A 51,265-nucleotide genomic window follows, 5' to 3' on the forward strand; every position below is an offset into this window, starting at 1 on the left:
TGCTGAGTTCAGGTTATCGCGGTTGCCTTTAACCAGGTCCCTCGCCTCATCCAGTGTAATGTCCGTAAGGCTGTACTCACCTGCTGTTGTCAGGATGCTTGTGTTTAACAGTGCTAATTTCTTCATAATGTTCTCCTTTTTTTAATTCTATACTGGAAATGTTTTTTGGTTCTTATCTTCCCATTCCATTTCCATTTCATATAATTTTTCTAACCACTCTATTGGGTCGATGCTTTTCGGCTTTCTTACTCCAAAAAACTTTTCCAGCTTTGCGATTCTTTCACCAATCATATTCTGCTCCTACTCTAACTGCTGATTTTACACGGTTGCTATCCCGATCAGGAATAATACTGCCAGTGCCACTCCTACGTAGCACCAGTCCCGTATCGTCATCAGGCGGTCACGCTGTCTGTGTTTCATCATTCCATCCCTCCCAATATCGCAGATCAAATATCTGTTTTAATTGTTCCTCTGTATAAGTCGACGCGTATTCTGTTCCTGCGCAGGCAGTGACGCATATGATCAGATGACATGTAACTTCAAAATCGTCTGCCCCCTCCCGGCGCCACTCTTTGACTTGTCCCTGGATGTACCTGTAACGTTCCTTAAACTTCTTTTTGACCATAGGTTGGCTTGTCCTCCAATATACCGCCTAAGCGGTTTTATCATCAGTCACATTTTCAAGTTCCTTGTCTCTTTTCCGCTGGTAATATATGCCTACCAGCGCCTCGGTTAGCCGCTGTTCACAGCCTTCGGTGTATTCGACTGTGCAGGTATACTCCTTTTCATTTTTTGCCATATACACACCACCTCCTGTTAATGTATATGAGATACTGTTTGTCTATGTTGCTGATTGCGCCTGTACTAATTTTTTATTGTGGCCCAAGTAATTATCTGGTATAATTTCTCTATTAACTTAGGAGACTTTTGTTTTATGAAAAATAAAAATAAAAATTACTTATTAGAAGAAGAAATGCGCATATTTTTAAAGAATCTCGATAGTAATGAGGCTATTGACTACACAAATCCCACTGTTCGTAAATGTGTTTATGAATGCAATAAACGGAATTATGTTTCTGGGTACTTTCACTGTTCTCGCACAGCTGATAACAGCATTGTTTTTGATTACAACAATCCTTGTGTTGAAAAGGATGGGTATGAATTTCTATATAAAAATAAAAACTGGATTGCTATCTGGACTTTGGTTGCTAGTGTGCTAACAGCAATTGGAGTGATATTGCAACTAATATTAACAATTGCAAAATAAGTATTGCTTTATAAATATGTTTATCCTTCACTTTGTCATGCCACCTCCTCCTTCTCTTCATCTGTCTGCACCACAGAGCCTTTAAACATTAGAGTCATCTTCGGATGGCTTTTTTAATTCGTAAAAAGGTCGAAACACTTCTGGCAATATCGGAATCATAACCGCATCTACCGTCATATCCGTTGCAATTAAATCAATGTGTAAAATCGGTGCTGTTCCGGCTTTACGCTCGAAACTTACTTTTCTTACACCATCCAATTTTTCCCCATCGACAAATACTTCTGTCCGACAGTTATTTGTTTTGATTTCAATATGTGGAGCTTTCATTTTCCTCACCTCTCTCCTATTCATCTGGCATCCGCGGTTTTAGGAATTTGTCTGTTTTTACACCGAGAGCTCCGCAAATATTCGCGCAAGCTCTCTTTTATGTGATATACTTCATTTAGAAAGGAGGCATGCCACAATGACCAATGAACAAATTGCTAACGCATACGCCATCACTAAAGTGCTTGGGTCAGATTTATCTTTTGATGAATTCCAAAAAATATATTCCGAGTATTATACTGAATCCATCAATGAATTAAATTCTAGGCTTGAATATGCAAAATGCGAAGCTGTGGAACGACCATTCTAACTAACCGGGTTGGTCTATACTTAGATCAACCCACATTCTTTGTTGCGGACAATGCACCTGATAATGAATTTAATACATCCATAGCCAACATTATTCTCTCTTCAGTAACTTTTTCATTATTGCTATTAGGTTCATCTCTCTTTAATGCGATATAATCTTCAAAAACTGAAATCGCCAAAGTGTCTACTGCTTTTTCCAAGGTGTAAACTTCATTCCTATCAATCAAAACTGTTTTGTCTCCCTTTTTTAAAAACTGCATTTCATCTCCTCCTATTTATCAGGCTTGTCTGCGAAGTCCATAGGGTTTACGTCCAGGAATCTGCATACTAACAATAGTTCTCTCCCTCGAATATCTCTATCTCGTTCATCATTAAGCAAACTCATGGATTAGCGAAGCTATTTCTAGTTTTCTGCTAAAACTGCTTCAAATTCCGATTGAACAACTTTTGCCCTAATCACAAGTGTCAGTTCCGCTTCTCCATGAGCGGAGCTGGCTATTTTGTAATCAGTAACGTTTTTTAGCTCATGGCCGTCTACTGAAACAAAGATTATTCCGTTTTCTTCATGGACGCATATGTTGTTCATTTTTACTCACCTCCTCTGTCTGGTTCATCTAAAAAGCCCATAGAACTTACTCTCCCATTACCGTATTACAGCAAAGTATTTTGAATATATTGAAATTTATTTAGATATTCGATATAATTTAATTAGCCCGTTCCGAAAGGGGGTGGACATTTTGGAAAAGCTCATAGCTTTCTTAATGTCGAATCCAAGCACCATGATGAATAATAAAAGGTCTAACCGCCAATTATTATGATAAGCGTTTGCTTTGGGCTGTGGGTGTCTACCACATAAGAATCGCAATTGTCACAACGTGACGCACTACCTATGTCACAGAAGTCCGGTTACACATAGTCGCGAATATGTGTGAGTGCCTCTGAGCGCCGGATGTTGTTTCAATCTCATGGTATACAATGGACTGCTAATAGTCATCTGCTTGTAGTGCGGTAGATGGCTATTATGTATTTAATCAAATATCTAAATAAAATTTCAAACGTCTTTCTCATCTGGCATCCTTGGTTTTAGAAACTTTCTCATAGGAACTCCAATAGATTTGCATACACTTGCATACTCTCCTGCTTCAAGTTTTCGCTTTCCCTGTAACGCCAAACTAAATTTGCATTCATCTAAGCCAGATTTTATCGCGATTGGTTTTTGCTTTAACCCGACCTCATCAAGATAATTTTTCATTGCTTCTACATCTACCTCAAACAACCCGAATCACTCCTTTCTTTTTCAATTTTCTTGATATATTCACTATAATTCAATTTTCTTGTGGTGTCAACATATTTTTTCGATATTTTTGATATTTTTATTTACTTTATCGAAATTATCATATATAATGAAATCATCTCAAAAAAGGTGGTGAATATATGAACGAATATCTTGTCAAAAAACTTAAACAAGGTCGGATCGACAAAGGTCTAAAGCAAAGTGATGTAGCTACCCAAATAGGTGTGAAAGGGAACACTCTTAGCAATTACGAAAATGGAGTTTCTGAACCTGATATTGATACCTTTTGTTCATTGTGCGATATATACGGGATGGACCCAGCCGAAATTTTAGGCGAAGCATACGGTCTGAACGTCCAAGGAACTGACTTTGATATAAAGCCCTCTGAAATGAAGCTCATAGAAAAATACCGCGACTTAGACCCCTTTGGACAGGAAACGGTATCCTATATACTTGACAGGGAAGTCGACCGAGTACAGCAGATAAGCAACGCATACAAAGAGGGACGGTCCGCAGCGCATTTCCCTACCTACTATATGGCCTACTACCACAGCCTTGCATCTGCTGGAAACGGCGAATACATTTTCGAGGACCTTCCAACTGACACTATAGAAGTTCCTTTAAATGAATTATCTCATAGAGCCGATTTTGTCATCGGCGTAAATGGAGATAGTATGGAGCCAACTTATTATGATGGAGAAAAAGTTTACGTGGAAAAGATGCAGGTTTTAGAGATCGGTGATATCGGAATCTTTATGATTAACAACGAATGCTTTATAAAAGAGGTTGGCGAAGATGGGCTTATATCACATAATCCTAAATATGATATTATTTCAGGCAGTGAAAATATCGAATGTATCGGTAAAGTGCTTGGCAAGGTTGAACTTTCTGATCCAGCTAAAATACAAACCTTATCATCAGAAGGCGTAAGAGCACGTAATATCGGAAAGACTCTTCTTGGTAATAAAAATCATAAGCAAAAGCAAAAATAACTGGAAAATATTGGATGTAAATATCCACCAATTGTAGTGGTACTATATTCTTAGAACTACTACTGCGGAGGATAAAAATATGTTTTCATTCAATTCAGAAAAGGAGATAAGTAAGCAGCTCATTAAACTATCAGCGTATGATGCATTATTGAATTTCAAAGTTTCAGAACTACCCGTTGATATATTTCAGATTTTTAAGACTAGAGAAGATGTTTTGATATATGACTCAAAACTTTTCCAGACTTACGATAACTGGGATAAGCAAACATATACCTGGGTATTTGGACAATATGGGACCCTTATATATGATAAAGAGATTAACAAGTATTACGCTTTTTATAATGATTTCAATTCTGAGCCAGTTATACGATGGGAGTTAACATGTCTACTAGCCCTACTTGAGTTAAATCTTGCTTCCGTTGACTATGCAATTCAAATTTATTGTAATGATGGAGATTACACGGAAACATTTTCCTATTATTTCACTGCACCTGATGCGATCCTGAACGAAATAGGTATCAACTCTGCAGAAGAGATTATGAAAAGTTGCAATATTCCCTTTGATAAAGCGCGCAAAAAAAGCCGCTATTTGAAAAAGTCTTGGATTGATAAAAAAACTTACCTGGATAAAATCCTTAAAAGTAATTTTTATGATTTTATCCATTTACATAAAGAATGATTTGTGGTGTTTAGGTGCAGATAGAGGGAGGGATCAAATGGCATTAATTAAATGCCCAGAATGTGGTAAAGAAATAAGTGATAAAGCACATTTTTGTCCTGATTGTGGATATCCGTTATTGGATCACATTGCTCAGGAAAAGTATTCAGAAGAAAAGGTAGAACGTTCTGAAGAATATACAGAAACTGGCTATACTGGTCGTAAGGGTCTAAAATGTCCTATTTGTGAATCAACAAATATATATGTTGAAAATGATATACCAACATATAAAAAAGTATCCGAAATGGCAATGTTTGGCACTGTAAGTCCTATGACCAAAAAACAATATCGTGAAAATATGGCATATAAGTGTAATAATTGCGGTGCACATTGGGCTGAGAATTCAGCGACAGGTCAAAATACTCCAATTAATTCAGCATCTTCAACTAAGAGTAAAAGAATTATCGTCTTACCTATTTTGGCTGGTATAATATCCATTTGTTATGCGCTTTTAATCATTATTACCATTTTATCAGTTGATGGCGGAATCTCCGGGAATATATGGCAATTTCTATATGCATTATGTTGTTTAACGGGTGGTCTACTAGCATTTATAAGCATTGGAGTACATTCAGTAGCAAAAGTTACCAGAATATTGTTTGTTTTAGCACTTTTGTTTTCTGCCTTGCTAGCAGTAAATGGAGCATCAGTAACCATATGTATTATAACCATTGCTTTTATCGGTATAGTCGAACTAGATATTGCAAAAAGTAAATAAAAACCGCCCCTGCGCCAACAGGAACGGCTTTATTAGATACTATATAGGTCAGAGACCGATATAATTATCCCGCAGATAGATTATATCACAAACTCTCTGCACCTGTATAGGGTGTATTTTTTATACCCTTTTATAATATGATTAGACAGGAGGAATGTGATATGAAAATAGGGATCTATCCAAGAAAATCAGTGTACCGGGATAACAGCGACTCAGTTGCTGTGCAGATAAAAATGTGTAAAGATTATGCTGGGATCATCTTCCGCGGTGAAGAATTAGAGTTTTTCATATATGATCAGGATGAGGGCTTTTCTGGAAAGAATACGAATCGCCCATCTTTCCAGCAGTTGATGCAGGACGTGAAGGCGAATAAGTTGGATGTCGTAATGGTATATAAACTTGACCGAATCAGCCGTAATGTAAAAGAGTTCTCCGCTATGTACGATACCATGCAGGATCATGACGTTTCTTTCGTCTCTGTGAAAGAGTCTTTTGACACTTCCACGCCGATCGGGCGCACAGTAATGTATATTCTGGCTGCCTTCGCTCAGCTTGAGCGTGAGAACACGTCAGAGCGCGTAGGCGATAATATGAAGCAGTTAGGAGCCTCTGGGAAATGGACTGGCGGGCACCTTCCTTCCGGAATGACCTCCATTCGAAAGAAGGTGGATGGTAAAGAACACTCTTACCTTATAGTCAATCAGGAAACCATAGGCCGTGTAAAGCTGCTCTACCAACTGATCCTGGAAGGGTACCCTATCACCCGGGTAGAGAGATACTGCCGAGATCATAGTATTACCAGTGAGACAGGAAAGTTTTTAAATACCTCACAGATATACGGGATTTTGACGAACCCGGTATACTGCCAAGCTGATTTGCAGGCATTTTATTACTTACATGGCAAGGGATGCACTCTCCCTGATAAGAGACTTTTTGACGGGACAAAGGGGCTTATCGGCTACGGACGCACGCAGGGAACGGAAAACAAGAAGAAATTAGATATGGATAGATGGATCATAGCCCTGGGCATCCATGATTATGTTATTCCTGCAAATGATTGGATAGCTGTACAAGAACGCCTCGGACAAAATAAGCAAGTCCGTACACTAAAACATGAGGTCGGGATCCTGAGGGGAATCTTAAAATGTAGATGTGGAAGGACTATGCAGAACCGTGTGTATATAAAAAATCAGAGAATGTTTGCTTACTATTTTTGTCCTGCCAGGGACAGAGAAGGAATAAATTATTGTGACGCTGATTTTGTGAAAATTGATACCATCGACAATCTTTTTATAGATAAGCTGAAAGCAATTCGAATTGATGAGGAATTTGTGCATCCGCAGCATAATCAGCACAGTGTTACCGATATCAATGCCCTTAAAAAGGATATCCGCTCTACCGAATCCGCACTTGAGAACCTGACCCGCCAGCTCCAAGAAAATGTGACCTCAACGGCTGCAAAGTATATTGTCCAGCAAATAGAGAATCTTGATAAAAAACTTAATACTCTCAAAAACCAGTTACAACTTGAGGAATTACGGGACAATAAAGAGCGATCAGAAACAGAAGAACGAGAAGAAATATATAAAAATATCTGTTACTTACTTGACAATTTCGACGACATGGAATATAAAGAAAAAAACGAGCTTATTCGTCGCACTGTAAAGAGATGCGTGTTAAATGACAAGAACCTAGAAATCTCTTTCTAGGTTCTGCATATCTTTCTTCTTGGTGTACCCACCTGCCCCATCATATCGTGCCCCAGATGGTTTCTCCGGTAACCATAGCTTCTGGACACCCCGAAGTCATCGTAATCCGAATAGGGAAATGTCTTTGCAATCGGACAGTATGCTTTCAGCCCGTAATACTTTTTCCAGACCTTTTTATCTGCCCCTTCCCCGTCCGGCCGTTCAATCTCATATTCGCCTACCATTCCATCCAGGACAGCGCCGTATGCTTCCCGGTAATACCCGTAATACTGCATGTCTGCAGTCAGTTCTTCCATGGTCACCTCGCCCGACAACAGCTTTTCGGCAGCTTCTGTCATATCACGCTCCGAATAACGTGTAAAATCCCCGCCGTATTTCGCGCCCAAATACGCCAAAAGCTCCACCCAGTTCAGATGGACGTCCTCCTCATAGGTTTCCACATCATATGTATAGGCCCTGTTCAATGCTTCATAAGTCACATTGAATTCCACCCACTTAATAAAGTCTTTTTTCTCCTCTCTCTGTACCTCATTCTCCCAATAACCGGTTTCTGTTCCGCTTTGTGCATTGACAGAAACACTGTCCGAAATACCTCCTCTGCTTATCTTCCGCCCATTCTCTCCGTCTGCATCCCCGGCCTGCCAGATAGAAAGAACCAGAAACAGCAGCAGAACTTCTACAGTAATCCCAAACGGGGAAATCAATCGTTTACGCATAAATTTGGACGCCTTCCAGGATAAACTCTTAATAGTTTATGCGCCATGAACGCTACAAATACTTCTGAATATACTGAATACAAACAACAATTATGATGTCAGGAGCAGATTATGCATCTAATCTCATCACTTCTATTCGCAATTTCTGCAAATATAGACAGCTTCATTGTCGGTATGTCCTATGGAATCAAAAAATCCAATATCGACCTCTTAAAGAGCACTGTCATCAGCCTCGTGACACTGACAGGCACCGTGATTGCCATACTGATGGGCACACAAATCTCACAGTTTCTGCCGGCCTCTTCCACACAGGCCATAGGATGTGCTCTTCTGATCGGCCTCGGCCTTTACTATATCATAAAATCTTTTTTCAGCTACATCCGGGAAAAAATCAAAAAGGCTGAAGTAAAGTCGAACGAATGCGGTTCCGGAACCCAAAACAATGTACCTGCAAAGGCCTCCCTGCTTACCATGAAAGAGGGGCTCTTCCTTGGCCTTGCCTTATCCATCAATAACTTCGGCATGGGCATCGGAGCCAGCATAACGGGACTGAAACTGCTTCCCACCGCAGTCATGTCCCTGGTCGTGTCCGTCATCTTTCTGTATGCAGGCAACCTGATCGGAAAAACAAAAGTCCCACACATATCCGACCAGTCCGCCGACTTTATCTCCGGCCTGATTCTGGCTGCTCTGGGAATATACGAACTCCTGGCCTGAATCACTGAGGCATGCCAAAAGCCCGGAGTAATAGAAAAAAGGAAACCCACAGCACACAGTATCCTACATGCTTTGGGTTTCCTTTTACACTCTGTCATTGACTGTCTCAGACCCCGGCTCACGCAGAATCCCACATTCCACAGGCCCTCTCTAAAACGCCCCCGTACCAACACTCTCCCTCCCCTGCTTCATCCTTCTGTCCACCTGAGCGTAGAAGTCTTCATTCTCCCGATACTCTATCATATAGAAGCTCGTCAATATATACATACTGATTTCTTTTCTCCTCGTCTCGTTCTCCGGCTTCTGAAGCATATACTGCGTATCCTTCAGAAAATAATGCCAGTCCGCAATGAATTTCTGGTTTTTCTCAAGTTCAGGAGTATCAATCCATTTTTTAACCTTTATTTTTGCGCGGTTTTCCTTCAGACACTCATGGATCTGCAAAAAATACCGGAAGCTTCTGTCTTCATAATATCTTCCCAACGGAAAAATCCTGCATATCCCCGGTCTTGCATCGTGGATACTGCACCTTCCCCGGCTGTTCAGAAAAACACAGCTTTCTCCCTCTCCGTCCATCTTTAAGTTCGGCAAAATCAGTCCGTCTGCTACATTCAGCTCTATTTTATCTCTCAGCAGCTCCTCAAACTTCACACCCAGAGCAGTCGTCATGCGGTATACATCCAGAGGATCCAGGACGATGGTCTTCCCCATCCCCCGGCAGCACGATGCAGGGCAACCCTCACAGCCCCCGCAGTCGGCACGCACCATATCATTCGGCCCGTAAAGCCTCCCGTCCGAGATTTCTTCAAGTCTGACATATCTTTCCATATCCGCATCTCCTTATCCTATACAAATATCCTGCTCATCAAACAGAGCTGCCACTGCACTCTCATACGCTGCCAGCTTTTCTGACTTTTTAATCTTCTTCGCGTACTTCTCGCAATTGGAAAATACAGAGGCCATATAAAACCAAAGTTCTTTCATCTTAAATAAAATTGTCTTCTCCCCATACAGAATTTCTTGATAATCCCGGTATATCTGGTCATGGAAAGCAAGCAGCGTCTCCTTATCCATCGGGCCGCTTCCGCGAATGGAATTTACCAGCCCCGGATTGGAAAGAATGCCGCGTCCCAGCATAACACATCCTGTTTCCGGAAATGCTTCTGTAAACCTCTTAAAATCCTGCACGGTAAAAATATCTCCATTATAACACACAGGGCACTCACATCTGTCCAGCGTCTCGCCGAAAACCTGCCAGTTGGGTGTGTTCTTATACATATCCGACTGCAGCCTTGGATGGATGATCAGTTCCTTCACCGGATAGTGATTATAAATATCCAGAATTTCCTTAAAATCACCGGAACTGTCCTTACCAATTCTTGTCTTGATCGATATTTCCATATCCGTGTATGCAAATATCTCTCCTAAAAACTGATCCAGTCTGTCCGGAAATGCCAGGAAACCGGAGCCCCGTCCCTTTGATACAACCGTCTTCGAAGGACACCCCAGGTTCAGATTCACCTCTTTGTAACCGTACTTTTTCAGCTTCCCGGCTGTTCTGATAAAATCTTCCGCCGAGTTCGTCAGGATCTGGGGAACCGCTTCCATTCCCTCATTGTGTTCCGGAAGGATATCATTCTTCTCCTTGGAACTTAGATGCCCGAATTGATTGGGACTGATAAAAGGGATAAAATATTTATCCATCTCTCCGAAATATTTATGATAGGCATTACGGTACACATACCCGGTAATCCCTTCCAAAGGCGCCAAATAAAATTTCATGTTCCTAATTTTCCTTTTCTCTTTTTAGTATAGCATCCTGTTTTCTCGTGGTAAATAAGACTTTCAGCTCTATTTTCCCCTCCGAAATAATCAGTCCCAGAAGTGTAAGCACGGCACCGGCTGCCGCCAGCTTGGTCAGCTGCTCATGCAGGATCAGCACAGATGTGACAATCGTTACCACCGGTACCACATAGATATATACACTCGTCCGCACGGCTCCCAGTACCTGGACGGCAAAATTCCATGTCACAAAGCAGACTGCCGATGCCCCCGCTCCCAGAAACAGAATATTCAGCAGGTTAACAGGCTCCAGAAACCTTGCGATTCCCAGGTGAAAGTCAAATGCAAAGGCGGCCGGGATCATAAAGAGAATCCCATACCCGAAGATGTGCCTGGTTGTCTGAATCATCGGATACCCATAGCTGCTGATTTTCTTCGTCAGCACGGAGTAGCAGGCCCACACAAAGGCAGCCGCCAGGGCCAGAAGATCCCCTGCCGGATTCAGCGCAAAATCCTGACCGCCGAAGCTGATCATACAGATTCCGCCAATCGCAACTCCAAATCCCAAAAAGAACGACAGCCGCAGCCTGCCTTCCTCCTTCATAAAAATATGGGTCAAAAAGGCCGTAAAAAAGGGAGCCGCCGAGATGATGACTCCTACATTCGATGCAAGTGTATAAGTCAATGCTATATTTTCAAGCAGAAAGTACAGGCAGATGCCACATAAACCTGCTCCGGCAAACAGCCATTCCTGTTTCTTTTCTTTCAGCCTGACCCAGCCTGGTTTAGCAGCCAGCAGAAGGAGATAGCCGATTACAAACCGTATCACCAGGATTTCCACAGGCTGAAAGTCCCTGAGCAGAACCTTTGTAGAAATAAACGTTGTCCCCCACACAACAATTGTGAATAACGCCGCTAAATGTCCGGCTCCATTTTTCTTTTGCATCATACATCCCCTCCTTCCTGCATTCCGCACCCTTGCCGCCATTGCATTTTCTTTTCCATAATGTCCTACCTCACTGTCTGTTTTTTGGATATCCTACTGTTAGTTATACTATACTTTCCGAACTTTTGCTTGTATTATATCTTCAATCCAGGAATTTCCAGAGACAGTGACAGCCATTTTTTATCTTCTGCTTCTGTCAGGCAGGCAGACAGCCTTCCGCCCATCGCCTCCGCCAGGTGCTTTGCTATGGGAAGGCCCAGCCCCGTACTCCCCTGCTTTCTCGCGCTGTCCCCTGTATAAAATCTTTCAAACAGGGAATCTGCGTCCTGTTGATTCTCCATATCCGTATCATTTATCATCAGCACATATACCTTGCCTGACTCTATAGTCAGACTTACAGAAAAAACGCTTAAAGCGTAACGTCCCGCATTTTGCAGCAGATTCTGAAAGATCCGCTCCAGCGCTTCCTCATTTCCCCTTACAAAAACCGGAGTATCTGGAATGTCCACACTGACATTCAGATTCTTTAACTTCAGTTCCTGATAGGAATCCAGGACCGTCTCCCGCAATATCCTGCCCAGATCCGTTTTCTTCAATTTCAGCTGGTAGTCCTCCGCCGCCAGCCTGGACAAATCGTAAAACTGAGCGGTCAGCTTTTTCAGTGCCAGGGCTTTCTTCTTAACCACTTCCAGGGACTCTCTGTCCTCAACGTCCAGAGAGTCCCTGTCAATCAGCTCCAGAAACCCGATGATAGCCGTCAGCGGCGTACGAAGGTCATGGCTGATATTTTCAATTTGATTCAATAATTCCCGCTCTTTTTTTCCATAGCGGATTTTTACTTTCCGGATTTCTGTCAGGTTCCGGTTAATTTCCGTCAGCAGCTGCTCCAGTTCTCTCTGGGGCACTGCCAGCTTTACCACCCTGTTCTCTTCCAGATCTGCGGTAATCTCACGCAGTTCCCCGGCAGCCTGCCGGACCGCGCGTTTCAGAAGCAAAAAGCGCATGCAGAAATACACCGCTGCAAGACACGCCCCTGCTAAAAAGATATAGACCATTACTGCATGCACCTCCCCGATCTAACTAATCTCCCTTTTGCGAAATGCCAAGATTCCTGCCGCATAGAATATCAATATCCCGATGGCGCCTGCTATCAGGCATTTGGCCGCTCCTTCCGGCGTATCCCACAGGCAGCGATAACCGGACATGTTAACGGAAACCTCATATTTCAGGTAATTCCAGGGCATCCATTCCGAAATTCTTTCAATGGATTCTATTTTCAGCCCCAGGAAAAAACAGACCACAGGCAGCCACCACATGATTCCCAGCCACCAGAGAACAACCGCTGTTTCTTTCTTAAAACAGCAGCACAGAGCCGATGCCAGAATAACCGAAGCAAATGCAGCCGGCAGATTCACGGCGGTGCCTGTCAGCAGCTGTCTGACCGGCATACTGCCTTCTGTATTCAAAAGCAGATATGCACTGCCGATATAAACGGCGAGTACCACAAGCATACTCAAAAAAGCTGCCGCTGCACACGCAATACATTTTCCGGTAAAAAATGCATTGCGGGAAATACCGTATGAAATTGCATTTTTCAGGGTACCGTTCTTATATTCGTCCGAAAACAAAAAGAGAACGATGATCAGGCCGGCCATAAGCAGCATCGGCATACTCCCCGTCATCATGTTCAGAGAAAATGTCACCGTTGCATATGGAAAATCCGGAGTCAGCCTGTCAAAGGCAAACAGAACCAGATTCATCAGCACAGTCAGGCCGGCCAGCGCGGCCGTTGCCGAGTAGATCTCTCTTCCGTGCAGAATCCTGTAAAATTCACTCTTCAAATAATTTAACATGACAGTCTCCCCCTCTCCTTTAATTCCATATAATATTCTTCCAGCGACTTTTGCTTCTGCTCCAGCCTCATAATACTGACCCCATGTCCGGATGCCAGACCGCTGTATGCTTCCACCGGAAGCTGCGGGTTCTGTATCCGTATCTGTAAGTCCGGCATTACTTTGTACTGCACGCCGTCCATCTCTTTCTCCAATAGTGCTGCGTAGCGTTCCGGATCACTTACTTTGATCTCCAGATAACCGGCGCAGTGTTCGTGCAGCTGCTCCGCCGTCAGTTCCCGCAGCAGCCAGCCCTGGCTTAGAAAGCCGTAAACGGTTGCAATTTGTTCCAGCTCCGAGAGTATATGACTGGATATGATGATTGTAATATTCTTTTCCTGATTCAGCCTTAACAGAAGATTTCTCATCTCTATGATACCGCTGGGATCCAGTCCGTTGATCGGCTCATCCAGGATCAATAGCTCCGGCTCTCCGAGCAGCGCGATGGCAAGCCCCAGTCTCTGTTTCATCCCCATGGACAGCGCGGCGCACTTTTTCTTTCTCTTGTCCCTGAGCCCCACTGCCTTCAGGGCATCCTCAGTCCGGTTCTTTCCCGGTATCCCCTTCTGAATCCGGTAATACTCCAGATTCTTTTCTACCGTAAGCTTTGGATAAAATCCCGGCGATTCTACGATCGCTCCGGTACGTTTCCTGTTCTGTTCCAGTTCCTTTTCGGAATAAGCCCCGAACAGTTTTAGTTCGCCGCCTGATGGATAGATCTGTCCGGTCAGCAGTTTTAAAAATGTAGTCTTGCCCGCCCCGTTGTCGCCGATCAGACCGTAAATATCTCCGCGTTTGACTGTAATATCAACGTCTCTGAGAGCCGTAACATCTTTGTATTTTTTCGTAACGCTTCTGGCTTCTATGACATGCTCTTTCATTCTTCTTAGTTCCTTTCTTATGTGATTGCCTCTTGACGTAAGTTATTGTAGCCCGGTGGTCTTTAATAAGTCCTCAAGAAAGTTTAAAGAAATCGTAAAGTTTATGCCATTTTAAAACCAATTCCCCAGACCGTCCGAATGTACTCATCCTCCGGATCGGCTGCTGCAATCTTTCTGCGCAGATTGCTGATATGGACGTTTACCGTGTTGTCCTCCCCATAATAACCGCCCTTCCATACCTGCTCATAAAGGTGCTCCCTCGAGTACACTTTTTCAGGGTCCTTAATCAAAAGATACAGAATATCATACTCATGCATGGTCAGGGGCAGCTCCTGTCCCCCGATCTCCGCTTTACGGGAGTCCGGATGGAGACGCAGTTTCTTATATCTGTATACCTCCGTATCCTTCTCCGTCTTCCCGGCTTCTATCTTATAACGCCTGAGGGCAGCGTATACTCTTGCCAGAACCTCCTCCGGTTCGAAGGGCTTGGTCAGATAATCGTCCGCGCCGCCTTTGAGGGCCGCTACTTTTGTCTCCAGGCCTGCCCGGGCAGAGAGCACCAGAATCGGCAGGTCCAGTTTTAGCTCCTCTCTTACGGATGTAATAAGCTCCTCTCCGCTCATCCCCGGCAGCATCAGATCGAGCAATATTAAATCAGGGGTCTCAAGTCCAAGCAGCAGTTTCGCTTCTGTTCCTGAAAATGCCTGGATCGTGTCATAACCGTCCTGCACCAGAATCCGTTGCAGTAAGCGGTTGATATCGGTGTCATCTTCCACAATTAAAATCTTGTGCCTGTCCATCTCTTCTCTCCTCCATACCGTCTTATTGTACACGAAAAAACTCTGGAAATAAAGAGGGGGATTTGGAATGGGAATCTGGGCTCATGGATGGGAGGGACGCCAGGCGGAGTGTAAGCCGCAGGCCTTCCTGCCTGTAAGGGTGGTTTAATATCCTGACCGCTTGGCGGAGAAGTTCTAATAGAGCCGGATGCCTCCGGCTCTATAAGAACTTCTAGTCGCCCGCTTTAAGGCGTTTTAAACCGCCCTTACAGGCAGGAAGGCCTGCGGCTTACACTCCGCCTGGCTGGTTCATCCGATCGGCAGGGAGGATTCTATTCGGGGTGGGATCCCTGGGCGGGTGCGGCGGATGGGGATTGGCTGGGCTGAACATCATAGAGGCTGGAGTTGTTACTTACGCATTTAAGTAGCGTGTGATTGAAAATTGACTGGCGTAAGGTATTATCCTGATTTGCTGTATCTGTTATTTTTTGCCCTGGTAGGTTCGGTATTTTTGGTAGGCCAGGATCAGGCAGGATACGGCGACGGCCAGGGCGGTTAGGAGATGCCGGTGGATCTGGGCGGCGGTGAATCCAAAGCTCCAGTTCATGGGGAGGTACATGGGCATGGATGCCATGAAGTGGTTTACTGCACGAGTAAGGCTGTATCCCAGTATCCACATGGGGGCAAAGACTTTGAGCCAGACCACGGGGATCAGGTAGAGGGATAGTGAAACGACTACGGTCAGGAAGGAATTTCTGCACAGGGCGGAGGCTGCCAGGACACATCCGGTCAGCAGGAGCCCTCCTGCCAGGCCCAGGGCCGATATGGACAGAAGGAATCCCCCGATGCTGCCGGGGCCGTAACCGAAAAAGCTGGCTCCCGCCAGGACGGCTGAAGCATCCAGGCCCTGTGTGCCGTATACGAGCAGATAGATGAACCAGATATATGCCGTTACCATGAGGTATACGATGGCGGTAAAGGAAAGCGCTGCTGCGATCTTCAGATAGATGCAGCTCTTTTTTCCCCGCTGTGTGGACAGAAGGATGTCCGCTGTCCGCAGTGTGTATTCCTCCGCAAATACTGGTGAAAGCCCGATGATTAGGATTACGTATAGTAACAGGATGCCCATCATACCGTAAATCTCCTGGAAATCCTGCCAGCCATAGAAGTAGTCAAATTGAAGATTATCCTTTAGGAGCGGCGCTGCGTTTTGTTCCCACTTTTCGCCCTCATAAAACCGGATTTGGGACGGATCATTTCCGCTGGTCTGGTTATAATTTGTCATCTGCTCTGTTACAAATTTGCTGCAGAAATTTCCTGCATAGCTTTCTGTTTTATCATCATAATAATAGAATCCGTATTTATCATAGATTTCCTGCACCTTCTCCCGTGTCAGCATTCCTGCATACTCTGCGGTCAGCTTCCGGTCCTTTTCTATGGCCTCTTTTCCATGATAACTTTGTCCGTCAATCGTTACAGAATAGTCTTTCTGTTCAGCGTAAAGACGGAAGGTTATAAAGGAGAGGAGCAAAAGCACACCGCACCAGATTACTTTCCGGGATGCAATTTTATAGATCTCTTTTTTCCAGATTTCCCACATGATCCGACGCCTCCTCAAAATAATACATATACACATCCTCCAGCCCGGGCTGTACCGGCACTGCTCCCTCGCAGGGACAAGTTTCTGAGACAAGCCGGAGATAGATCCTGTCCCCTTCATTTCTTAGGTTGCTGACCGAAAAAGCCGCATTCATCCGCAGTGCCTCTGCTTCATCCGCCCGATATTCCCATACCCGGCCTTTCACGCTCTCCGTCACTGCCCCCGGTGATCCCTGTTCTACAATACATCCTGCCTTCATAAGAAGAATTTCATCCGCTATGAACTCTACGTCCGAAACAATGTGGGTGGACAAAATTACAATCCGGCTTTTGGACAACGCGCTGATGATGTTGCGGAACCGGATTCTTTCTTTGGGGTCCAGGCCGGATGTAGGCTCATCTAAAATCAGAATTTCCGGCTCATTTAAAAGAGCCTGGGCGATTCCCAGCCTTCGGATCATTCCTCCTGAAAACGTTCGGATTTTCTGCTTTTGCTCATTTTTCAGCCCGACCAGTTCCAATACTTCCTGTACCTTCCCTCCGGCGATCTCTTTTGGAACCGCTTTACACGCTGCCAGATATTCCAGATACCGCTTTGCTGTAAAATCCGGATAATAGCCAAAATCCTGGGGCAGGTACCCCAGCATGCAGCGGTACTCACCGTCCAGAACCCGGATCGGTACACCATTGCAGAGTATATCACCCGAAGTGGGCCTGAGGACGCCACAGAGCATCCGAAGCAGCGTGGTCTTACCTGCACCATTTGCCCCCAGGAATCCGTATACTCCCGACTTTAGCCGGAGTGATACTTTATCCACTGCAATTTTATTTTTAAACTGTTTTGTCACTCTGTCTAATATTAATTCAGGCATAACCCTTCCCCTCTTTCTATCTTTTCCAACATATAGCGTATTTCCGCCGCCAGCAGCAGACAGCCCGCAGCCGCCAGTACTCCCCATACCGGTAAATATACCGCCTTATAGGCATCCTCCATGAACACCGGGATAAGCGCAAGCAGCCCGCCGATCAATCCCGCCGAAACCTGCCAAAAACCCGGCCATATGCTCCGGAGTGCGGTCAGCATATACAGATACAGTAAATCTGACCACAGAAAAGGAACCAGCATATACAAAAGACAGGCTCCGGCTCCGGCTTCATTCTGTCCGCCTGCGATACCCACAATCATTCCTAATACAAGCAGATCTGCCGCCCCTCCAAACAGCATCTGGATACAGACCATCTGTTTCAGGTTCAGATACAGCGTCTGTTCCAGTTCAGCCATATTCCGTGAGAAAAGCCGGCCCAGACCGCTCAATCCAATATTGCCCGCAAATACCAGAAATACAGCGCAGACAGAGATGGCTCCCTCTCCGTCTGCTTCTGCTCTGCTGAGATATAGAACCAGCGCCATGGCGGCCACAAGTATCCCGCCCTGCACAGCCCAGTACTTCCACGACTGAAACTTAAGCTGGCTCCGGATATTTGCCGCCAGAGACGGATACTTGCGGATTTGCTTTTTTTCCGCAGCCCGGCCAATCCTCCCCAGACTTTCCATCTTTCTTTTTTCATCCAGCGGAAATCTCCAGGATTCCCTTTCCGGTTGTCTATCCATAAAAATCCTCCTTGTCCAAAAGCTGCTGCAGCTTGCCGAGTCCCTGATTAACCCTGGACTTAACCGCTGCACAGGATGCCCCGGTCATGCGGGCAATCTCACGGTTTTTATAGCCATAAAAGTGATGCAGAAGAACTGCCTCCCGCTGTATATCCGGAATCTTCAGAAGCGCTTCCGCCAGCAGCCGGCTCTGCTCCAGCTCCTCCATGGCCTGTACGGTGGTATCCGTTTCCCGCCCCTCTGATGCCGTTATATCCCCGGCTGCTGCCCTGCCGGATCCCGCCGCATTCCCATTGATATTTTCCACCGTTTCCGTAACCAGGCGCGTCCGCCCCGTCTCGTGAAAATATCTCCTGCACAGATTCATGGCAATCGTCAGCAGATAGCCTTTCAGATTCCTGTACCTGTACTGCTCTGCGTACCGTATAAAGCGGAGAAACGTCTCCTGTGCCAGATCATAGGCGTCTTCCCGGCTGCCGGTCTGATAACAGCAGAAATAGTAAATATCATCATAATATTTTTCGGCAATTTCATTCAGATATTCCTTCTGCCCGTTCTGAATCCGCCTGATCAGTTCCCTGTCCTCCAAAAAACGCTTCCCCCTTTCTCTTTTTGTAAAACGTCTTACTCTCTATATAATCCTGTATATAACCAAAAGGATTTAAAATAAGCAAAAAAATCCCCGATATGTACTTTTCTGCCATACCGGGAATGAATGCTCATCTCTTTTTTAAATTATAAGCCACCTAAAAAAGCCGTTTTCGCAGCTTACTCCATATGTGCCTCTGCACATAATCATATGCCCTGTCATAAATCCAAAGCCCTGCCTGCCCCGCAGCAATCAGCCCTGCCATCCATGCCGGGGAAAGATTCCTGCCGAACAAAAGCTGCTGGAACACGATCAGCGCAGGAATATATAAAATATTAAAAATGATATACTTAATCGCCCAGAACAACGCCTTTCTGTTTACCCTGGCCTCAGTCCGGCCCAGCATCACAAACGCTTGTTCCGCCGCAAGTATATAAAAGCCCATGGCCGCAAAAGATACGACATAAATCTTATTCGGCGCCACGATAAATCCGAGCAGCACCGCCGCGATATAGAAGGCCGCACCTGTCCGCATTCCCGTCTCACGGATAATAATACCCACGAAATAGGACGCCGCCGCCAGAAGAAATAAGGTATTAGATTCTATCACGCTGCCCAGCACCATACAGACAATTGTCAAAGCCAGCAGCAGTCCTCCAAAAGCCATTTTCTTAGCCTTTACATGCATGAACAAAGATCTCCTCCCATACATTCACATAAGCTGTCCGCACACCACAGGTCACAGCACAGGTTTCCCGTACCGCAAGATTGATTGTTGCCGCCGTATCCGCCGCCATATGGATTATTCTGATACAGCTGGCTGTTCCACTCGAGCTGGTTTAACAGCTGGCGGTACTGCGGATTACCGGGATCCAGATTCACGGCCTGGCCCGCATGATCCTTTGCCAGCACGTTGTTGCCCATGCCCATGTTAGCCGCCGCACTCAGATAATACCATTGTGCATCCCGCTGCGGCATACGGTTCAGAAGATTGACTGCTTCCTGATAGCGCCTCGAATTGATATAATTGACGGCAGCCTGCATCTCTGCATTCTGCGGCCCGCTGCTCTGCTGGTAACCGCCTGCAGAACCGCCATAACCGTAGCCATAACCGCCGGAACTGCTTCCTGAACCATAGCCTGCATAACCGCCGCCCTGCTCCCGCTCTTTCATGATTACATCATAGGCTTCCTGTACTTCCTTGAACTTCTCCTCCGCCAGGTCAGCCAGCGGATTATTCACGTTGGCATCCGGATGATATTTTCTGGTCAGATCCCTGTATGCTTTTTTTATGTCATCATCCGATGCATTCTGAGAAACTCCCAGCACATCATATGGATTCTTTGTCATTCTGATTATCCTCACTTTTCTTCTTTTGTTCCTGCATCTTACGATAACGGGTCCACACACCATCATATAATATATTCCGCAAAATGTCTACATCTAATAAACAGGGAAGCAGTTCAAACTGCGCACTGCATTCTGCGATCATCATACAGAGAAGTTCCTTGCACCGCTCCTCATAGTCCTCCCTCCGGCTCAGTTCCTTCAGAGGGTTGTAGCATCCGGCCTTCTTGTCCTTCTCCAGGTCTTCGTATGCGTCCATGATATAGATAAATTTTCCAAGGTAAAAAGCCATCTTGCGGAGCCTTCCCTCCCACAGGTCTTCCCGGAACACAAACATCTCTGCCATCAGCCTGCCGAAACACCCGGCTGTCTTGTCGATATCCTGCGTTGCTTCTTTTTCAAAGTCTGCAAGATTTTTCAGTTCTTCCTCTATCACACGGCTCTGCCTCGGATACTTCTCCACGACCTTCTGCGCCCTGCCCTTAAGGGCATGATACCCCGCGAAACCGCTGATCTTCTTCTCATCCTCCCAATCGTCCTTCTGATGATAATAGGCCAGGAGCACGTTCATATCCGCCGCATATTCCGTAATTTCATTCTGGAGCATATTCTGCTTTTTCACTGGATGAACCTTGCAGCGATGGCTGGAGAATCTGGTTTCGCTCTCATATAATGAGGTCAGCAAAATAACCGCGAACGTCATGTCATAGGTCAGGGTCAGCTGTCCCAGGCCCCCAAAGCGCTCCTTCAGCGTCCGGCACAGTCCACAGTAATATGCTCTGTATTTCCTTAAATCCTTTACTTTGAGCTCAGGCTCACATATCGTTACATAACCAAACATAGTCCGCACAAGTAATGTATCCCTGATACATTTTCTCCTTTTTGCTGCATATGTATGCTATTATAACATCAAAATTTCTCATTGCAAAGATATTTTTCTGAGATTAGGGACGTAGTTTTTTTCGGGGTGGGGGACGCTCCATGAAGGGAGAGCCGAAGGCCCCCGGAAGAACATACCTGTTATGAAAAATCGCGGACACGAACCTAAGTAATTCTAGTCGGGAACCGGCCATGGAAATGGAGCACTGCTGACACATCACGTGAAATCTGATGATTTCACGCGCTGGGTCAGCAGCTTCATTGATTCGGAATCAATGAAGCTCTCCATTTTCATGACCGGTTCCCGCCAAGAATTACTAAGGTCCGCTTAAGCGATTTTTCATAACAGGTATGTTCTTCCGGGGGCCTTCGGCTCTCCCTTCATGGAGCTGGCGCATCCGGCCGGCAGGAAAAGACTCGTTCCTCAGATGGAGCCTTAGACGGGGGCAGCTTATGGTATTGGATCAGGGGGAAATTTTTTGTCCCCGGAAAGTTTTATTAGGGCACACTTCCCGGCATTTTGGTTATTAGAGGCCCCATCCGCGCCGAGGCTAAAGCTCGCCGCTAATTCTCGTAGCTAATTAGCAATTCTTAGAAGCGGACATGGATACTTAGCACGCCGTCGTTGTAGCGTGCGCTGATTTTCCCATGCATCTGTTCCGTCAATATTTTTGCAATGGAAAGGCCCAGCCCTGTTGACTTATCTGCTGCCTCGACCGTGTAGAAGCGGTCGAACAGTCTTCCGACCTGGATCTCGTTGAGCCGGGATGCATGATTGGAAAAGATTATCTCACCATCTTCCCGCAGCATAATATGGAGGTCGCCATCGCTGTATTTTAACGCATTGTTTATAATATTGCTGAAAATCCGGGATACTGATTTTTTGTCCAGCCTGCGCCTGATTTTTTCTTCCGGTATGGAGATCTGCGGTTCAATACGGCTGTTTTTCAGGGCGGCATAATATGCAGATATACTTTCTTCCAGAACGTGATTTAATATGATATCTTCCTCATTGGCGTCCCTGTGTACTGATGTGATCACAGAGTAGCGGAAAAGTTCCTCCGTGAGCTGTTTTAATGTTTCGGAACGCTCTTTTATGACCGCCAGGTATCTGCCGGCTGTCTCTGATATTTCTTCCTGTTCCAGCAGATCCAGGTAGCCGCAGATTGCGGTCAGAGGGGTGCGAAGATCGTGAGAGATATTCGTAACCGCCTCTTTCAGTTCATAATCTCCCTGCTGAAATCGGCGGCGCTGTGCACGAAGTTCCCTGAGCTGCACGTTGATCTCTTCGGCAAGCCTGCACATATAGCGGTCACGGGTAGAAAGGAGGATCAGGGTATTCGTGTCATTCTCCAGCTTCTCGACAAATTGAGAGTGTATTTCATCGCCCGCCCGGTGAAGCAGAACGATTTTGACAAGCAATATGACGACTGTGATTCCAAGAACTGCACATAAAATACCGAGCCAGAGCATGACACGTCCTCCTTTCCTTTGAGCATTCCCGGACATTCTTTTGCACCTGTTTTTGCGGCTGAATTGCCGGGAGTACTCACTTGATATCCTTTTTCCGGAAGAAAAACAGGCCGGCCCCTGTTGCCGCAATGGTGATTGCCGCAGAATACCCGGCCAGCCTCCATGGGCTTACCGCCTCCATCGACGTTATCTGGAGGGATTGGCATGTAGGTATAACATCATAGAGAAATGTATACACTTCCCGCTTTGTGCCGCTGAGGTAATTGGGATTAGGCTCTTCTTCGACCTCCACGATTTCCCCGCTTTCATCCTTATATACGTAGCCCTCATATACTTTTGGTTCATAGAGCTTTGCCCGGATATAAATGGCCCCAAAGAGCAGAATAAATACACCCAGCATATTGATCACCGCCACAAGTGCTTTGTTCTGGTTCAGCATTGCAACCATTGTAAAAACGGCAGTAAAGGCCAGCGACATGATAACGCTGCACAAAATCAATCCCAGAATCACCTGAATATCCGTCTGGAAAAATCCCAGCAGACAAGTTCCAATCATTCCTGCCGGCAGAAAATAGGCCGCACACATCAGCAGCCCTGCCGCTGAACATACCAGAAAGTGCGAGAGATAAACCTGAATTCTGCCATGACCGATTACAATCTTATTCCGTATCGTTCCGTCACTATATTCCGTGCCCACAAACAGGCTGCAGAATGCTGACAACAGAATTCCAATGTAGACAGCATATACAAAAAATGAACTCTCCAGGGGAATTTTGTATCCTCCCTGATTCATATCGATATAGTTCATGACAGGACTTAGAATTCCCACTGCCAACATAAATATCATACCGATCCAGAATACCTTGTCTTTTTTGAGTCTCGCAAAGTCTGCAGATAAAAGTTTACTCATAGCTGCCACCTCCTACAAGACTGACGTAATAGCTTTCCAGGCTTTCATCCCGGATATTCATGGACAGCACTTCACAGTTCATTTCTGCAAGCTCCAGTACCAAAGCGGTTACATTTACACTGGCAAAGATGTCCGCCTGGCTGTCAGACAGGATCTCATACTCCAGTTCCATCCGGTCCAGCACCTTTGACAACGCCCCCGTGTCTGTCACTTCCACACGCACACACTTACGGCAGGCAGCCTCCAGTTCCGGTGCACTGATCTCCTTAATCATATGTCCCCTGTCAATAAAACCATAATGCGTGGCAAGACGGGACAGTTCATCCAGAATATGGCTGGAAATCAAAACGGTAATCTGCCGCTCCCGGTTCAGCTTTAGAATCAGCTCCCGCATCTCGATGATCCCCTGCGGGTCCAGACCATTAGCCGGTTCATCCAATACCAGAAAATCCGGATCACCCGCCAGTGCAATTGCGATTCCCAGTCGCTGCCGCATCCCCAGGGAAAAGTTCTTTGCCTTTTTCTTTCCGGTATCTTCCAGTCCCACCAGCCTGAGAAGCTCCGGTATCGTATCAAAAGACGGCAGACCCAGGATACGGTACTGCTCCTTCAGATTATCCTGTGCGGTCATATCCAGATAGATAGAGGGCGTTTCCACTACTGCCCCCATCCTGCGTCGGGATTGTGCAATCTTCGCACCTCCGCTGCCGTCCCCATAGAGCGTATACTGCCCCGATGTCGGTTCCTGCAGGCCGCATATGAGCCGGATCAGTGTCGTCTTGCCGGCGCCGTTTTTACCCACAAAACCATAGATTGCCCCTTTCGGGACATGTATGGAAAAATTATTCAACGCTTTAAAATGTCCGTATTGTTTGCTTAAAGCATCGGTTGTCAGAACATATTCCATTTATTTTGCCTCCTTTTGTTTGATACTGGCATTCTAACTGATAAAGGTTAAGACAGCAGTAAAGAAGGCAGTAAAGAAATCGTAAAGATTTTATTCTTCTTTCAGTTTAAAACCAATTCCCCAGACAGCTTCAATGTAATCCCTGCCCCCGGCTTCCCGCAGTTTCCTTCTCAGATTGCTGATATGAACCTTTAGAGAGCTTTCCACACAGTCGGGGGTATCCTCACTGATTCTGTCCAGTATCACAGACTTTGGTATCACCTGAGACGGATTTTTCATAAGAAGTTTTAAAATCGCAAACTCCGTTTTCGTCAGACGGACTCCGCACTCCTTCACGCTGACAGAGTGTGCGGACAGATCCATGGACAATTCCTCCCATTTAAGAACAGAAGAAGCCTCTGTACAGGATCTGTTCCAAAATTGGACCTCAATCCGTGCAAGCAGCTCCTGTATATCAAACGGTTTTGTAACATAATCCGCCGCTCCGCCCAGCAGCAGTTCCACCTTATCACTGACTTCCGCTTTTGCACTGATCACAATCACAGGAATCCCCTTTATCTCAGGAAGCACTTCCTCCCCGCTTAACCCCGGCAGCATCAGATCCAGCAGGATCAGGTCCGGTCTGTTCGCCTCCAGATAAAGAAGAGCCTCTGTCCCGGAATACGCACGGGAAACCCTGCACCCCTCCCTGGTCAGAACCTCCTCAAGCATATTCCCAATACTTACATCGTCATCTATAATCATAATATTTTTCATCAGAATCACCTCCCGCTTAGTTTCAACTAATATACTGAAGTCTATTATAGGGGACATGGGGGATAATAGCAACTGTGGGATTACTCGTATTGATGGGGGACGCTTAATGACAGGGATGCAGGGAAGGGGACGGGGCTATATATGCCGGTTCGAAATGCACCCGTGCTGCCAACTGCTTCTAGGACAACCGCTGCCGGCATATATAGCCCCGTCCCCTTCCCTGCATCCCTGTCATTAAGCTGACGCATCCGGACGGTAGTTAAGAGCTGATTATCCGGAGGGACTTCGACGGTTGCAGCGGATGTGAACTGGCTGCAAATCGACGTCCTTCTGTCCTGAAGGAATTGAAACATTCCCCGGTGGTATATTAGTCCAATTGAATCGAAGATGTTTAAAAACTTACTGACAATAAAAAGTTCCACCAATTCACTACCCATACGCTGCTCCCGTCTAAGGAACCTCCATGGAAACGAGTTTCACTTCCCGTTGGATGCACCAGCTCGAGGAAGGGAGAGCCGTGAGCCTCCGCCAACAAATTATCTCGTTACCGTCCCCCCGCATAAGGCAGTCTTCCAAACCGGATCTTCACATATTCTTTTATGATCTCCCCGGTCTTTTCAAAACCGACTTTACCGCTGTCGATACTCAAGTCATAATTCTTCGCATCATCCCATTCCAGGCCTGTATAGTATCTGTGAAAATTCCCCCGGTATTTATCAATTTCTTCCACATACCGCTCCAGCTCTTTTCCGGTAAGCGCAACGCGCTCTCCTGCTCTGTCCAGGCAGAACTGCTTGTTCGCATGTACAAAAACGCTAATTGCATTGGGATTATCACGGAGCACAAATCCGGCGCAGCGCCCGATAATCACACAGGATTCTTTTTCCGCCAGTTCCTTCATAATCTTGGCCTGATAGTAAAACAGGTTCTCGGTGGATACAAAGTTGTCCCGGCCCGGAGGAATTAACTGCCCGTCATAGATATGCTTGGATATCCCGAACAGCTTGCCCGACTGGATCTTTTCATCTGCCTCGTTAAATAATGCTTCGTTAATTCCGCTGTCGTCCGATGCCATGCGCAGGATGTTTCTTCCATAGCACGGAATGCCGAGTTCTCTGGCAAGATCTTCACCTATCGTCTTTCCGCCGCTTCCAAACTGCCTCTGAATTGTAATAATAATGTTGTCCACAAGTACACCCCCTCTTATTCACCCAGATAAGCTTTCTTAATTGACTCATCGTTCATCAGTGCTTTCGCTTCTCCTGTAAGCACTATATTCCCGGTTTCCAGAACGTATGCTCTGTCTGCAATACCCAATGCCTTTTTTGCATTTTGTTCCACGAGCAGTACGGTTGTTCCTCCGGCGCTTACCTCTTTGATGATATCAAATATCTCATTTACAAAGATGGGGGAAAGTCCCATGGACGGTTCATCCATCAGAATAATCTTCGGATGGCTCATCAGCGCCCTTCCCATGGCAAGCATCTGCTGCTCGCCGCCGCTTAAGGTTCCTGCCGCCTGGTTCCTGCGCTCCTTCAGCCTCGGGAAACGCTTATATACCATTTCGAGTGTCTGTTCTATCTCCGTTTTATCCGATCTTGTATAGGCGCCAAGCTTCAGGTTCTCATATACTGAAAGCTGCGCAAACACACGTCTTCCTTCCGGTACGTGCGCCATTCCCATGGATACAATCTTATGGGCAGGTGTCTTCGTAATATCGGTTCCCTCGAATTCTATTTTTCCGGCTTTCGGCGCAATCAATCCTGTAACCGTGTGGAGAATCGTCGTCTTCCCCGCACCGTTTGCCCCAATCAGCGCGATGACCTCTCCTTCTTTTACTTCGAAGGATATCCCTTTGATTGCCTGGATTACCCCGTAATATACTTCCAAATCTGTAATTTTCAACATTGACAACTATATCCCCTCCTATTCGCCTAAGTAAGCCGTAATTACTTCCGGATTACTGAGCACTTCTTTTGTATCTCCCTGGGCAAGTACCTGGCCAAAGTTCAGTACCGTCAGCTTCTCGCAGATTCCGCTGACCAGCTTCATATCATGCTCAATCAGAAGGATCGTCATCTTGAATTCTTTTTGCACAAACTTGATTGTATCCATCAGTTCATTCGTCTCGTTCGGGTTCATTCCGGCCGCAGGTTCGTCCAGCAGCAGGAGCTTCGGATTCGTTGCAAGAGCTCTTGCGATCTCCAGCTTCCGCTGTTTTCCATAGGGAAGATTGGATGCAAGGTATTCCGACTCTTTATCAAGATCAAAGACCTTTAATAATTCCATCGCTCTTCTATCCATCTCTTTTTCCACCCTGTGATAGCGTGGAAGTCTCAGGATCCCCTCCACGGTACTGTAACGATATCCATTGTGAAGGCCTGCCTTTACATTATCCCGGACAGTCAATGCTGAAAACAGACGGATATTCTGAAAGGTTCGGGCCACACCGGCTCTGTTAATGTCGATGGTTTTTTTCCCTGTTATATCTTTGCCGTCGAGGAGGATCTTGCCTTCCGTGGGCTGGTAGACACCTGTCAGCAAATTAAAAATGGTTGTCTTTCCCGCTCCGTTCGGCCCAATTAATCCATAGAGCTGGCCGGGTTCGACAGCGACATCAAAAGAGTCTACCGCACGGAGACCTCCGAATGAGATTCCCAGATTCTTTACTTCTAATAGAGCCATCTTAGTTCCCTCCCTTCGCTGCATGGTCTTTTCTGCCAAATAACTTCTTCAGGGAATGGCGCGCCTTCCAGTCCTGAGCCTTCGGGCTCCAGTTAAAGAGCATCATAACAATCAATACGACCGCATAGATCAGCATACGGTAATCATTGAGCCCGCGGAGCACTTCCGGAAGAAGGGTAAGAATTACTGCCGCAATAATAGATCCGCGCATATTTCCGATTCCGCCGAGCACCACAAATACCAGAATCATGATGGACATATTGTATCCAAAATTTTTCGGAAGCGCTGTCAGTGTTGCAAGATTATGTGCATAGAGGACGCCCGCCACACCTGCAAGACTGGCAGAGATTGCGAATGCCATTAATTTATATTTTGTAATATTGATTCCGATAGATTCTGCAGCAATACGGTTATCGCGGATAGCCATAACTGCACGTCCATCCCTGGAATTCATCAGATTAAGAATGATAAACAAGGTAATCAAAACCAGTATTACACCGATTGTAAAAGTAGAATTCTTCGGTGTCCCTGAGATTCCCTGCGCACCTTTTATGATAACTTCGCCGCCCTCTTCAAGGTTGAGCGACATCTGGTCCTTCAACGATAAATGAAATCCGGATGAATCTTTTCCAACGTATAGAACATTCATCACATTTTTAATAATTTCTCCAAATGCCAGCGTCACAATCGCCAGATAATCTCCGCGCAGGCGAAGAACCGGAATTCCGATTAGAATACCGAAAACCGCTGCCACCAGCGCACCGATCAGAATGGCCAGGAAAAAACGAAGTCCGTCCGGCATAGTTCCGAAGGTGCATTTTGAGAAAAAGGCTCCGGTAAACGCACCGATACACATGAAGCCTGCATGTCCAAGACTCAGTTCCCCCAGCACACCCACCGTTAGATTCAGGGAGAGCGCAAGAATGACGTAAGTGCACAGCGGCACTAAAAGCCCCTGCATCAGATTGGACAAGCTGCCGGATAATAGGAATATCTGCACAATAATATAGGCCAGAATCACCATGCCATATGTAATAAAATTATTTTTTGTAGTCTTTAGCATCTTCTTTTTCATCTGTCCCACCTACACTTTCTCATTGATCTTCTTGCCCAGAATACCGGTAGGCTTCACAAGCAGCACAATAATCAGGACACCAAAAACAATTGCATCCGAAAGCTGTGAGGAAATATATGCCTTGGAAAGAATCTCGATCACACCAAGAATCACACCGCCGAGAAGTGCGCCCGGGATAGAACCGATTCCTCCAAACACCGCTGCTACAAACGCCTTAATGCCCGGCATGGAGCCCGTATAAGGCGTCAGGGATGGGTATGCAGAACACAGGAGCACGCCTGCAATTGCTGCCAGACCGGAACCGATCGCAAATGTAAGGGAAATCGTCTTGTTGACATTTACCCCCATCAGCTGCGCTGCACCTTTATCCTCGGATACAGCCAGCATGGCCTGCCCTGGTTTTGTTTTCATAAACATCGTCAGGATAATCATGATTACAAGACAGGTTACAATCGTCACAATCGTCTCTCCTGAGATAATCAGCTTACCACCCGCCAGATTCAGCGCCGGAACCTTCACCACGGATGTAAAGGATTTCGGATTTGCACCAAATAAAAGGAGTGCAATGTTCTGTAAAAAGTAACTGACACCGATCGCGGTAATCAGTACGGCCAGCGGCGAAGCTCCCCTAAGCGGCTTGTATGCCAGTCTTTCAATCACGATACCAAGTACGGTACAGATTACAACAGACAGTAAAACTGCCAGCAGCGGATTCATCCCTGTTGCGCTCGTAGTTATGAACACAACAAAACTGCCAATCATAATGACATCACCATGAGCGAAGTTCAACATCTTGGCAATACCATAAACCATGGTATATCCCAGCGCTATGATCGCATAGACACTGCCAAGGCTTATGCCATTAATTAAATACGACAAAAAACTCATAAGGCACCTCTTTCTCATTCTTTTTTCTCACAAAAGTATAGCATATACGGGCGATTCCGACAATAATTTTATGCAATCCTGTTTTCTCTGTAAAAAAGAACGTTACTGTGCACGCCCGTAGGGGTGTGCACAGTAACAAAAGAACGAAGAACCACATGCCGGCAGTTCTCCGCTCTCTTTTGCATTTTTTCTGTTTTTACTTTCTTTCGCTCCGCTATTACATTGCTTTATATGCACCGTCTTTGATGACAACTGCTTTTGGAGACTTGTTCGGTTCTCCGTCAGCTGTCCATGTAATTCCTTCTTCTCCGCCGGTCAAACCTTCTATCTTGATGGCTGTCATGCCTTTTTTAGCTGCCTCGCAGATGTCGGAAACGCTCATGTCCGGAGTCACATTCTCCGCTTCAAATGCAGCCTTCAGCGCATACATTCCATCGTAAGCATCTGCTGCAAACTGATTCGGGATATCACCGTATTTTTCTTTGTATGCAGAAACAAATTTCTGTGTTGCCTCATCATCTGCGTCTGCTGCAAATGGTGTAAGAAGCATTACGCCTTCCGCGAGTGATGTATCAAAGTTCTCAACGGCAAGAATTCCATCCAGGCCATCGCAGCCGAAAAATTTCGTATCAAAACCAGATTTTTTAGCCTGGTCAAGGATCAAAGATGCTTCGGTATAGTAGATTGGCAGGAATACCAGTTCCGCACCCGCATCCTTTGCTTTCTGAATCTGTGTTGAGAAGTCTTTGTTGTTGTCAGCGGTAAATGCTTCTGCTGCAACAATCTCAAAATCCTGGTTCTTTGCTTCTTCTGCAAACTTTTCATAGATACCGGATGAATATACATCAGAGCTGTCATAGATTACAGCTACCTTTGATGCCAGCTTATTCTCTCCGATATATTTAGCGGATGCCAGCCCCTGGTTGGGATCTGAAAAGCATACGCGGAATGCGTTGTCGTACTGTACGCATTCTACTGCTGAACCGGATGGTGTTAGTAAGAACATGTTGTCTGCATATGCCTCATTGGCTACGGCAACACAAGGCGTAGATGTTACAGTCCCAAGCAGCGCCTGCATCCCCCAGTCTTTCAGTGTGTTATAAGCATTAACAGCCTTTTCTGCATCGTGCTCATCATCCTGGAAATTCAGTTCAATCTGCTTGCCATTGATGCCGCCTGCCTCATTAATCTCAGCGACTGCCAGCTCTGCTGCATTTTTCACTGCCTGTCCATAAACAGCCACTCCGCCTGTGGTTGGTCCGATGCCTCCAATCTTGAAGGTATCGCCGTCAGAAGAACCTGAATCAGTGCTCTCTGCAGTGCTCTTTGAGGTACTGTCTTTGGCACTGTCATCGGCACTCTTTTCTTTGCCTCCGCATCCTGCTGCTCCTAGCACCATCATGCCTGCCAAGAGAATGCTTAAAATTGCTTTTCCTTTTTTCATAAAAAATTCCTCCCTTTTGTTTTATTTATGATACCTTCGAAATTCTGTTTTGTCAATAGAATTTCTTATCCTAAAGAGAAGCTTCTGACCGATATAAATGAATATTTCAAAGGTTCTTTAAACAATATAAAACGCAGGTAATTATCAGACTCTAACTTTATCCGGCTGCTATGAAAAATCTAATCTTTACTGCCGCTTTGCTTTTAATTTCACAACTTTCACTTAAAATCCGGTACTGTTTACTTTTTACAGAATAAAATAAAGTAACTATATTGAAAGGATTCTATCCATGTTGACCATATTAATTATAATTGGCGCTGTTCTGCTCCTTCTGGCTGTGATATTTGTCATCGTCTGGAAGGTGCGTACACACAAGTTTAGTCCTACTTCGGATAAGGCTTTGCTGGCAGCTAATGTAAACGCGGATTTAAAGGAAACCGGGTTTGCCTATGATATGAAGGGGGATTACTTTTACTCCCTGATGAACTGCTGGCAGAGAGAGATGGGGTATTGTGAGGCTTATGATGAGGGTTCCCCGCTTTTTAACATGATCATGGACTGCGAGCCTGTCACATTTTCTTATGGCGGGAAACGCTGGCTGATTGAACTTTGGAAAGGTCAGTACGGCATTACCACCGGAGGAGAAATCGGAGTCTACAATACAATAAGAGAAGACATTGACCACGAAAAATTCAAAGGAACCTTCTATGAGGCTGTCAGCGACGCGGAATTGATACCGCTGTCCTTTGTACTTAAGAAAAACCGAAAAGTTCTAATCAAACGAAGCGCGGTTCACTGGTGGCTGACAGGGTTTAAGCTGGGCGAATTTTCCGAGACAGACACACTGACAATGGACGCAAAAATCACCTTCCCGGATGCTGAAATGCGCGATAACTTTGTAAGCGCCCTCCGAAAGATCGGGTATACGAAAAAAGAGTACTCCGTGAAAAGACTGACGGTTCTGGTTCATTATGACAAACCGCATACTCCGCAGTCGCTTACCAGAAATGCGGCACAGGAAACCGCCGTACAACTGACGAATAAAAATAATTGTGCACTATATGAACTTGCAACGCATAAGTATAAATTCACATTGGATAAACTGGAATATCTAAAAACGGCAATGCCGGAAGTATATGAATTCTTCCTGCATTCTCTCTATGCACGGGGATTTTACGAGGCATTTAAATGGCTGATTGATCTCATCCACGGCCTGAAACCGGAACCGACTCCCCCAATCCCGCCAAAACCCTGCCCGCCGGTACCACCAATACCATGCCCGCCTGAACCTCCCTGGCCTTGCCCGCCTGAACCTCCCTGGCCTTGCCCGCCGAAGCCTCCGAGGCCTTGCCCACCTGAGCCTCCCTGGCCTTGCCCGCCGAAACCTCCGAGGCCTTGCCCGCCTGAGCCACCGAGGCCTTGCCCGCCGAAACCTCCGAGGCCTTGCCCGCCAGGATCCTGTCAGCCATGTCAGCCAAATAACTGCCGGTCATGTAGTCCGAGATCCTGCCGTCCGTGTTCACCAAGGCTCTGCCCGTCCAGGCAGAATGCAGCGGTCCCACGTCAGGAAGGCAGATTTCAAAGCAATAATTACCCGATAAGCGGGGACACTTATGAGACGGAAGATTCTATGTACCGTTCCGGACAATTTGATGAATCAGAATTCAACAGTTCAGATTATGAATTCTTTTACGATGAACAGGAAGATGAATTCAGAGATTAGAAGTATTTCCGGCATTGATTAACAGGAATGCACTAAAAAAGAATAAAGCATCAGGGGATCAGCAATCTGGATTTGCTGATCCCCTGTTCTTATTTCATCTATATCTTTAAAACTTACATTTACCTTACATTTATGACAGAAAAGGGAATTCAGAAATTCTCCATGCTATAATAATAACAGAAATAGGAAAAGGAGGACTGTTCATGTCACTGGATTATTTAAAAGGGAAAAAAATCCTTCTGGTCGATGACGAGGAAGATCTGCTGGAAATGCTCCTCTCCATTCTGCAGGACGACGGCTACCGGAGGATCCGTACCGCTTCCACGCAAAAAGACGCCCTGGAGCTCTGCCGCACCTGGAAACCGGAGCTGGCCGTATTGGATGTCATGCTGCCGGATGGAGACGGATATACACTCTTCAAAGAGATACGCCGGATCTCGGATTTTCCTGTCCTGTTCCTGACCGCGCGCGGAGAAGATGAAGATAAATTCCACGGGCTGGGGCTGGGCGCCGACGATTATATTGTAAAACCATTTCTGCCCAGGGAACTGACACTGCGGCTGGGAGCCATCCTGCGCAGAAGCTATAAGCATGAAACGCCTCTTCTGCGGCTTGCCCACTGTACCGTTGATTTTGAACGGGCGGAAGTCATACGCGAAGACGGCACTTTGTCGCTGACAGCGAAAGAATTCGAACTCTTGGCCGCACTCTCACGCAATGCCGGCAGGATTGTCACTACTGATCTCCTCTGTGAAGCCCTCTGGGGCGACAACCCCTATGGTTATGAAAATTCTCTGATGGCCCACATCCGAAGGCTTCGCGAAAAGATAGAAAAGGCACCGTCCTCCCCCGAGTCCCTGCTCACAGTAAAGGGGTTAGGCTACAAACTGATCGTTGAGGAGGAACAGGCATGAAAAGTATCCCAAAACTGATCCGGCGGTTTATTGGAATCTTAATTCTGTCCGTCTTTCTTCTTCTATTTTTGAACCTGGCCCTCTTGGTTCTCGCAGCCGGACGCCAGTTAAAAAGCCAGGGAGGATGGACGACAGCCGACACGATATCCGCGGCTTTAACGAAACAGGCAGACGGTCCATATGTCCTGGACGCCAGTGCGGCTGCACAGCTGAAGACAGATAACGCCTGGGCAGTCCTTATCGATGGACAGACCCTTCAGGTTACCTGGCACAGTGATTTCCTCCCGAAGGAAATTCCTTCTTCCTACAGCGTTGCCGACATTGCTTATCTGTCCAGGGCTTATCTCAGGGATTATCCCACTACAACTAGCAGCCATCCCGACGGCCTTCTGGTTGTAGGCTTCCCCAAAGACCGCTTTTGGAAACTGGTACACAATACCTATGACTATCAGCTGATTGCCGATTTTCCCAAAACAGCACTGCTTTTTATCTGCATGAATTTTCTTTTAATTTTTCTGATCTACATGGCAGTGACTACCCGCCTGCTGGGCACAGTAAAACCGATCATTGAGGGCATCAAAAATCTCCCCGGCGGTCAGCATGTGTCTGTCAGGGAATCCGGTCTGTTTTCCGAAATAGCCCGGGCGGTCAACCGCACCTCGGAAAAACTGAAGCTTCAGGAAACAGCACTGCGCAGACAGGAGCAGGCAAGGGCAAACTGGATCGCGGGTGTTTCCCACGACATCCGCACGCCGCTTTCTATGATTATGGGATATGCGGGACAACTGGAAGAGTCTCCTTTGGTGCCTGAGAGTATGCGCGGTAAGGTTTCTGTCATACGAGAGCAGAGTATCCGCATGAAACATTTGATCAATGACCTGAACCTTGCATCGAAGCTGGAATACAATATGCAGCCTCTGCACACGGAACTAAACGATATCACTCCCATAATCCGTCAGACTGTGGTTGATGCGCTGAATATGGATCTGGAAAACAGATACCCCATAGACTGGGAGACAGACGAATCACTTAGTATGTGCATGTCCATTACAGATAAAGATCTCATCCGCCGTGCCGTATCTAACCTGCTTGTCAATGCCCAGACGCACAATCCCCAGGGCTGTACACTATATGTAAGTGTATCCTATGAGAACGAAACATGCAGTATCACGGTTGCGGATAACGGTGTGGGAGTCACGGACGAACAGCTGGAGGCGTTAAACACGGTTCCGCACTATATGATCTGTGACAGCAGGACAGACGGACAGCGGCATGGACTGGGACTCATGATCGTAAAACAGATCGCCATGGCCCACGGCGGCTCACTGGAACTGGGACACAGCAAATACGGCGGCTTTCTCGCCAGAATAAAATTACCGGCATTTCTCTCCTGAAATGCCGGCGCTTTTATTTTGCAGCTTTTATTTTTTTCCACATAAACCGTATTACCAGATACAGGCAGACCACAATCAGTGCTGCTTTTATGATAGCCGAATATTTTTGTATGTACACCAGAACAACTTCCCAGGAAGCTCCCAGAATGGCTCCCAGCGACACGAGTACGATATTCCAGATGGTACTCCCCACAATCGTGTAAAGGAGGAAAACCGGCATATTAATTCCCGCCATCCCCGCAGGCACCGAAACAAGGCTTCGTATAATCGGAATACACCTGCCAAACAAGATCGCCTTTTTTCCGTGTTTATCGAACCAGCAGAGTGTTTTTTCCACATCCTCTTTTTCAAACCCAAGCAGCCGGAATGCTTTCCCTTTGGTCAGTGTCTCCAGCCGCTCCGGATTCAGCGCCGTTCCCGCCCAGTACAAGACAAGCGCTCCTATCGTGGAGCCGAGAGTAGAAAAAATAATGACCCCCGGTACTGTCAGCCTTGTATAGGTCGTCATAAATCCGCCAAAAGTCAAGATGACTTCTGAAGGAATCGGCGGAAAAATATTCTCCACAGCTATCAGGAAACAGACCCCCAGATATCCGAATTGATTCATGATCTGAATAATAATCTCCTGCATAAACCCATCCTTCATTTACCACATTCTGTAAAATAAGTATATGAAAAATTGAGCGAATCATTCCTGTTCGCCGCTAAATAATAGCAGAACCCATCAGATCTGTTGAAGCATATCCAAAGGGCACCCCGTAACTCATGCCCTTCGGGCGGGTCTGCAGCAGAGCTGCAGAATCATGTTTAATGGCAGGTGTCCGTTTGATTGAAAGAAATCGTCAGGCCAGCCTGCTGCCCTCTGCGATCAGAATCACAACACAAAATGTCTCTGCATCATAGGTAATATCCACCGTTCCCTGATAGCGTCTCACCACATCTTTGACATTCTCTATGCCGATCCCATGCTGCTGCTCCTTTTTCCATGTCCTGAATCTTCCGTTTTCCATCAGAACCTCCTCGTTTTTGGAGTTCTCAATCTCAAAACTGAAATACCCTTTTTCCGTACATCGCGCCTTCATAGATATCCTGCGTTTCTCCGGGTCTGTCTTCATACATGCCTCTATGGCATTATCCAATGTATTTGAAAAGATGGTACAGATATCCAAAGGATCAATGAAAAACAACTCGTCAATCTCAATATTAAAAAAGCAGTCAATTCCCTGTTCCAATGCCCGGTTGTACTTTGCATTCAGAACCGCATTGACAATACTGTTTCTGCAGAACGAACGCCCTTTTGCGCTAAGCTGTCCTGACAGTTTCCGAAAATATATCTTTGCTTCCTCCTCTTTTCCATCGTCCATCAAGCCCGCCACCACACTGAAATGATTATTCATATCATGCCTGAACTTCCGCAGTTCCTGCTGCCCGGCCTCTAATTCTCTGTAATAATCCTGCTGCAGTTTTTCATTTTTCTGTTCCAGGCGGCCGCGGATATTCTCCGCCAGATAGAATACCAGCCTGATACTTGCAAAATTGGTAATCAGACACGCCAGCATACAGAGCCATACTTTATAGGATTCCTTCGGCGTATAGTAAACACAGCTCATCACAGCGGTCAGCGATGCCAGACAGACCGCATCCAGAAGAAGCCACGACTGCTCATCCAGAGTATCCACCATCTCCCTGGTCTTATTTTCCGAAATCTTCCAAAACCAATGCCAGAACAAGGTATTTAAAATGTAGGACAGATTCGATAACACCGCATTGGCAATTTCGTTTCTTGCCAGCATATTTATCCAGATCCATGTCCCAATCTGCTGTATCAAAAAATTAAAAGAGATGACGATCGGAAAAAACATAAGCACAACAGAAGCCTTTACCAGAATCTTCTGCCTGAATCCAATCAGCAGCATTGCGAAAAAAAGAGGAATCGTAACCGTAATATTTACCACATCCCTTGGAAATATCACCACGGAACATACGCACAACCCAATAAGATAACTCACTGCCCGCCGGATAAACTGTCTGCGCGGTTCCAAAAAGCAGGTAAGAGTACGGTAAAAAAAGTAACTCCCTATAAAATATAAGCCTGTCCCCAATATGTCAAAAAACCCTGTTATATACATGTTGTCCCTTCCTGTGCAAAATGCTACTTCAACATCAGCTTCGCAAATGCTACTGCCGCCGCCTGCTTATATGCCCTGCTGACCGGCAGGCTCTGCCCGCCGCAATCCAGACTGCTTCCCTCCAGCTTATCCACGTATTTCAGATTCACAAGATACCGGTTATGTATCCGGATAAAAAACGACGGCATCTCTTCCTCAATCTCACCAAGCTTTCCATAAAATTTTACGATTTCATAAGCAGCGCTGCCTTCCATATCTCCGTTGTCAAGCAATGCCTCCACGGTCCGTCCTTCACTTTTAAAATACAGTACCCTTCCAAACGGCAGGCGCAGCGTCCCCGCTTTCTGCTCTACCAGATAATACTTTTCCTGGTTCAGCCCGGTCTCTTCCACGGCTTTCCCGAGTACTTCCCGTATCTTCTCCTCTTTATAAGGCTTCAATATATAATGGAAGGCATGCACCTCATATCCCTGAAACACAAAATCCGGATAGGCTGTCACAAAGATCAGCACCGTATCCTGATATTTCCTGCGAAGCTCCCTGGCCGTCTCCATTCCGTCCATTCCATTCATCTCTATATCCAGGAACAATATATCCGGCACATTTTGTTCTATCCGGGCAAGCAGATCCTCCCCGCACTCATATTCCTGAATCTCATAGTCCACGCCATCCAGCTGCAGCTGCGTCTCCAGCACCCTGCGCAGGCTGTTTCTCAGTTTTTTCTCGTCATCACAGATTGCAATTCTCATCTCGTATATCCCCCAGATTCCGTTCTCCTCCATAGGCTATCATACCCACCGCCATAATTGCAATCCCTTTCCCTGAATTCTGTTACATGCACTTTCCATTTGTTACTATTCACGGCCCAGGGGCCGCGCATAGTAACGGCATCTGGGCCATTTAAAGTCGCCTGGGGCGAGGGCCCAGATGCCCGGCTCCATTACTTTAATGGCTCGGATGCCGTGCAGCGGGGTGCACGGCCCCGTGAATAGTAACTTCCATTTTTCAACGTACACTTTCCAAATATGACAGAATCTATGCCAAACTTGACAGTACGGCAGATATTTATTTTTCCCCTGATCCACTAAAATAGAGTCATCAAGTACAGAGAATACAAGGAGGAATCACAAGATGTTAAAGGTCAATCATTTAAGTAAAAGTTATCAGACAGGAGCCGCCGTTTATCCGGTGCTTAAAGATATTTCATTTGAAATTAAGAAAGGGGAATTCGTTGCAGTTATGGGGCCCTCAGGAAGCGGCAAGACGACACTGCTAAATTGCATCTCCTGTTTTATCCCCCACGACAGCGGCGAAATACTGCTGAATCAAAAAGATCTCTCCGGCCTCAATGAAGCCAGGCTTGCAGCTGTGCGGAATCAGCATATGGGGTTTGTCTTCCAGGATTTCATGCTCCTGGACGGTCTGACTGTATTCGAAAATATCTGCCTCCCGCAGATCATTGCAAAAAAGCCGGCCGCTCAGATGGAAGCCAAGGCGAAACGGCTTTGTGAGATATTCGGCATCGACCCGATCGCAGCTAAATATCCTGCTGAAATATCGGGCGGAGAAAAACAGCGGACGGCGGTTGCCAGGGCTCTGATGAACCAGCCTTACATGCTGCTGGCGGATGAACCTACAGGCAACCTGGACAGCAAGTCCTGCCGTGCTGTTATCGACGCATTTCTTCAGGCAAAAGAAGAAATGCATGCAACCGTATTTATGGTAACCCATGACAGCTACGCCGCATCCTTCTGCGACCGGGTAATTGTGCTGAAAGACGGTGAGGTGAACCAGGAACTGGTGCGCACCGGAAGCCGCAGGGAATTTATGGACCAGCTGCTGGATGTACTCAGAATACTTGGAGGTGACGATTCTAATGACGCTGCATAGCATTTTTTCAAAACTCCGAAAACAAAATAAAGGGCAGTACCTGATCCTGGGATTCTGCATCTCCCTCTCTGTCCTGCTGATTACCTCTTATGCCTTGATGTACCTGGGACCTACTGTACAGGATTTTCTGCCGCAGGGCGGGGACACGCGGAAGCTCGCTTCTCTTCTGCTGGCTGTTACAGCCGTGGGCTGCACTATATTCACCCTCTATGCATCCAGCTTGTTCTTCCGGTATAAGAGCCGGGAATACGGCATTCTGCTGGCGCTCGGTTCTCCAAAAAAAGCGCTGCGGCCGCTGCTGTTTTCAGAACTTGCCTTTGTCACAGGCTTTAGTGCGCTGATTGGCCTGATCCTGTCTGTTCCGGTATCGTTTGGTATCTGGAAGCTCTTCGAGTCCTTCCTTCTCCCCACCGAGGATATGGCATACCGCTTCGGATGGACGGGATTTATGGTAGGAATTGCATTTTGCATTGTCCTGACTCTGCTGCTCTTTCTTGCGGGCAGACGCTTTTTACACAGAACCGATATCATGGATATTCTACGTTCAGGCCAGAAGACCGAGACGGTAAAAGAAATCCCTTCCTGGACCAGGAAGCTGGGCATCATCCTAACGGTCTCAGGAATCGTGCTCGGGCTGGGTGCGCCGTCCATCTGCGCAAAATTATTTTATATCCATATACCTTCTATCTTTAACCTTATTTATTTCGTTGCCCTTGCCGGAATCTATCTGATCATACTAAGCTGCGTGTCTCAGAATTCGGCGGGAAAACGTAAAGATAAATACTATAGCAATCTGGTATCTATCAGTATGATGCGTTTTACTGCAAAAGTAACAACCAAAAACATGTGCGTTATCGTACTCTTACTGTTCTGCTGTTTGTTTGCTGCATTTTTCGGCATGTTGTACAGCGACACTACCGGAATTTCCATGGATGGGAATGAAAAAGCATATTCTTTTCATTTTCCGGCAGAGGAAGAACAGATTACCAAAAATGATATTGAGAATTTAGCCGATGAATATCAGATAACCCTGGCATCCTATGCGGAAAACGATGCCGCAAATCTTGTGGTCTCCTATCGCTACCGGGATATGATTGACAACAAATACGTTACCCTGGATGCTAAGAATGGCAAACTTGCACTGTTTTTCCCGGAGAGCGCCTATGAGGAGATCAGCGGTCAGGATATCTCCGTAGAACCGAATACGTATAAAACCATTACACATAAAGACTACAAAGAAACTTTATGGGAATTCACAGATGGATTATATGCTGCTGTCAACCCTGATACCGGCAAGACACTTCAGCTTTCATTTGACGGCACCTTAGAATTCGACGCTCTGAGCGATATGAGTTCGCCCTTTGCCTATGTTCTGAATGATGCAGATTATCAGGCTGCATCGGCCTCTCTCGGAAGCCAGTACATGGAAAGGATTATCTGCTTCGATGTAAAAGATACCGAACATTCCTATAACTTTGCGAAAGCACTGCAGATGGAATATGTACGCCACACCAGCAGCCTGTCTGATTTCATGGGAAATTATGATGCCTGGGAGGACCGGACCGCGCAGGAAAACGGAGAGACTTATGGATATGCCGGAAGTATCGGGCTTTCCCCTGATATGGAACGCGCTCCTTCCGATTGGAAATATGCGCCCCGTTTAACCGTCCAGATGCGTCAGGAGCATATGCAGCAAATATCCGTTTACGTCATGCTCTGCCTGTATATTTTCATCATCATGCTCGCAACCATCACGATTATGAGCTATGTACGGAGCATTACGGTGGCCACAGATAATAAGGCGCTTTTCGAAAGCCTGACAAAGCTCGGAGCCAGTCCGGCCTATAATAAAAACATTTTGAAAAAGCAGCTGCGGAAAATCTTCCAGTACCCCGCAATTATTGGATGTGCCATCGCCTGGCTCTATGCCTTATTCATGTCCATCTTTAATGATAGAAGTCTGTCCTACAGTGAGCTTCTGAATCTTGGATATTTAGGACTGCTGATACTGTTGATCTGGGGCGTACTCTATGCAGTATACAGACGCGCACTCCGCAAATCTCAGCAGATCCTCGGAATTTCTTAATACAACCCGTAATCATTGATACGGTTAGATAAATCTACTTGGGATTTACTGCAATTCGTAATCGACTTATAAATTGCACACCTTTCTCAGAGCGCAGAAAAGCAGCCTGCTTTTACAGACTGCTTTTCGCGTTATTAATATACCGTACAAATCCCACAACACCCCGCAGTGTGTCATTCCCGGAGTAAACGACGGAGAAACTTATGCTTCATATAAATATACCCGATTCCGTCCGCAAGCAGCCATCCGATGGGAACCGCCGCCCAAATTCCCGTTACCCCGATCTGAGGGACTGCAGACAAAACGTAAGCCAGCGCCACCCTGCTCCCCAGTGATGCCACGGTCAGGATCACGGACATACCCGGCATCTTGACCGCCCTGTAGAATCCATAGAACAGGAATAAAAATCCGATCAGGCAGTAAAAGCTTCCCTCAATTCTCAGATAGTTCATACCCACTGCAAGTATCTCTGTATCCTGTGGTTTTACAAACAGCAGAAGCAGTGGTTTCGCAAAGATACACACACCTGCAGAGATCACCAGACAGAAAATTAATACGAGCAACACGGCATCTCTGATTCCTTCCCGTATGCGCTCCTTCTTCCCTGCCCCATAATTCTGCGCTACGAATGTGGAAAATGCATTTCCGAAATCCTGCACAGGCATATAGGCAAAAGAGTCGATCTTTACCGCAGCAGAAAAAGCCGCCATCACGATCGTACCAAAACTGTTCACAAGACCCTGTACCATTAATATCCCGAAGTTCATAACCGACTGCTGGATACAGGTCAGAAAAGATAATTGAAAGATTTCCTTCAAAACCGGCATATTCCATCTGAAATGCTTTCTGCCGGGCATCATATCCCAAAACTTCAGCACGACATACAGACAGATCCCTGCCGCGGATACATACTGTGAAATCACCGTAGCCGCAGCTGCTCCCGCACCCCCCATCTTTAAGGCCAGCACAAAATACAGATCCAGCCCAATATTTTGAACCGCCGATATCCCCAAAAACAGCAGAGGCACCGTAGAGTTGCCGAGGGCCCTCAGCCATGAGGCGAAAAAGTTATAAAGAAAGGTCGCCGGTATCCCCCAGAAGATAATCCATAAATACTGCCGCATCATTCCGTAAATCTCCCCGGGTACCTGCATGAGCCTGAGAATCAAGTCGATTCCTCCGAATACAATCCCAACCACAAAGGCTGTCACGCCTCCGATCAGGACAAAAGACATAAATACCCCGTTTTTCAGGCCATCCATGTCTTTTTTGCCAAAACAAAGGGAAAACTCCACGCCGCTGCCCATACACAGTCCTAACAAAATCGATGTCAGAAATGTCATCAACGTGTAGGAAGCACCGACTGCCGCCAGTGCCTCCTTCCCTAAAAATTGTCCTACGATTAAAGTATCAACAATATTATATAGCTGCTGAAGCAGATTTCCCGCCATCATAGGCAGGGCAAACCAGATCAGAGACTTTCTGATACTGCCCTCTGTAAAATCCCGATTCATGTTTCTTCACCAGATAAGGCCTGCAGTTAATCCAATATCTCTACAGCTGCCCGTTCGATCGGCAGACCTGCCACATACCTCTCCATAAACTTCTCAAAGCCTTCAACATCCTTCGGATCCGGCTCGAGTGTCACAGACTCCTCGTCTGCAAATATCTTCTGCGCCAGATAGGCATCCAGTGTCTCGCCTGCCTCTTTGTTCTTCATATAGGAAGCCAGCAGTGCAATGCCCCAGGCGCCTCCCTCTCCTGCCGTCTCCATGACAGATACCGGCACCTTTGTCGCCGCTGCCATGATTCTCTGTCCTACACCGGCTGTCTTGAACAACCCGCCGTGACCCAGAATCTGGTCAAGCTCCACACCGTCGTTGTAGAGGATGTCCATCCCCAACTTCAGAGCGCCCAGGCAGGTGAACAGATGGGAACGCATAAAGTTAGCCAGCGTAAACTTACTTTCGGATGTTCTCGCAAACAGCGGGCTTCCCTTCTCAAAACCGGTAATGTGCTCACCTGAAAAATAGCAGTAGGAAAGCAGTCCGCCGCAGTCCGCATCGCCTTCCAGCGCCTTATTATACAGGGTTCCATACAGCTTATTCATGTCCATATCCATGCCCATCGCTTCTGAAAATTCTTTAAACAGATTCACCCATGCATTTAAATCTGATGTACAGTTATTGGAGTGTACCATAGCCACAAGATCTCCTGCGGGTGTCGTCACCATATCGATCTCCGGATATACTTTGGAAAGTTCTCTTTCAAGAACAACCATAGCAAAAACAGAGGTTCCGGCTGATACATTTGCTGTACGCTTTGCGACACTGTTTGTCGCAGCCATACCCGTACCTGCGTCACTCTCCGGCGGGCACAGCGGAATTCCTGCTTTTAAAGTACCTGTCACATCCAGCAGTTTGGCCCCCTCTTCGCTGAGCACGCCTGCATCTTCCCCTGCCACCAGTACTTCCGGAAGCAGCGCTCCCAGGTTCCATGGGTATCCGCACTCTTTTACAAGTTCGTCGAACTGTCCGATCATGTGGCGGTTGAAATCCTTCTTCTCTACATCGATCGGGAACATGCCGGAAGCCTCGCCGATACCAAGCACCTTTCTGCCCGTCAGCTGCCAATGCACATACCCGGCCAGCGTTGTAAAGAAATCAACATCTTTCACATGTTCTTCCCCATTCAGGATCGCCTGGTAAAGATGCGCGATACTCCATCTCTGCGGAATATTATACTGAAATACCTCTGTCAGCTTCTCTGAAGCCTGTCCGGTGATATTATTGCGCCATGTACGGAACGGTGTCAGCAGCTCTCCGGATTTATCAAAAGGGAGGTAGCCGTGCATCATGCCGCTGAACCCGATGGAACCAATTGTTTCCAGTGCCAGCCCATATGCAGCCTTTACACTGCCTGCCAGATCCTGATAGCAATCCTGCAGCCCCTTCCATACAGCATCCAGGCTGTATGTCCAGATGTCGTTCACGTACTGGTTCTCCCAATCGTGACTGCCTGATGCAAGAACCTTACCGGCCTCATCCACCAGTACGGCTTTAATCCTTGTAGAGCCAAATTCAATTCCCAGAGCGGTCTTTCCCGCAGTAATGATTTCTTTTGCTTCCATGCTTATTAAACACCCTTTCCTACTTATTCAGAATTGTCTCCTTACTTCCAGGCCTTCTTCTCATGCTATTTAACAGAACTCCTGAATTAACTCTATTTTATCCTTTCCGGGTATTTAATACAACTATTTTTTAACAAAGTTTTCTTGCCGGGATTTACTCGTTACTGTTCAGACCGTGCCGTGCACTCCGCTGCACGGCATCGGAGCCAACGTAGTGATGCGGGGCATCTGGTCTCCGCTCCGTTTCGGTCCGTGCTTAACATGCACCGCTGGCGCATAGCACCCCTCGCCAAAGGCGACTTTTAATGGGCAGATGCAGTTACTGTACATGCCCGAAGGGTGTGAACAGTAACATTTGCTCGAGGGCACATATACGCGAAATGAGAGAATTGTCCTCTAGCTATTTATTTCTACTATTTCCAATACTTCTCCATGTACTTTTCAACCTCCGCCAGCTCCAAACCGAATTCTTCTGCTACCTTAGCTTTGGAATCGTCCTTGGAAAATCCCATCTTACGACAAAAATTTATCAATATCTGTATTCCTTCCTGTATTCCCCTCAGATGCCCTTCTTGGAACCCCTCTTCTTTTACCTGCCGCATATGCTTTTCCTCATCATATTCGTAGATGCTCACACTTTTCGCCTCCGCTCTGTTCTTTCTAAGAAATCCCGCCAGAATATCCTCCCTGATACATTCCGTAATTGCCAGTTCCACCGCAGCCTCGAGGTTCCTGCCGCTGTGCTGATTCTTTGTAATTGGCATCTTTCTGCATATATCTGCCTCCTTCGTAATGATGCGGGAGGCTCCCTACTATCCAAAGTATATTCTGCTGAAACCTCTCTGCTGTTTAAATTGGAATCCAAAGCATTGAGATTTCTTGTATTGATATCTGTCTTTAGAAATGAGACCAGATCCGGGCTTGCCCGTTTAGAAGTTTTAGAAATATATTCATGCTTTTAAAATATCTTAACATATTAAATACATAAGCGCTAGTCTATTGTCAGCAGAAAACAGAAGTGACATACTTCTACAAGTATGATAGAATGGTACTGGACTAAATAAATTAACTATAAAGAAAGAATTACTATGAAAACACTTTATAATATATGCATAGGCCTGTCATTAGGCCTGTTGTCTGGTGGTATTGCGGGCGTGATAAAGTCGGTGTGCAGCCGGAAAACATATTCTGAAAAAAAGGTGCAGTCTAACCGGCGGTTAGTCAATCGATTGGCATCTATATTAAAATATATTACATTTATGCTCCTGATTTTGGGATTGATTTGGTGTAGTTATTTTCTTATACTGGGGATCTTTGTTCCGGGGCAGGCGGATTATGCGAATAATATGGCTGAACTTGTTGTTTCTGTTCTTAGTGTCATCTCTATTTTATTTGCCTTTGTTGAATTTTTGAGAAGAAAGGATGATAAAAAGTAGGAAACAGAAATAGACTGTTTCCTACTTTTCACCTTACTAGATAGACCATTATTTAAGCCAAGGTAATCGTGATTTTCTTCATTTCTCTCTCTTGCAAATATCCGCGTTTGATTTCCAGCACTACATCCGCCTGCTTTGCTGCTTCAGCGGAGTGCGTCACCACAACAACGCATTTTCCGAACGCATGGGCGCTCTCTTTCAAAACCACTGTAATGTCCCTTGCACTATCTGCGTCCAGGTTCCCAGTCGGTTCGTCCGCCAAAATGACCGGAGCATCGGAGGCCAGCGCCCGCGCAATCGCTACACGCTGCTGTTGGCCGCCTGACAGCTTCAGCACATTCCGGGTGCTCTCGTCCCTGGTAAGTCCCAGCCGCTCCAGGATAGGCCCGGCGTCAAGCTTGGCGGTAAGACGCACATTTTCCATTGGCGTCATGTAATCGATCAGGTTGTAGCTCTGGAAGATCAGGGAGATATGATTCCTGCGGTGATATTCCAGGCAGTTGGTCCTGACGTCCTCACCGTCGAACAGGATGTTTCCTTGTGTCGGCGTATCAAGTCCGCCCAACAGGGACAGCAGCGTGGTCTTGCCGGATCCGGACGGACCAAGGACGGCATACATTCTCCCTGCTTCCAGTTCCGCATTGACATTTGATAAAATCTCCTTCCCCTTTTCGTAGGCATAGCAAACATTTTTCAATTCTAAAATACACATAACAGTCCCTCCTTCAACTCATTTTCGACAGAATTTCCCGCGGCTTTAGACGCATGACGGTGATAGACGATACACTCACGGCCACAATGATGATGGCAAATCCGATCAAATACAGCTGGACAAGGTTAGCAGCCCCCACGGACACCTCTATGCGATTCTTTTCAGGCAATGGTTTCTGTATAAGATTGTCTGCGCCCACATCAACAGCAGCGGCAGAGGCAGTAACATCATCACCGGCCTCCGGTTTTGTCTGCATACTCTGCTCCAATAGTTCATTCCCAATCTGCCCTGCCACGGCATTGCCGGTGAAATAGGAAAAGCCAAAGGCGAGAACAGCAATCAAGAGCACCTCGATCAAATACTGGCCGATAATGGCCGGCTTCCTGATGCCCATGGACAAAAATACTCCTGTTTCATGGATGCGGGTCTTTGTCCAGAGGGTCAGGATCAGTGCCAGAATGATGGCGCTGACAACAATAATCACTACCAGCAGAGTAACCACAAGTTCATTTAACGCAGTCAGCGGCGCCGTTGCGTTTTCATAAACTTTGTTGTCCGTTTCAACAGTAAAAGCTTTCCAGTCAATCCCCTGCAGATCTTTTACGTCAGACACCACCCGCGCCAAATCCTGCGGGTCTTCTACGGTGACATTGACTGCTGAAAATCCGTAGTTGATTGCACCGCCGTCAATTTCGACTGCCGTTTGCAAATCTACGAACACCTGGTTCTGGATTTTGTCGTAGGTTGTAACTGTTTCTCCAAACTGCTCCACCTTATCAGGGGTAAACAGTCCGATGACCTGCACCCGCACCTCCTGTCCGGTAAAGCCCTGGTCTTCGATGCTGTAACTGTGCGCGGTAATATAGTCCCCGGCCTGCAGGCCGCTCTTTTCTGCTAAATTCCTGCTGATCAGTGCCACATGACGATCATTCACGGAAATGTGCCGCCCTTTCGTCAGCGCCAGCGTCCCGGTGGTGAAATATTCATCGTCTTCACTCATACAGACACCCAGTACCTTTGTATGTCTCTTATACTTTTCATCGATAGCTACCGTTCCGGGGAACAGAGAAAATTCCTCAAATGGAGCAAGAATGTCCTGCCTTGCACTGCAGTATTTTACGCCTGATATGGCCTTTATTGCAGCGATGTTGTCCGGCGTAAACTGTAAAGTTGAATACTGTAGAAAACTGGTAGACGTTTTTCCGGTTTCCTCATCAGCCTCATTATCTTGGATGGTTTCCCTGACCACATACGGACTGTTTTCCCAATCTACCCGAATATCAAACCTGCCTCCCAAACTTTCCCGCAGGGCAAGCTGCGTATCCTCTGACGCTTTCCAGATACTAAGCCCCGTCAGTACAAAGGTTGCCATTACCAGCAGAATGACAAAAAGCAGGACGCTTTTGCCTCTTTTTTTGTGACGTATAAAAATGCCCGCCTGATAAATCCCATACTATGCACCTCCATTTTCTTTGCAGAGATAGAATAGCATGCCAATATGGAGGCAGTATGAAAGGAATATGGAATCGGCAAGGAAGCAGATGAGAGTGCAGAGAGCTTCCGCTATTCTTTATAACTGAATAACAAAACGCATTCCAGGCGGCTGCTTCATCGGACGGAAGGAATAGGACAGTCCCAGATCTCCCAGGAGCATATCAACAATATACAGCCCCAGCCCGTTTCCCCCGTCATTACGGTTCCTGGCATAATCGGGCCGATAAAACGGCTCAAAAAGATTCTGTAAGTCTTTGGCTGGGATCGGTGTGCATTCGTTCTCTATGACAAAAGCAGGCCCCTCAAAATAGACGGAAACCGTCTTCCCTGGATCTGTATAAGCAACAGCATTGGCGAGAATGTTAGACACCGCTTTACTAAACAATTTGGGCGGCAGCACGGCGGAGAAGCCGCCTGACAAATCTATATGAAAAACGATGCCGCGTGCTTTGGCGATCTGATCATACGGCTCGCATAACACGGTCAGCAGCCCGGACAGGTCAGTCTGGACCGGGATCTCATTTTTCAGCGGGCCGCCCGCGCCGGACGCTTCCAGGATCTCCTGGATCATTCCTGACAGCTGCTCCGCCATTTCCTTGCACTCCGGCAGACAGGCCTCAACATCCCGGTACTTCCCGATGCCTAGGATCATGTTCTCCAGCGTGGCGTTCAGGGCGGTCAGAGGGGTTTTCAGTTCGTGCGATGCCGCCCGCATAAAATCCACCTTAGCCTGCTCCAATTCCCTTATACGCTGCTTTTCGATTTCAAGGGTTTCAATGGCTGAAAGCAGGTTTTGGTATAAGCCGTTGATATTATCAGCCAGCACGCCGATCTCGTCTTCAGTCCGGATCTGGCAAACCGCGGACTTATCCATTTTTGCCATCCGCTCGGTCACGACAGAGAGCTGCTTAACGGGAACCGTGATCTGCCGGGAGAACAGGAGGGAGCACAGGATGGAGACCACAACGCAACAGATAAGAGAAATTGGCAGAACTTTTTGAATCATCTGCATAATATACGGTGTCAAATTGAATTTGCCGGTAATGATCAGGTCACCGCTGCCGGGTCCAGGGGATAAATCAAAAGAAACCTGAGGGGTGAGGAAATACAGCAGGGCGTGGGCCACCAGCACGATAAAAAGCATGAGCCCCAATGTGTAGAAAAATATCTTTGGATAGATTTTCAACCGTTTCATTGATCCACCTCTAATTTATATCCAATCCCTTTTACCGTAACCAGGCAGCCGAGACGCAGTTTCTTTCGAAGATTTTTAATGTATGTGTCAACGGTTCGGTCGATGATTGGATTGTCGTCGCCCCACAGCTCGTCCAGGATTTGATTCCGGGTCAGAACGAGACCCTTGTGTTCCACAAATAGACGCAGCAGGTCGATTTCCTTGGGTGTCAACTCAATTATTCCTTCCTCGTCCCTTGCCGTATAGCCGGAAAAATCTACGGTAACATCACCAAACGCCATCGTTTCCGGTATTGCGCTCTGCCCGCTCCGCCGCAGCAGCGCCATGATCCGCTTCCCCAATAAAACCATGGAGAAGGACTTGGTAATATAATCGTCCGCCTGCTCGTCAAAGCTCTTTACCTGCGTGTATTCATCCTCAATCGCGGTGAGCATAAGGACTGGCGCAAAGCTGGTGCGCCGGATTTCATGCAGTACAGCCAGCCCGGTCATTTTGGGAAGCATGATGTCCAAAACCACCAGGTCAGGCTTCTCCTCCCGAAAGTGCCTTACCGCCTGTGCTCCATCGTAGGCCGGAATGGCCTTATGCCCGGCGGATTTCATATACTCACATATAGCTTCATTCGTTTTAAAATCGTCTTCCACAATCAATAACGTGGCCATAAAAATCACCTCCAGTCTCAGTATAGCATCTCCATGTGGAAAGAGTATGGAAAGATTTCTATGATTGTTTACCGTCCATCTTATAGACCGCCTCCTCTGATCCCTCTGTCTCCCAGATCTTTAAAAGCACTGCCTCATAGGCGATTTATCATCCGTATATTTTTTCCAAACATGAAAATACTATTCTGAGAAACTATTTAAGGAGGCACGTATGGACACACAAATACTGCAGTTGATTAACGTACAGATTAATTTTGAATTCTTTTCTTCTTATCTTTACCTTGGTTTTGCAAATTATTACGCGGAAGCCGATCTGGACGGTTTTGAGAACTGGTTCCGCATTCAGGCGCAGGAGGAACTTGATCACGCCATGCTGCTGATCCAGTATCTTCATAATAATGACGAAAAAGTCGAACTGGAGCAGATCCGTAAACCCGATCTGAAACTGACCTCCCATGCCCAGCCGCTGAAAGTCGCTTATGAGCATGAGAAACAGGTAACCGTGCGGTTTAACCAGATTTATGAGACGGCTTTTAAGAAAAAAGATTTCCGTACCACACAGCTGCTTGAATGGTTCATTATGGAACAGGGCGAGGAAGAAAAGGCAGCCAGCGACCTCGTGGCCAAAATGAATCTGTTCGGTAATGACTCGAAAGGACTCTACGAACTCAACAAAGAGTTTGCGGCAAGAGTCTATGCTGCCCCTTCACTCGTTCTCTAAAACAAACTGCACCATTTTGGGCAGACCATGAAAAGTATCATTCAAACGGAGGAATTAAAAATGTCAAAACATGAACCAATTTTTTACGCCTGTGACAATTGTCATATCATAATTGAAGAAATCAACGGTACAAAAGAGGGGTTTTCCTGCTGTGGAATCCAGATGGAAAAACTTACCCCGAACACTTCTGAAGGCGCCCACGAAAAGCATATGCCGGTTGTGGAACAAAACGGAAACACTATCACCGTTAAGGTGGGGAGTATCTTTCATCCTATGTCTGAGGAACACAGTATTGAGTGGATCTACCTGCAGACAGAAAAGGGCGGCCAGAGAATCCATCTGGATCCGGACGAAGAACCGGTCGCAACATTTGTAGTGTGTGATGGGGACAGGGCGCTGGCGGCATACGCATACTGTAACCTGCATGGGTTCTGGAAGGTGGATATCTAGACGGGAGGTGCGTGGAAGAAGTACGCCTGCACAAAAAGAGAGTCCGTCCGGTACGGGCGAAAAAGAAAAGGCCCCTTTGCAGGCGTATTCTATGCTCCTGCAAAGGGGCCTTTTCTTTTTC

Annotated in this window: 57 protein-coding genes and 1 pseudogene; 15 read left to right on the forward strand and 43 right to left on the reverse strand. The window is 46.4% G+C overall.

The window, feature by feature from the left end:
• Window positions 1-147 precede the first annotated feature (147 nt).
• The 3 genes from ARB69_RS26785 to ARB69_RS26790 form a co-directional block, all read right to left on the reverse strand.
• Window positions 148-291, reverse strand: coding sequence for a hypothetical protein (locus tag ARB69_RS26785; RefSeq protein WP_157355662.1), 144 nt, complete (start codon window positions 289-291; stop codon window positions 148-150).
• 109 nt (window positions 292-400) lie between these two features.
• Window positions 401-625 carry a hypothetical protein gene (locus ARB69_RS17355; RefSeq protein WP_055154470.1) on the reverse strand — a complete coding sequence of 75 codons (225 nt, stop codon included), beginning with the start codon at window positions 623-625 and terminating at the stop codon, window positions 401-403.
• A 27-nt stretch (window positions 626-652) separates the two neighbouring features.
• Window positions 653-799, reverse strand: coding sequence for a hypothetical protein (locus ARB69_RS26790; protein WP_156320705.1), 147 nt, complete (start codon window positions 797-799; stop codon window positions 653-655).
• Window positions 800-934: 135 nt separating this feature from the next.
• On the opposite strand from ARB69_RS26790, the gene ARB69_RS17360 reads away from it, so the two are divergent.
• Entirely contained in the window at window positions 935-1,267 is a 333-nt protein-coding gene (locus tag ARB69_RS17360) for a hypothetical protein (RefSeq protein ID WP_055154472.1), read from the forward strand.
• A gap of 81 nt (window positions 1,268-1,348) precedes the next feature.
• Here the strand turns inward: ARB69_RS17360 and ARB69_RS17365 are convergent, their stop codons facing one another.
• Window positions 1,349-1,594 (reverse strand): hypothetical protein, encoded by a 246-nt coding sequence (locus tag ARB69_RS17365; protein ID WP_055154474.1) that lies wholly within the window; start codon window positions 1,592-1,594, stop codon window positions 1,349-1,351.
• A 136-nt stretch (window positions 1,595-1,730) separates the two neighbouring features.
• On the opposite strand from ARB69_RS17365, the gene ARB69_RS26795 reads away from it, so the two are divergent.
• Window positions 1,731-1,901 carry a hypothetical protein gene (locus ARB69_RS26795; RefSeq protein WP_157355664.1) on the forward strand — a complete coding sequence of 57 codons (171 nt, stop codon included), beginning with the start codon at window positions 1,731-1,733 and terminating at the stop codon, window positions 1,899-1,901.
• Window positions 1,902-1,926: 25 nt separating this feature from the next.
• On the opposite strand, the gene ARB69_RS17370 is transcribed toward ARB69_RS26795, so the two are convergent.
• From ARB69_RS17370 to ARB69_RS17380, 3 genes are all read right to left on the reverse strand, one after another.
• Window positions 1,927-2,160 (reverse strand): hypothetical protein, encoded by a 234-nt coding sequence (locus ARB69_RS17370; protein WP_055154475.1) that lies wholly within the window; start codon window positions 2,158-2,160, stop codon window positions 1,927-1,929.
• Between the two features lie 143 nt (window positions 2,161-2,303).
• Window positions 2,304-2,486 (reverse strand): hypothetical protein, encoded by a 183-nt coding sequence (locus ARB69_RS17375; protein ID WP_055154477.1) that lies wholly within the window; start codon window positions 2,484-2,486, stop codon window positions 2,304-2,306.
• A gap of 465 nt (window positions 2,487-2,951) precedes the next feature.
• A complete protein-coding gene (locus ARB69_RS17380) occupies window positions 2,952-3,176 on the reverse strand; it encodes a hypothetical protein (protein WP_055154479.1) in 225 nt (74 codons plus the stop codon).
• A gap of 158 nt (window positions 3,177-3,334) precedes the next feature.
• Here ARB69_RS17380 and ARB69_RS17385 point away from each other — a divergent pair, with 158 nt between their 5' ends.
• The 4 genes from ARB69_RS17385 (at window position 3,335) to ARB69_RS17400 (ending at window position 7,331) form a co-directional block, all read left to right on the forward strand.
• Window positions 3,335-4,186, forward strand: a complete 852-nt coding sequence (locus ARB69_RS17385) for an XRE family transcriptional regulator (protein WP_055154481.1) — start codon at window positions 3,335-3,337, stop codon at window positions 4,184-4,186.
• Between the two features lie 79 nt (window positions 4,187-4,265).
• Window positions 4,266-4,865, forward strand: coding sequence for a hypothetical protein (locus ARB69_RS17390; protein WP_055154483.1), 600 nt, complete (start codon window positions 4,266-4,268; stop codon window positions 4,863-4,865).
• 37 nt (window positions 4,866-4,902) lie between these two features.
• Window positions 4,903-5,622: a zinc ribbon domain-containing protein gene (locus ARB69_RS17395; protein WP_055154485.1), complete on the forward strand. Its 720-nt coding sequence runs from the start codon at window positions 4,903-4,905 to the stop codon at window positions 5,620-5,622.
• A 161-nt stretch (window positions 5,623-5,783) separates the two neighbouring features.
• Window positions 5,784-7,331 (forward strand): recombinase family protein, encoded by a 1,548-nt coding sequence (locus ARB69_RS17400; protein WP_055154486.1) that lies wholly within the window; start codon window positions 5,784-5,786, stop codon window positions 7,329-7,331.
• Window positions 7,332-7,351: 20 nt separating this feature from the next.
• Here ARB69_RS17400 and ARB69_RS17405 read toward each other — a convergent pair.
• Window positions 7,352-8,047, reverse strand: a pseudogene (locus tag ARB69_RS17405) (hypothetical protein); the annotation flags it as partial.
• Between the two features lie 111 nt (window positions 8,048-8,158).
• Between ARB69_RS17405 and ARB69_RS17410 the strand changes: the two are divergent.
• Complete coding sequence (locus ARB69_RS17410) at window positions 8,159-8,764, forward strand: manganese efflux pump (RefSeq protein WP_025655537.1); 606 nt, start codon at window positions 8,159-8,161, stop codon at window positions 8,762-8,764.
• A gap of 150 nt (window positions 8,765-8,914) precedes the next feature.
• Here the strand turns inward: ARB69_RS17410 and ARB69_RS17415 are convergent, their stop codons facing one another.
• The 25 genes from ARB69_RS17415 to ARB69_RS17540 form a co-directional block, all read right to left on the reverse strand.
• Window positions 8,915-9,592: a YkgJ family cysteine cluster protein gene (locus tag ARB69_RS17415; protein ID WP_055154488.1), complete on the reverse strand. Its 678-nt coding sequence runs from the start codon at window positions 9,590-9,592 to the stop codon at window positions 8,915-8,917.
• Window positions 9,593-9,604: 12 nt separating this feature from the next.
• Complete coding sequence (locus ARB69_RS17420) at window positions 9,605-10,546, reverse strand: tRNA dihydrouridine synthase (RefSeq protein WP_050641047.1); 942 nt, start codon at window positions 10,544-10,546, stop codon at window positions 9,605-9,607.
• Between the two features lie 4 nt (window positions 10,547-10,550).
• Window positions 10,551-11,492, reverse strand: coding sequence for a DMT family transporter (locus ARB69_RS17425; RefSeq protein ID WP_050642690.1), 942 nt, complete (start codon window positions 11,490-11,492; stop codon window positions 10,551-10,553).
• 134 nt (window positions 11,493-11,626) lie between these two features.
• Window positions 11,627-12,547, reverse strand: coding sequence for a sensor histidine kinase (locus ARB69_RS17430; RefSeq protein WP_055154490.1), 921 nt, complete (start codon window positions 12,545-12,547; stop codon window positions 11,627-11,629).
• A 21-nt stretch (window positions 12,548-12,568) separates the two neighbouring features.
• Window positions 12,569-13,345 (reverse strand): ABC transporter permease, encoded by a 777-nt coding sequence (locus tag ARB69_RS17435; RefSeq protein ID WP_055154492.1) that lies wholly within the window; start codon window positions 13,343-13,345, stop codon window positions 12,569-12,571.
• Entirely contained in the window at window positions 13,339-14,265 is a 927-nt protein-coding gene (locus ARB69_RS17440) for an ABC transporter ATP-binding protein (RefSeq protein WP_055154494.1), read from the reverse strand. The genes ARB69_RS17435 and ARB69_RS17440 overlap by 7 nt, the downstream gene beginning before the upstream one ends.
• A 101-nt stretch (window positions 14,266-14,366) precedes the next feature.
• Window positions 14,367-15,065: a response regulator transcription factor gene (locus ARB69_RS17445; protein ID WP_055154495.1), complete on the reverse strand. Its 699-nt coding sequence runs from the start codon at window positions 15,063-15,065 to the stop codon at window positions 14,367-14,369.
• A gap of 460 nt (window positions 15,066-15,525) precedes the next feature.
• Window positions 15,526-16,644: an ABC transporter permease subunit gene (locus ARB69_RS17450; protein ID WP_055154497.1), complete on the reverse strand. Its 1,119-nt coding sequence runs from the start codon at window positions 16,642-16,644 to the stop codon at window positions 15,526-15,528.
• Window positions 16,613-17,515 carry an ABC transporter ATP-binding protein gene (locus ARB69_RS17455; protein WP_055154499.1) on the reverse strand — a complete coding sequence of 301 codons (903 nt, stop codon included), beginning with the start codon at window positions 17,513-17,515 and terminating at the stop codon, window positions 16,613-16,615. Before ARB69_RS17455 ends, ARB69_RS17450 begins: the two co-directional genes overlap by 32 nt.
• Complete coding sequence (locus tag ARB69_RS17460) at window positions 17,503-18,255, reverse strand: hypothetical protein (protein ID WP_055154501.1); 753 nt, start codon at window positions 18,253-18,255, stop codon at window positions 17,503-17,505. Before ARB69_RS17460 ends, ARB69_RS17455 begins: the two co-directional genes overlap by 13 nt.
• The gene (locus tag ARB69_RS17465) at window positions 18,248-18,844 is read right to left on the reverse strand and encodes an RNA polymerase sigma factor (protein ID WP_050641055.1); all 597 of its coding nucleotides are present in this window, start codon (window positions 18,842-18,844) and stop codon (window positions 18,248-18,250) included. The genes ARB69_RS17460 and ARB69_RS17465 overlap by 8 nt, the downstream gene beginning before the upstream one ends.
• 157 nt (window positions 18,845-19,001) lie before the next feature.
• Window positions 19,002-19,532 carry a hypothetical protein gene (locus tag ARB69_RS17470; RefSeq protein ID WP_050641056.1) on the reverse strand — a complete coding sequence of 177 codons (531 nt, stop codon included), beginning with the start codon at window positions 19,530-19,532 and terminating at the stop codon, window positions 19,002-19,004.
• The gene (locus tag ARB69_RS17475; protein WP_055154503.1) at window positions 19,523-20,194 is read right to left on the reverse strand and encodes a J domain-containing protein; all 672 of its coding nucleotides are present in this window, start codon (window positions 20,192-20,194) and stop codon (window positions 19,523-19,525) included. Before ARB69_RS17475 ends, ARB69_RS17470 begins: the two co-directional genes overlap by 10 nt.
• A complete protein-coding gene (locus ARB69_RS17480) occupies window positions 20,175-21,032 on the reverse strand; it encodes a DUF5685 family protein (protein ID WP_050641058.1) in 858 nt (285 codons plus the stop codon). The genes ARB69_RS17475 and ARB69_RS17480 overlap by 20 nt, the downstream gene beginning before the upstream one ends.
• Before the next feature lie 629 nt (window positions 21,033-21,661).
• Complete coding sequence (locus tag ARB69_RS17485; protein WP_055154504.1) at window positions 21,662-22,543, reverse strand: sensor histidine kinase; 882 nt, start codon at window positions 22,541-22,543, stop codon at window positions 21,662-21,664.
• 76 nt (window positions 22,544-22,619) lie between these two features.
• On the reverse strand, window positions 22,620-23,453 hold the full coding sequence (locus ARB69_RS17490) for an ABC transporter permease subunit (protein ID WP_055154505.1): 834 nt from the start codon (window positions 23,451-23,453) through the stop codon (window positions 22,620-22,622).
• Window positions 23,446-24,360, reverse strand: a complete 915-nt coding sequence (locus ARB69_RS17495; protein ID WP_055154506.1) for an ATP-binding cassette domain-containing protein — start codon at window positions 24,358-24,360, stop codon at window positions 23,446-23,448. Before ARB69_RS17495 ends, ARB69_RS17490 begins: the two co-directional genes overlap by 8 nt.
• A gap of 90 nt (window positions 24,361-24,450) precedes the next feature.
• The gene (locus ARB69_RS17500; protein WP_174518416.1) at window positions 24,451-25,116 is read right to left on the reverse strand and encodes a response regulator transcription factor; all 666 of its coding nucleotides are present in this window, start codon (window positions 25,114-25,116) and stop codon (window positions 24,451-24,453) included.
• Between the two features lie 80 nt (window positions 25,117-25,196).
• On the reverse strand, window positions 25,197-25,553 hold the full coding sequence (locus tag ARB69_RS17505; protein ID WP_050641062.1) for a hypothetical protein: 357 nt from the start codon (window positions 25,551-25,553) through the stop codon (window positions 25,197-25,199).
• 107 nt (window positions 25,554-25,660) lie between these two features.
• Window positions 25,661-26,305, reverse strand: a complete 645-nt coding sequence (locus tag ARB69_RS17510) for an AAA family ATPase (RefSeq protein WP_050641064.1) — start codon at window positions 26,303-26,305, stop codon at window positions 25,661-25,663.
• Between the two features lie 14 nt (window positions 26,306-26,319).
• Window positions 26,320-27,024: an ABC transporter ATP-binding protein gene (locus tag ARB69_RS17515; protein ID WP_330377725.1), complete on the reverse strand. Its 705-nt coding sequence runs from the start codon at window positions 27,022-27,024 to the stop codon at window positions 26,320-26,322.
• 18 nt (window positions 27,025-27,042) lie between these two features.
• On the reverse strand, window positions 27,043-27,801 hold the full coding sequence (locus ARB69_RS17520) for an ABC transporter ATP-binding protein (RefSeq protein WP_055154508.1): 759 nt from the start codon (window positions 27,799-27,801) through the stop codon (window positions 27,043-27,045).
• 1 nt (window position 27,802) lies between these two features.
• Window positions 27,803-28,876, reverse strand: coding sequence for a branched-chain amino acid ABC transporter permease (locus ARB69_RS17525; RefSeq protein WP_050641067.1), 1,074 nt, complete (start codon window positions 28,874-28,876; stop codon window positions 27,803-27,805).
• A 9-nt stretch (window positions 28,877-28,885) separates the two neighbouring features.
• Entirely contained in the window at window positions 28,886-29,764 is an 879-nt protein-coding gene (locus tag ARB69_RS17530; RefSeq protein WP_050641068.1) for a branched-chain amino acid ABC transporter permease, read from the reverse strand.
• 217 nt (window positions 29,765-29,981) lie between these two features.
• Complete coding sequence (locus tag ARB69_RS17540) at window positions 29,982-31,208, reverse strand: ABC transporter substrate-binding protein (protein ID WP_055154509.1); 1,227 nt, start codon at window positions 31,206-31,208, stop codon at window positions 29,982-29,984.
• A 289-nt stretch (window positions 31,209-31,497) separates the two neighbouring features.
• Between ARB69_RS17540 and ARB69_RS17545 the strand changes: the two genes are divergently transcribed.
• The 3 genes from ARB69_RS17545 (at window position 31,498) to ARB69_RS17555 (ending at window position 35,239) form a co-directional block, all read left to right on the forward strand.
• The gene (locus ARB69_RS17545; protein ID WP_242857628.1) at window positions 31,498-32,931 is read left to right on the forward strand and encodes a DUF4474 domain-containing protein; all 1,434 of its coding nucleotides are present in this window, start codon (window positions 31,498-31,500) and stop codon (window positions 32,929-32,931) included.
• Between the two features lie 203 nt (window positions 32,932-33,134).
• Window positions 33,135-33,845 carry a response regulator transcription factor gene (locus tag ARB69_RS17550; RefSeq protein ID WP_055154511.1) on the forward strand — a complete coding sequence of 237 codons (711 nt, stop codon included), beginning with the start codon at window positions 33,135-33,137 and terminating at the stop codon, window positions 33,843-33,845.
• Window positions 33,842-35,239 carry a sensor histidine kinase gene (locus ARB69_RS17555; protein ID WP_050641072.1) on the forward strand — a complete coding sequence of 466 codons (1,398 nt, stop codon included), beginning with the start codon at window positions 33,842-33,844 and terminating at the stop codon, window positions 35,237-35,239. Before ARB69_RS17550 ends, ARB69_RS17555 begins: the two co-directional genes overlap by 4 nt.
• A 13-nt stretch (window positions 35,240-35,252) precedes the next feature.
• Here the strand turns inward: ARB69_RS17555 and ARB69_RS17560 are convergent, their stop codons facing one another.
• From ARB69_RS17560 to ARB69_RS17570, 3 genes are all read right to left on the reverse strand, one after another.
• On the reverse strand, window positions 35,253-35,870 hold the full coding sequence (locus ARB69_RS17560) for a DedA family protein (protein WP_025655512.1): 618 nt from the start codon (window positions 35,868-35,870) through the stop codon (window positions 35,253-35,255).
• Between the two features lie 211 nt (window positions 35,871-36,081).
• Window positions 36,082-37,368, reverse strand: a complete 1,287-nt coding sequence (locus tag ARB69_RS17565; RefSeq protein ID WP_055154513.1) for a sensor histidine kinase — start codon at window positions 37,366-37,368, stop codon at window positions 36,082-36,084.
• 23 nt (window positions 37,369-37,391) lie between these two features.
• On the reverse strand, window positions 37,392-38,150 hold the full coding sequence (locus ARB69_RS17570; protein WP_242843860.1) for a LytR/AlgR family response regulator transcription factor: 759 nt from the start codon (window positions 38,148-38,150) through the stop codon (window positions 37,392-37,394).
• A gap of 349 nt (window positions 38,151-38,499) precedes the next feature.
• On the opposite strand from ARB69_RS17570, the gene ARB69_RS17575 reads away from it, so the two are divergent.
• The gene (locus ARB69_RS17575) at window positions 38,500-39,258 is read left to right on the forward strand and encodes an ABC transporter ATP-binding protein (RefSeq protein WP_050641074.1); all 759 of its coding nucleotides are present in this window, start codon (window positions 38,500-38,502) and stop codon (window positions 39,256-39,258) included.
• Complete coding sequence (locus ARB69_RS17580) at window positions 39,245-41,344, forward strand: FtsX-like permease family protein (RefSeq protein WP_055154515.1); 2,100 nt, start codon at window positions 39,245-39,247, stop codon at window positions 41,342-41,344. The genes ARB69_RS17575 and ARB69_RS17580 overlap by 14 nt, the downstream gene beginning before the upstream one ends.
• A gap of 173 nt (window positions 41,345-41,517) precedes the next feature.
• Here ARB69_RS17580 and ARB69_RS17585 read toward each other — a convergent pair whose 3' ends face one another.
• The 3 genes from ARB69_RS17585 to ARB69_RS17595 all read right to left on the reverse strand — a co-directional run bounded on the left by ARB69_RS17585 (window position 41,518) and on the right by ARB69_RS17595 (window position 45,238).
• A complete protein-coding gene (locus tag ARB69_RS17585) occupies window positions 41,518-42,858 on the reverse strand; it encodes an MATE family efflux transporter (RefSeq protein ID WP_055154517.1) in 1,341 nt (446 codons plus the stop codon).
• 26 nt (window positions 42,859-42,884) lie between these two features.
• Entirely contained in the window at window positions 42,885-44,474 is a 1,590-nt protein-coding gene (locus ARB69_RS17590; protein WP_207643119.1) for a xylulokinase, read from the reverse strand.
• A gap of 413 nt (window positions 44,475-44,887) precedes the next feature.
• Window positions 44,888-45,238, reverse strand: coding sequence for a hypothetical protein (locus ARB69_RS17595; RefSeq protein ID WP_055154521.1), 351 nt, complete (start codon window positions 45,236-45,238; stop codon window positions 44,888-44,890).
• 324 nt (window positions 45,239-45,562) lie between these two features.
• Between ARB69_RS17595 and ARB69_RS17600 the strand changes: the two genes are divergently transcribed.
• The gene (locus ARB69_RS17600; protein WP_050641081.1) at window positions 45,563-45,910 is read left to right on the forward strand and encodes a hypothetical protein; all 348 of its coding nucleotides are present in this window, start codon (window positions 45,563-45,565) and stop codon (window positions 45,908-45,910) included.
• A gap of 52 nt (window positions 45,911-45,962) precedes the next feature.
• On the opposite strand, the gene ARB69_RS17605 is transcribed toward ARB69_RS17600, so the two are convergent.
• From ARB69_RS17605 to ARB69_RS17620, 4 genes are all read right to left on the reverse strand, one after another.
• Window positions 45,963-46,622, reverse strand: a complete 660-nt coding sequence (locus ARB69_RS17605; protein WP_055154522.1) for an ATP-binding cassette domain-containing protein — start codon at window positions 46,620-46,622, stop codon at window positions 45,963-45,965.
• A 13-nt stretch (window positions 46,623-46,635) separates the two neighbouring features.
• Window positions 46,636-47,994 (reverse strand): ABC transporter permease, encoded by a 1,359-nt coding sequence (locus tag ARB69_RS17610; RefSeq protein WP_242857630.1) that lies wholly within the window; start codon window positions 47,992-47,994, stop codon window positions 46,636-46,638.
• A 198-nt stretch (window positions 47,995-48,192) separates the two neighbouring features.
• Window positions 48,193-49,311 carry a sensor histidine kinase gene (locus ARB69_RS17615; protein ID WP_055154524.1) on the reverse strand — a complete coding sequence of 373 codons (1,119 nt, stop codon included), beginning with the start codon at window positions 49,309-49,311 and terminating at the stop codon, window positions 48,193-48,195.
• Complete coding sequence (locus ARB69_RS17620) at window positions 49,308-49,973, reverse strand: response regulator transcription factor (RefSeq protein ID WP_055154526.1); 666 nt, start codon at window positions 49,971-49,973, stop codon at window positions 49,308-49,310. Before ARB69_RS17620 ends, ARB69_RS17615 begins: the two co-directional genes overlap by 4 nt.
• A gap of 211 nt (window positions 49,974-50,184) precedes the next feature.
• Between ARB69_RS17620 and ARB69_RS17625 the strand changes: the two genes are divergently transcribed.
• Both ARB69_RS17625 and ARB69_RS17630 read left to right on the forward strand, forming a co-directional pair.
• Window positions 50,185-50,694, forward strand: coding sequence for a ferritin (locus ARB69_RS17625; RefSeq protein ID WP_050641086.1), 510 nt, complete (start codon window positions 50,185-50,187; stop codon window positions 50,692-50,694).
• Between the two features lie 60 nt (window positions 50,695-50,754).
• Window positions 50,755-51,144: a desulfoferrodoxin family protein gene (locus tag ARB69_RS17630; protein ID WP_050641087.1), complete on the forward strand. Its 390-nt coding sequence runs from the start codon at window positions 50,755-50,757 to the stop codon at window positions 51,142-51,144.
• Window positions 51,145-51,265 lie beyond the last annotated feature (121 nt).

Source organism: Faecalicatena contorta (assembly GCF_001404335.1).
In the GTDB taxonomy this organism is placed as follows: Bacteria; Bacillota; Clostridia; order Lachnospirales; family Lachnospiraceae; genus Faecalicatena; species Faecalicatena contortus_B.

Coding starts and splice junctions, on each gene's coding strand:
- ARB69_RS26785 (WP_157355662.1), bottom strand. CDS start 291: ATGATTGGTGAAAGAATCGCAAAGCTGGAAAAGTTTTTTGGAGTAAGA.
- ARB69_RS17355 (WP_055154470.1), bottom strand. CDS start 625: ATGGTCAAAAAGAAGTTTAAGGAACGTTACAGGTACATCCAGGGACAA.
- ARB69_RS26790 (WP_156320705.1), bottom strand. CDS start 799: ATGGCAAAAAATGAAAAGGAGTATACCTGCACAGTCGAATACACCGAA.
- ARB69_RS17360 (WP_055154472.1), top strand. CDS start 935: ATGAAAAATAAAAATAAAAATTACTTATTAGAAGAAGAAATGCGCATA.
- ARB69_RS17365 (WP_055154474.1), bottom strand. CDS start 1,594: ATGAAAGCTCCACATATTGAAATCAAAACAAATAACTGTCGGACAGAA.
- ARB69_RS26795 (WP_157355664.1), top strand. CDS start 1,731: ATGACCAATGAACAAATTGCTAACGCATACGCCATCACTAAAGTGCTT.
- ARB69_RS17370 (WP_055154475.1), bottom strand. CDS start 2,160: ATGCAGTTTTTAAAAAAGGGAGACAAAACAGTTTTGATTGATAGGAAT.
- ARB69_RS17375 (WP_055154477.1), bottom strand. CDS start 2,486: ATGAACAACATATGCGTCCATGAAGAAAACGGAATAATCTTTGTTTCA.
- ARB69_RS17385 (WP_055154481.1), top strand. CDS start 3,335: ATGAACGAATATCTTGTCAAAAAACTTAAACAAGGTCGGATCGACAAA.
- ARB69_RS17390 (WP_055154483.1), top strand. CDS start 4,266: ATGTTTTCATTCAATTCAGAAAAGGAGATAAGTAAGCAGCTCATTAAA.
- ARB69_RS17395 (WP_055154485.1), top strand. CDS start 4,903: ATGGCATTAATTAAATGCCCAGAATGTGGTAAAGAAATAAGTGATAAA.
- ARB69_RS17400 (WP_055154486.1), top strand. CDS start 5,784: ATGAAAATAGGGATCTATCCAAGAAAATCAGTGTACCGGGATAACAGC.
- ARB69_RS17410 (WP_025655537.1), top strand. CDS start 8,159: ATGCATCTAATCTCATCACTTCTATTCGCAATTTCTGCAAATATAGAC.
- ARB69_RS17415 (WP_055154488.1), bottom strand. CDS start 9,592: ATGGAAAGATATGTCAGACTTGAAGAAATCTCGGACGGGAGGCTTTAC.
- ARB69_RS17420 (WP_050641047.1), bottom strand. CDS start 10,546: ATGAAATTTTATTTGGCGCCTTTGGAAGGGATTACCGGGTATGTGTAC.
- ARB69_RS17425 (WP_050642690.1), bottom strand. CDS start 11,492: ATGCAAAAGAAAAATGGAGCCGGACATTTAGCGGCGTTATTCACAATT.
- ARB69_RS17430 (WP_055154490.1), bottom strand. CDS start 12,547: ATGGTCTATATCTTTTTAGCAGGGGCGTGTCTTGCAGCGGTGTATTTC.
- ARB69_RS17435 (WP_055154492.1), bottom strand. CDS start 13,345: ATGTTAAATTATTTGAAGAGTGAATTTTACAGGATTCTGCACGGAAGA.
- ARB69_RS17440 (WP_055154494.1), bottom strand. CDS start 14,265: ATGAAAGAGCATGTCATAGAAGCCAGAAGCGTTACGAAAAAATACAAA.
- ARB69_RS17445 (WP_055154495.1), bottom strand. CDS start 15,065: ATGGACAGGCACAAGATTTTAATTGTGGAAGATGACACCGATATCAAC.
- ARB69_RS17450 (WP_055154497.1), bottom strand. CDS start 16,644: ATGTGGGAAATCTGGAAAAAAGAGATCTATAAAATTGCATCCCGGAAA.
- ARB69_RS17455 (WP_055154499.1), bottom strand. CDS start 17,515: ATGCCTGAATTAATATTAGACAGAGTGACAAAACAGTTTAAAAATAAA.
- ARB69_RS17460 (WP_055154501.1), bottom strand. CDS start 18,255: ATGGATAGACAACCGGAAAGGGAATCCTGGAGATTTCCGCTGGATGAA.
- ARB69_RS17470 (WP_050641056.1), bottom strand. CDS start 19,532: ATGCATGTAAAGGCTAAGAAAATGGCTTTTGGAGGACTGCTGCTGGCT.
- ARB69_RS17475 (WP_055154503.1), bottom strand. CDS start 20,194: ATGACAAAGAATCCATATGATGTGCTGGGAGTTTCTCAGAATGCATCG.
- ARB69_RS17480 (WP_050641058.1), bottom strand. CDS start 21,032: ATGTTTGGTTATGTAACGATATGTGAGCCTGAGCTCAAAGTAAAGGAT.
- ARB69_RS17485 (WP_055154504.1), bottom strand. CDS start 22,543: ATGCTCTGGCTCGGTATTTTATGTGCAGTTCTTGGAATCACAGTCGTC.
- ARB69_RS17490 (WP_055154505.1), bottom strand. CDS start 23,453: ATGAGTAAACTTTTATCTGCAGACTTTGCGAGACTCAAAAAAGACAAG.
- ARB69_RS17495 (WP_055154506.1), bottom strand. CDS start 24,360: ATGGAATATGTTCTGACAACCGATGCTTTAAGCAAACAATACGGACAT.
- ARB69_RS17500 (WP_174518416.1), bottom strand. CDS start 25,116: ATGAAAAATATTATGATTATAGATGACGATGTAAGTATTGGGAATATG.
- ARB69_RS17505 (WP_050641062.1), bottom strand. CDS start 25,553: ATGGGTAGTGAATTGGTGGAACTTTTTATTGTCAGTAAGTTTTTAAAC.
- ARB69_RS17515 (WP_330377725.1), bottom strand. CDS start 27,024: ATGTTGAAAATTACAGATTTGGAAGTATATTACGGGGTAATCCAGGCA.
- ARB69_RS17520 (WP_055154508.1), bottom strand. CDS start 27,801: ATGGCTCTATTAGAAGTAAAGAATCTGGGAATCTCATTCGGAGGTCTC.
- ARB69_RS17525 (WP_050641067.1), bottom strand. CDS start 28,876: ATGAAAAAGAAGATGCTAAAGACTACAAAAAATAATTTTATTACATAT.
- ARB69_RS17530 (WP_050641068.1), bottom strand. CDS start 29,764: ATGAGTTTTTTGTCGTATTTAATTAATGGCATAAGCCTTGGCAGTGTC.
- ARB69_RS17540 (WP_055154509.1), bottom strand. CDS start 31,208: ATGAAAAAAGGAAAAGCAATTTTAAGCATTCTCTTGGCAGGCATGATG.
- ARB69_RS17545 (WP_242857628.1), top strand. CDS start 31,498: ATGTTGACCATATTAATTATAATTGGCGCTGTTCTGCTCCTTCTGGCT.
- ARB69_RS17550 (WP_055154511.1), top strand. CDS start 33,135: ATGTCACTGGATTATTTAAAAGGGAAAAAAATCCTTCTGGTCGATGAC.
- ARB69_RS17555 (WP_050641072.1), top strand. CDS start 33,842: ATGAAAAGTATCCCAAAACTGATCCGGCGGTTTATTGGAATCTTAATT.
- ARB69_RS17560 (WP_025655512.1), bottom strand. CDS start 35,870: ATGCAGGAGATTATTATTCAGATCATGAATCAATTCGGATATCTGGGG.
- ARB69_RS17565 (WP_055154513.1), bottom strand. CDS start 37,368: ATGTATATAACAGGGTTTTTTGACATATTGGGGACAGGCTTATATTTT.
- ARB69_RS17570 (WP_242843860.1), bottom strand. CDS start 38,150: ATGGAGGAGAACGGAATCTGGGGGATATACGAGATGAGAATTGCAATC.
- ARB69_RS17575 (WP_050641074.1), top strand. CDS start 38,500: ATGTTAAAGGTCAATCATTTAAGTAAAAGTTATCAGACAGGAGCCGCC.
- ARB69_RS17580 (WP_055154515.1), top strand. CDS start 39,245: ATGACGCTGCATAGCATTTTTTCAAAACTCCGAAAACAAAATAAAGGG.
- ARB69_RS17585 (WP_055154517.1), bottom strand. CDS start 42,858: ATGAATCGGGATTTTACAGAGGGCAGTATCAGAAAGTCTCTGATCTGG.
- ARB69_RS17590 (WP_207643119.1), bottom strand. CDS start 44,474: ATGGAAGCAAAAGAAATCATTACTGCGGGAAAGACCGCTCTGGGAATT.
- ARB69_RS17595 (WP_055154521.1), bottom strand. CDS start 45,238: ATGCCAATTACAAAGAATCAGCACAGCGGCAGGAACCTCGAGGCTGCG.
- ARB69_RS17600 (WP_050641081.1), top strand. CDS start 45,563: ATGAAAACACTTTATAATATATGCATAGGCCTGTCATTAGGCCTGTTG.
- ARB69_RS17605 (WP_055154522.1), bottom strand. CDS start 46,622: ATGTGTATTTTAGAATTGAAAAATGTTTGCTATGCCTACGAAAAGGGG.
- ARB69_RS17610 (WP_242857630.1), bottom strand. CDS start 47,994: ATGGCAACCTTTGTACTGACGGGGCTTAGTATCTGGAAAGCGTCAGAG.
- ARB69_RS17615 (WP_055154524.1), bottom strand. CDS start 49,311: ATGAAACGGTTGAAAATCTATCCAAAGATATTTTTCTACACATTGGGG.
- ARB69_RS17620 (WP_055154526.1), bottom strand. CDS start 49,973: ATGGCCACGTTATTGATTGTGGAAGACGATTTTAAAACGAATGAAGCT.
- ARB69_RS17625 (WP_050641086.1), top strand. CDS start 50,185: ATGGACACACAAATACTGCAGTTGATTAACGTACAGATTAATTTTGAA.
- ARB69_RS17630 (WP_050641087.1), top strand. CDS start 50,755: ATGTCAAAACATGAACCAATTTTTTACGCCTGTGACAATTGTCATATC.